This is a genomic window from Arthrobacter sp. BK1 (genome assembly GCF_056680055.1).
Genome location: NZ_CM155263.1, coordinates 3,699,595 through 3,757,265, shown reverse-complemented (window position 1 = coordinate 3,757,265; position 57,671 = coordinate 3,699,595). Strand labels below are relative to the sequence as shown.

Here is a 57,671-nt window from a genome sequence, read left to right as displayed (position 1 = left end):
CGCGATCTGGACGCAGCCGGCGTCCGGGCCGTGGCAGGCGCCGAAGACCTTCAACGGGCGCGGCAGGCCGTGGCAACAGTCGCCGTCGAACCGGAAATCATCGGATACATCGTGGATCTGGTCCGCGCCACCCGGCAGGCGCCGTCGTTCCAGCTGGGCGTCTCGCCCCGTGGCGCAACAGCCCTGCTGAACACCTCCAGGGCCTGGGCCTGGCTGTCCGGGCGGGGCTTCGTCACCCCGGACGACGTCAAAGCACTGGCCCTGCCGTGCCTGCGCCACCGTGTTGCCCTGCAGCCGGACGCCCAGATGGACGGTGTGCGGGTGGATGACGTCCTCGGCAGCATCCTGGCCTCTGTCCCCGTCCCCCGCTGACCCGCATCAGCAATGGCACTCTCCGGACGTTTCGTACTGCTCGCCCTGCTGGGGCTGGTGCCTGTCCTGCTTATGCCCGGCTGGGGATCGGTCATGTGCGTGCTCGTTGTCCTCGCCGCACTGCTGGGCCTGGATCTCGGCCTGGCAGCTTCTCCGCGATCCATCGAGGTCCGCCGTGCGGACCCGGGCAACGTGACGCTGCACGCCACAGCCGTTTCCGTCCTCACCGTGTTCAACAACGGCCCCCGCACGCTGCGGGCCACCGTCCGGGATGCCTGGCAACCCTCCGCCGGCGCCCAGGATCCGGTCCAGGAAATCCAGGTCCCCGGCCATGAGAGCCGCCGCCTGAGCGTCCGGCTCCGGCCCGTCCGCCGCGGTGACATGAAAGTCCCCCACGTTACGGTGCGCTCGCACGGTCCCCTGGGACTCGCAGCACGGCAAAGGACGGTTCCGTGCCCCGGCATCCTCAGGGTCCTGCCGCCCTTCCATTCACGCAGGCACCTGCCGTCCAAGCTCAGGAAGCTCCGCGAACTGGACGGCAAAGCCGCGGTGCAGATCCGTGGTGCAGGCACTGAATTCGACTCACTCCGGGACTATGTCCGGGGGGACGACGTCCGCTCAATCGACTGGCGGGCAACTGCCCGCCGCTCCGCCGTCGTCGTCCGCACGTGGCGGCCGGAACGTGACCGGCGGGTGGTGATCATGCTGGATACGTCCCGGACCTCGGCGGCGAGGATCGAGGACGAACCGCGGCTGGACACCGGAATGGAAGCGGCGCTGCTGCTGGCGGTGCTCGCCGAACGCGGCGGTGACAGGGTGGACTTCCTCGCTTTCGACCGCCGCCCCCGCGCCAGGGCTGGCTCGGCCACCTCCGGCAATCTGCTGGGGCAGCTGGTACAGGCGATGGCGCCGCTCGAAGCAGAGCTGATCGAACTTGACTGGTCCAGCATCCCCGGCCAGATCCGGGCGGTCTCCGCCCACCGGTCCCTGGTGGTCCTGCTGACTTCGCTGGATGGCGGAGCACCGGAGGAGGGGCTCATTCCTGTCGCTGCGCAGCTGGCACGGCAGCACGTCGTGGTGGTCGCCGCGGTCCGCGATCCCATGCTGGGGCAGATGCTTGCGGAACGCACGAACGCCACTGACGTCTTCCGGGCAGCCTCCGCCGAACGCGCACTCCTGGAACGGGCGGCCGTGGCCGCAGAACTGCGGCAGCACGGGGTGGAAGTGGTGGATGCCGAACCGCACCAACTGCCGCCGCAGCTTGCCGACATGTACATCCGGCTCAAGGCAGCCGGTAGATTATGAACCAACCGCAGCGCAGCCAGCGGTACCGTCCAGGAGGTCAACAATGAACGTTTCCATCTATAGACAGGCCCTGGGCAAGGACTTCCACCGGCTGCAGCCTGAGCTTCAGGAGTACTTTTCCCTGGTGCCCGGCTCCGGCATGTACGGTGTCGGGGAAGGCGTTTTCGACGTCGTGGGCTGCCGTCAGGCGTGGCTGCGGCCGTTGCTGAAGCTCACGTCCGGGGAGGAAGCCTTTTTCCCGGAGTACGGGGAGAACATCCCCTTCAGGATCGAAAACCATGCGCACCTGGACCCATTCGGACGGTCCAGCCTGACCGCCCGGCGGGAGATCCGCTTCCCCCGGCACCGCAGGATTTTCCAGGACACCACCAGCCTCACGGACACCGCTGACGGCCCGCGGCTGGTGGACTACCTGGGCAGGTTCCGGCGCATGGTGACAAACCTGAAAGTCAGCGTGACGGAGGAGGGCAGGCTGCGCGGAGTCTCGGACGATTCCAGGCTTTTCCTGGGCCCGCTGCGGATGCCGCTGCCCACGACGGTTGACGCCAAGGCCTACGCTGAACAGTGGTGGGACGCAGACGCCGGAGAGAACGGATCGCACCGGATCCAGGTCAAGGTCATCCAGCCGCAGATCGGCCAGGTGCTGGTCTACGCCGGCAGCTTCAACTACCGCCTGCGCCCTTACGTCGGTGGCAGTTCGGCTGCGGGCTTCCTCCCCCGTTACGCCCAGCCGGACCGGTGGGAAAACCGGGTGTAGCCCGGCTAGCCGTGGGCCTGCTGGTTCAGCCCGTCAGCGACTTGCGTGAGCCTGGCCAGTACCGCGTTGGCGGTGGACGGCCTGTGATGCGCAAGCCCGACGGACGGGGTAACGCGCACACTGCCCAGGGACGACGCCGGCAGGCCCAGCTGGCGCCACGGCCGCCACACGGCATCCACGGCCTGTGCCACCCTGGGCAGGGTGCCATTGCTGAGGTCCAGGGCGCCCGCCCAGAGCCGCTTACCCGCCTCAACCGCCGGGGCCACCTGCTCCCACTGCCGTGTTGTCAGGCCTTTCAGCGGAACGGCAACCCCGTCCGCGCCCGCGGCGATAATGCGTTCGATCGGCGCCTCGATTTCCGGAACCGAGATGACGATTTCGGCGGCACCGGCGGCGCGGAGGGCTTCGATCACCAGGCGCCAGGACTCCGTGACCTCCTGGCCACCCACAGCACGCAGGGTCCGGTAACCGCTGGACGTCGGGATGGTGCCGGCAAGCACGGAAGCGATATCCGGCTCGTCGAGCTGGACCACCAGCTGCGCGCCGGGGACCGCGCTTGAGACTTTGGACAGGTGGCTTTGAACACCGGCCGCCAGCGAGGCCGCAATGTCCCGCCGGGCTCCGTAGTCCAGCAGGGCACGTTCGCCGTTGTGCAGGTGCAGTCCCGCGGCGAGGCTGAGCGGACCCATCAGCTGGATCTTGATCTCGGCGGCGGAAGTGTCTTCTGCGCCTGCCACATCGGCCAGGACGTTGATGTCCGTTGAGAGCGCAGACGCGGCGCGGCGGAAGTCCTTGCCGGGACGGTCCACCAGGCGCCAGCCGTAGGGCTGGACATCAACGGCCAGCTCAACCAGGAGGGACGCCGTCCGGCCCAGCGCGTCCGAGCCGACACCGCGGTCCGGAAGCTCGGCCAGGAACGGCAGGTGCGGGGTGCCGAGCTCGCCGCGGATGATTCGGGCGGCTTCCACGGGGTCCTCGCCCGGCCAGGGGCCCAGCCCGGTGGCGGTTACTTCCACTCTGCGGCAGCCTGGTGGTCCTCGGCGATGGCCTCATGGTGGCGGATGACCTCGCCAATGATGAAATTAAGGAACTTTTCCGCGAAGGCCGGATCAAGGTGTGCGTCCTCTGCGAGCCGGCGGAGCCGCGCGATCTGGGCGGTTTCCCGGCCGGGATCCCCGGCCGGGAGCCGGTGCGCAGCTTTGAGGAAACCGACTTTCTGGGTTGCCTTGAACCGTTCGGCCAGCAGGTACACGAGGGTTGCATCGATGTTGTCGATGCTGGAGCGGATGGACAGCAATTCCGCCATCACCGAATCGTTCACTTGGCCGGCCAGGGAACTCGCGGCGGGATCGAAAGCGTCGGTTTCGGGGACATCGTGGTTTTGCTGCGTCATGATCCAAGTCTATGGGCAGCTGGGTTGCGGAGCCTGCTCTGCGTCGCTGAGTGCACTGTGCAACGTCAAGCAGGCCCCGCTCAGGGGCCTACCCGGCCAGCAACGCCCGGTGCGCCTCCCGGCGCCGCGCCTGTTCGTCCGGATCGGGAACCGGAAGTGACGCGATCAGGCGTTTGGTGTACTCGTGCTGCGGCGCCCCCATGATCTGGCTGCCGATCCCCTGCTCCACGAGCTTGCCCTTGTACAGCACCCCGACCCACTGCGACAGGATGTCCACCACGGCGAGGTCGTGGCTGATGAACAGCGCCGCGAATCCGAACTCAGCCTGGATCTCCTTGAAAAGCTCCAGAACCTTGGCCTGCACCGAAACATCAAGTGCCGACGTCGGCTCATCCGCGATCAGGAGCCTCGGGTTCAGGATGAGTGCCCGTGCCAGGGAAGCCCGCTGGCGCTGGCCACCGGACAGCTCGTGCGGGTACCGGTCAGCGTACGACGCCGGCAGCTGGACTGATTCGAGCAGCTCACCGACGCGTTTGCGCGCCTGCGCCGGACTGGGGTTGGTGTGGATGATCATGGGCTCTGCCACGCAGTCGCCGATGGTCAGTTGCGGGTTGAAGGACGCGGCCGGATCCTGGAAGACAAAGCCGATGTCCTTCCGCAGCGGTTTGAACGTCCGCTCCTTCAGGTTAAGCATTTCGTAGCCCAGCACCTTCAGGCTGCCACCCGTTGTCCGGTTCAGGCCGGCGATGGCCCGGCCGATGGTGGTTTTTCCTGAGCCGGATTCACCCACCAGCCCGAAAACCTCACCCTCCGAGACCGTAAAGCTGACCCCGTCCACGGCTTTGAAGGCAGGGGTGCCCAGCCGGCCGGGATACTCAATGGTCAGGTTGGTTGCCTCCACCAGCACCGGCGAGCCCTGGTGGGCCCGTTCCAGCAACCCCTCCGAGGCAGAGTTCCTGCCCAGGTGGGGAACAGCGGCCAGCAGCTTCTTGGTGTAGTCCTGTTTGGGCTCGGCGAACAGCACCCGCGCAGGAGCCTCCTCCACGACGTCTCCCTGGTACATGACCACGACGCGGTCCGCGAGGTCCGCCACCACACCCATGTTGTGGGTGATCAGCACGATCGATGTGCCGTATTTGTCGCGGAGGTCCCTCAACAGGTCAAGGATCTCCGCCTGGACGGTGACATCCAGCGCAGTGGTGGGTTCGTCCGCCACAATCAGCCCCGGGTTCAGGGCCAGGGCGGCGGCAATCACCACACGCTGCTTCTGGCCGCCGGAGAACTGGTGCGGATAGTAATTGACCCTGTGCTCAGGATCCGGGATCCCGACTTTCCGCAGGGCCTCAATGGCACGGGCTTTGGCATCCTTGGCCGAGACGCGCCTTCCTCCGGAGCCGGTTGCGTGGGCACGGATTCCTTCGGCAATCTGCCAGCCTACGGTGAAGACGGGGTTCAGGGCCGTTGACGGTTCCTGGAACACCATGGCCACATCCCGGCCACGGATCTGCCTGAGCTTTGAGGCGCTGACGCTGATCACGTTGTTCCCGTTGATCAGGACGGCTCCCCCGCTGGTGGCGGTCTCCGGGAGCAAACCCAGGATGGTCTTGGCGGTCACCGTTTTGCCGGAACCGGATTCGCCGACGATTGCCAGGACTTCGCCGGAACGGACGTCAAGGCTGACATCCTTCACTGCATAGACGTCTCCGCCGTCCGTGGCGAACGTGACTTTAAGGTGGTTGATTTCCAGGACCGGCTGGCCCGCTGGCCTGGACTGGTCCGAAATGGTACCCGTGTTAATGGTCAAAATCCTCTCACATCCGCACTGATGGCTGCCTGGGCAGCGGCCGATGAATCAGGGCCGCCGGCGGCGCCCGCTGCCTTGCGCCCACGAAGGCGGGGGTCGTTCAGGTCATTGATGCTCTCGCCCACGAGGGTGAGGCCCACCACGGTCAGAACTATGGCCACACCGGGAAAGAGCCCGGTCCACCAGATTCCGGAGGTGGTATCCGCGAGCGCCTTGTTCAGGTCGTATCCCCACTCGGCTGCGGAACTTGGCTCAATGCCGAAGCCCAGGAAACCGAGGGCGGCCAACGTAAGGATGGCCTCGGAGGCGTTCAGGGTGAAGATCAATGGCAGTGTGCGGGTGGCGTTTCTGTAGATGTGGCGGCTCATGATGCGGATGTTTGAGGCGCCCACAACCTTGGCCGATTCGACGAAGGGTTCAGCTTTCAGCCTGACGGTCTCGGCACGGATGACCCGGAAATACTGGGGAATAAAGACCAAGGTGATGGCCGTGCCGGCGGCGAAGATACCGCCGATGAGGCTGGATTGCCCGCCGCTGATGACGATGGCCATCACGATGGCCACCAGCAGCGACGGGAAGGCGTAGACAGCATCGGCAATGACCACCAGGATCCGGTCCAGCCAGCCTCCGATGTAGCCGCTCACCAGCCCCAGGATCACGCCGATGACGATGGACATCAGCACAGCCACCACGATGACGAACAAGGCGGCCTGGGCTCCCCAGATGACGCGGGACAGGACGTCGTACCCGCCCACCGTGGTGCCAAGCAGGTGTTTGCCGCCGGGAGCCTCCTGGGTGGGGAAGTTGCCGTCGGCATCCGCGAGCTGGGAGAAACCGAAGGGGGCCAGCAAGGGGGCGAGGAGCGCTGTCAGGAGGAACAGGCCGGTGAGGACCAGGCCGGCCACCAGCATGCCGCGCTGCAGGCCCACGCTTTTGTTGAAGTGCGAGACCACCGGCAGTCGCCGGTAGAAGGGGGCCCGTGGGTTGGCCAGGGGTTCGTTTGCGGGAAGGACGCTCATGTCAGTACCTCACCCGGGGGTCGATCAGCGCGGCAACAATGTCCACGATGAAGTTGGTCACCGCGACGATGATGGCCAGCAGGACCACAATGCCCTGGACCGCTACGAAGTCGCGGGCGGTCAGGTAGTTGGCCAGCTGGAAGCCCAGGCCTTTCCATTCGAAGGTTTTTTCGGTGAGCACCGCGCCGCCGAGCATCACGGCGATCTGCAGGCCCATGACCGTGATGATGGGAATCAACGCCGGCTTGTAGGCGTGCTTGGTGACCAGGCGGAACTCGCTGACGCCGCGTGACCGGCCGGCCTCCACGTAGTCTTTGCCCAGTGTGCCGATCACGTTGGTGCGGACCAGCCGGAGGAAGATTCCGGCGGTGAGCAGACCAAGCGCGACGGCGGGAAGCACGGCATGCGCCGTCACATCGCCCAGTGCCGCCATGTTTCCGCTGCGCAGCGCATCCAGCCAGTAGATTCCGGTGGGGGCCTCGAGGGAGGTGAGTGCCAGTTCGGAGGACGTTTTGGCGCGTCCCGCGACAGGAAGCCAGCCGAGCCAGACGGAAAACGTCAGCTTCAGCAGCATGCCGGCGAAGAAGACGGGCGTTGCGTAGCAGAGAATCGCAAATACCCGCAGCACCGCGTCAGGTGCATGGTCGCGGCGCTGGGCTGCAACCATGCCAAGCGGGATACCCACGAGAAGGGCAAGGATCAGTGCGTTCACGGAGAGTTCGAGGGTGGCTGCACCGTACGTGGTCAGCATCTCCGAGACAGCGCGGTTGTCCGAGAGGGTCCTGCCGAAGTTGCCGGTGGCCAGCTGCCCCAGGTACTCGAAGTACTGCACCAGGATGGGGCGGTCATAACCGGCGTTATGGATCCGTTCCTGGAGCTGTTCCATGGGCAGCCTGCCACCCATGGCCGTGGTGATGGGATCGCCGGTGATCCGCATCAGGAAGAACACCATGGTGACGAGGATGAAGATGGTCGGGAAGATCAGCAGGAACCGGATCAGGATGTACTGTCCAAGCCCCCCGCCTGAAGATTTCTTGCTGGACGGAAGGATTCCGTCTGCGTCGCTGGGCGGCGCGTCAATCAATGTAGTCATTGGTACCTAAGTTTGTGGTGGCCGGAGCCAGCAGCTTCCCCCCGCGCTGGCCTGAGACCAGCAGCGAGGCGGGACGCCGGTAGACGCCCCGCCTCGCGGCCGTGATCAGAACCGGATGGGCCGGGGACCTACTTGGACATCACACCAAGACGGGTCTTGAAGGATGCATCCAGGGTCTTTTCGACTCCCTTGACGTCAGTGGCCGCAACCATGACCTGGGCTCCCTGAAGCAGCGGGATGGTGGAGAGATCCTTGGCAATTGCTTCCTGGGCCTCTCCGATGAGCTTGCTGCGCTCTGCCTTGTCCGTGGTCACCAGCTGCTTGTTGACGACTTCGGTGACTGCCGGGTTCTCGTAGTGGTTGCCCAGGAAGTTCCCCGGGATGAAGAACGGCGTCAGGTAGTTGTCGGCGTCGGAGTAGTCCGGGAACCACCCGAGCTGGTAAACGGGGTACGCGTCCGCGCGCCGTTCCTTGGTGTAGGTGGTCCATTCAGTGGACTTGAGGTCCACGGTGAACAGGCCCGACTTTTCGAGCTGCTGCTTCACCAGCGCGTATTCGTCTGCTGCGGAGGTGCCGTACCGGTCGGTGTACTGCAGCTTGAGATCCACGGTGGAGGTGACGCCTGCATCCGCGAGCACCTTCTTTGCCTTGTCCAGGCTGGGCTTGCCGCTGCCGTCACCATAGAGGCTCTTCAAAGGCTCGGAGGCCCCTTCGAAGCCTTGCGGGACGTAGGAGTACACGGGGGTATAGGTGTTCTTGAAGACCTGGGATGCGATGACGTCCCGGTCCACCAGGTGGGCAACGGCCTGGCGCACTGCCAGGGCCTTCGCGGGATCAGCCTCGGGGGTCTTGGCACCAAAGGGCATGGTGTCGAAATTGAAGACCATGTAGCGGAGTTCCCCACCCGGGCCCTTGTGGACCTTGACCTTGGAGTCCTTCTCGAGGTCGGCTACGTCGGTGGCAGTCAAAATGCGGCCGGCAACGTCGATGTTGCCCTGCTGTACGTCCAGCTTGAGGTTGTTCGGGTCGGCGTAGTGCTTCAGGTTGGCACCGTCGTTGGATGCTGCCCCCAGCAGGCCCTTGTAGTCAGCGTTCGGTTTGAAGCTGACAAGTTCGTTCTTTTTGTAGCTCTCAATAACATACTGGCCAGCGAACGGCTTGCCCGCGATGATGGCGTCGTCGTCCATGATCTTGTCGGCCGGGAACACCTGCTCGTCCACGATGGGACCGGGGTTCGAGGCGAGGACGCCCGGGAACACCTGGTCGTTGGCGGCTTTGAGGGTGAAGACCACGGTGGTGGGGTCCTTGGCCTCCACCGTGCTCATGTTGGACAGCAAGGAAGCGGGGCCGTTGGGATCGTTGATCGCCGCCACACGCTTGAACGAGAAAACGACGTCCGAGGAGTCCAGGGCGTTGCCGTTGGCGAACTTCAAACCTGACTTCAACTTCACCGTGTATTCGGTGGGGCTGGTGAACGATGCGGATTCTGCGATGTCCGGGCTGGCCTCTGCGGTGCCGGGCTTGTAATTCATGAGGAACGGGTAGATCTGGTTCATCACCATGAAAGACCCGCCGTCATAGGAACCAGCGGGATCGAGCGTGACCACTTTGTCAGTCGTTCCAAAGGTGATGGTGCCGCCACCGGCACTCTCGGTGGAAGTGCCGCCGCCACCGCCGGATGGGCCCGTGCAGGCTGTCAGTGCGAAGGCGGATACGCCTGCGAGCGCGATTGCGCTCCGCAAGGCTTTGGTGCTCTTGGTCATCTGTGAACTTTCTGTTCGATGAGTACGCGCTCGCCGCCCGCTGATGGGGTGTATTCGCTTGAGCGGGCAACGCGCTGTCCTGATGCCTAGATTCAACCAGACAGCAGGCTCGCCAAAGAGCTATTTAGTGAGTTGAGACACAAAATTTACCAGAATGGGGTTGTGCCCGTCCGAGAGTTCGGCGCGCTGCAGCGACCGCGCGGCGTCGATGGTGGCCTGGCCAAGCACTCGGCTTCCCTGGTAGAGGACAATGGTCTGGCCTGGGGCAACACCGCGGAGCGGGTCGGTCAGGGTCACCAGCAGCTGTTCCGAATCAGCGCCGGCCACCATGCGGGCCGTTGCCGGCACGGGATCGCCATGGGCCCGGACCTGGGCGTAGCAGTCAAACTCAGCCCCCGTGGCGATCTCAGCTATGGGCAAACCGGCCCATGAGACCTTGATGCCGCGGATCTCGTCAATGGCAAGCAGGGACTGGGGGCCCACCACCACTTTGTTTTCCTTCGGCCGGATCTCCAGGACGAAGCGGGGCTTGCCGTCTGCCGCGGGGGTACCCAGCTTCAGGCCGCGGCGCTGGCCCACCGTGAAGGCGTTGGCCCCGGGGTGCTCCCCCACTTTGGCCCCTGTTTCATCCACGATGTCGCCGGTGGTCATGTCGATCTTTTCGGCCAGCCAGCCGGCGGTGTCGCCGTCGGGGATGAAGCAGATGTCGTGGCTGTCCGGCTTGTTCGCTACCGAAAGCCCGCGGCGCTCGGCCTCGGCCCGCACCTCGGCCTTGGAAGGCGTATCAGCCAGCGGGAACATGGAATGCTTGAGCTGCTCATGCGTGAGCACACCGAGGACGTAGCTCTGGTCCTTGGCCCAGTCAGCGGCGCGGTGCAGCTCGGGGTTTCCCTCGGCGTCAGTGATGACCTTGGCGTAGTGGCCTGTGCAGACGGCGTCGAAGCCCAGGGCAATTGCCTTCTCCAGCAGCGCTGCGAACTTGATCCGCTCATTGCAGCGCATGCAGGGGTTGGGGGTGCGCCCGGCCGCATATTCGTCTATGAAGTCCTGGACGACGTCTTCCTTGAAGCGCTCGGAGAAATCCCAGACGTAATAAGGAATGCCAAGGACGTCGCAGGCACGCCACGCGTCGCGCGAGTCTTCGATGGTGCAGCAGCCACGGCTGCCCGTCCGCAGTGTCCCCGGCATCCGGGACAGCGCAAGGTGGACGCCGACGACGTCGTGCCCGGCTTCAACGGCACGTGCTGCGGCAACGGCGGAGTCAACTCCACCACTCATGGCTGCTAGAACTCGCATGCTGGCTTTCTTTAGGGTTCGGGGGTTGCTGGCAGTAGGCGGCAATGGCCGTTCGACCGGCAGCCGCAGAAATAACACAATGCCTGCCGATCCAGTCTATCGGCACGCCGATTACTACCCAAAAGACCTTGACTGCACCCACCCCTGACTTCTAAAGTCAAGATTAACGATTTTAGATATTGCGCCACCAGAGACGGGAGCCGAAGGTCATGGCTGTTGAGGACATCGTGATTGTTGGCGGCGGGCTGGCCGGCGCCACCGCTGCGAAGACCCTTCGGGCCGAAGGCTTCGCGGGCCTGGTCACCATAGTCGCCGCCGAAGCCCATGCCCCCTATTTGCGGCCTCCGCTGTCGAAGGAGTATCTGCTGGGCAGAGTTGGGGAGGATGCCGTCCCGGTGGTGCCCGAAGGCTGGTACGCAGAGAACGACGTCGGCCTCCGCCGCGGCGTGAGCGTCACCCGCATCCGGCCCGGCTCCCGGACAGTGCAATTGGGCGACGGAACGTCGCTGGACTACGGGTCCCTTCTCCTCGCCACAGGGGCGATGCCCAGGACTCTGCGCCTGCCGGGCAGCGACCTGGCCGGGGTCACAACGTTCCGCACCCTGGATGACAGCCGACGGCTGCGCAGCGCCCTGGCGCCGGGCGGGAAGAACGTGGTCATGATCGGTTCGGGCTGGATCGGCATGGAACTCGCAGCGGCCGCGGCCACGTATGGCAACAACGTCACGCTCCTGGGCCTGGAGGACATCCCTTTGGCCGGCGCAATCGGCCCCGATCTCGGACAGTTCTTCCGGGGCCTTCACGAACGCAACGGTGTGGGCTTCCGGCTTCCCGCCTCGGCGCGGGAGCTGACCGGGGCGGACGGGGCGGTCACCGGGGTGATCACCGATTCCGGAGAGGTCCTGCCGGCGGACATAGTGGTCATCGCCGTCGGAGTGGTTCCCGGGACAGGGTTGGCCCAGGCGGCCGGGCTGGCCCTGGAGAACGGGATCCTCACGGACGCCTCCCTCCGGACCAGTGTGCCAGGCATTTTTGCGGCCGGCGACGTGGCCAACGCCCTGCATCCGTTCACCGGCCGGCACTACCGCAGCGAGCATTGGTCCAATGCGCTCAATGGCGGCAAGGTGGCGGCGAAGGCAATGCTCGGTTTGGAAGCCACCCACAGCGCCATCCCCTACTTCTATACCGACCAGTTCGACGTCAGCATGGAGTACTCAGGTTTTCCGGCCTTGGCTGCGGGCGCCGAACCAGTGATCAGGGGATCGCTGGAGGCCAAGGAGTTTATTGCCTTCTGGCAGCAGGACTCGCGGGTGGTCGCCGGCATGAGCGTCAACTGGCCGCGGACGCCCCAGCCAGGGGCACAGAAGGTTATCAAAGCCCTCATTTCGGCGGGAGTTCCTGTTCCGGCGGGGCGGCTCGCCGATGCGTCCGCCGGCCTGGATCAGCTCCTGCCCGAAGCGGCCTGACGCGCCACCGTTCCAGCCGTCTGGATAGACGATTCGTGTCCGGCCATCCCCGCCTGCCGCGCCCTGGCATAGGCACCGGGCAGGGCCACAAGCAGGGCATCGACGTCCGCCTCGGTGGAGGCGTGGCCGAGCGTGAAGCGCTGTGCGCCGCGGGCCGTTTCCTCGTCCAGTCCCATGGCCAGCAGGACATGGGATGGGCGGGGGACCCCTGCCGTGCAGGCTGATCCGGTGGAAGACTCAACCCCCGCAAGGTCAAGCAGGAAAAGCAGGGAATCGCCTTCACAGCCAGGGAAGGTGAAGTGGGCGCTTCCGGGCAGTCGCCCTTCCCCCGGCGCCCCGCGCAGCACCGCCTCGGGCACGCGCTCAAGGACGCCGTCGATCAGCTTGTCCCGCAGTGCCGCAATCCGGCCCGACTCTTCGGTCAGCCGTTCCGTCGCGGATTCGGCGGCCGCGGCGAAGGCGGCGATGGACGCCGTGTCCAGGGTCCCGGAGCGTACGTCCCGCTCCTGGCCGCCGCCGTGCTGGACGGGGGTCAGCTTGACGGCCCTGCCCAGCAGCAAGGCACCCACGCCCACGGGGCCGCCAATCTTGTGCGCGGACACCGACATCGCATCAAGCCCTGAGGCCTTGAAATCGACCGGCAACGAGCCGAGCGCCTGCACAGCGTCGGAGTGGACCGGAACCCCCGCCGCGTGCGCCAGCTCGACGATCCGCCGGATGGGTTGGACGGTGCCCACTTCGTTGTTGGCCCACATGACTGTTACCAGCGCAATGGACTCCGGATCACGGGAAAGTTCGGCGGCAAGGACCTCGAGGTCCACCACCCCCATGCCGTCCACGGGAAGCCAGGTGACAGCCGCACCTTCGTGCCGCTCCAGCCATTCCACAGTGTCCAGCACCGCATGGTGCTCGACGGCGGAGCAGAGGATGCGACGCCGGGCCGGGTCCTCGGACACCCGTGACCAGTACAGGCCTTTCACAGCCAGGTTGTCGGACTCAGTGCCGCCGGAAGTAAAGATGACCTCGGAGGGATGGGCTCCTGCCGCCGTCGCTATGGTTTCCCTGGCGTCCTCCACGGAACGCCTGGCCCGGCGGCCTGATCCGTGCAGGGACGACGGATTGCCGGTGCGCGCGAGTTCGCGGGTCAGGGCCGCCAGCGCCTCGGAAGAAATGGGCGTGGTGGCTGCATGGTCGAGGTAAACGGGCACGCATCAATTCTAGCCGCGTTGATGGTCAGGGATTCAGGGGCGGCGTGATCCTGGCGCAGCACTGGCCCGGCACGTTGTTGGGCGCCACCCGGTCCTCCGGCTCTCCGCACGCCGCGGCCGCACCCTGCAAAAACGAACCGTTCATGGCGCAGACCACCCCGGGATGCCCGCCTGCGAGACGGTGGAACGGACAGTTCCGCAGGACGAACCCTCCCGAGCCATCGGGCTCGGGTTGGTAGCCCTCCCCTGCAATGAATTCCGCCAGACTGGTGGAATCTGCGGCCAACTGCAGGCCACTTTGCCGTGAGATGTCGCGCAAAGAATCACCCACAGGGAGGCCGGTGTCCGTGGAGTGTTCAATGGCCGCCGCCAGCAGTTCACCGGCGAGATCGTAGTTCCGGTCCGGTACCGAGGCCCCGACCTCGCCCGTGGCAGGCCGGTACATCTTGGCCGGGCGTCCGGAACCAGGGCCGGTCTTTCCTGAGGCCTTCTGGAATTCCACGGCCAGCAGACCGTCGTCCACAAGCCTGTCAAGATGGAATGAAGCCGTACTTCTGGGTACCCCCAGTGCCAGGGCGGCGGCGTCGCGCCCCATCGCCTGGTCAGAGGCTGCAATCAGCTCAAAAAGCTGCCTGCGCTTGCCGTCCCCCAGCGAGGCGACGGCAGCCATGCGGCGGACCCAGGGAAGCCTGCGCACCAACCCCTCCTTCTAAAAACAAAAAGTATTGCTTAAACCCGCCGAACTTTCTAAAATGACTATACCTACTTTTAGAAGGAGTACGCCATGGAAACCACGGGAACAACCACGTCACGCGGCCGGCCGGTGACCATCGGCCCGGACCGGCAGGCGTTCCTCCTGCTTCGCACAGTGTTCACCGTGACTTCGGGCTGATGATCGCCGCTCTTGCGCTGAACCGGCTCTCCCCCGGGTCCGTCCGCCAGCACCGCTAGTTTGCCGGCGGAACAAGCACCAGGTGTGCAGCGACGTCGGCCTGGGCCGCCCCCAAAGTTCCGGCATCGGGGCAGGCAACAGAGATATACACAGAGGACGCGGCTGTGCCGAATACGCGGGCAAGAACAGCCGTGGCGGCGCCAGGCAGCGCCGGCCTTTCCAGCAGCAGCACCTCGGCCGTTGGACCCGGCTTGTCGCGCTCACCGCCCCACCGCAGCGTCGACGTCGTCAAATAGCCGGGAAGGATGCTCGGGTCCAGGTAGGCGAAGAGTCCCACGGTGGACTCCTTGTCATCAGATAATGCCAGCGGCGACTGTTTTGTGCGGACCTTGGCTGCCACCAGGCAGCCATCGGCCTTCAGGTACTGGCTTTCGCCGGCAACATTCTGCTTAACCGGTTTCCAGCCGGGAGCGTCCTTGAGTCCGTCCGAGATTCCCACCGGGACGCCCGCTGCCAACGTACCGCCGGCAGCGAAAGGCATGTCCTGGGCAGCCACGGCATCGGCGTCATGGCCCGGCGTGATGGTCGGAGTGGCCAGTGCCGTAACGGTCTGCTCAACCTTTGGCGCCGCCGGGTCCGGCACGCCAACGCTGCAGCCCGTCAACGCTGCCGCAGCAAGCAGCGAGCCCGCCCGCAATCCCGCCAAAGCGTGTGCTTTCACGTATTAACCCCAATGCAATAGCCCCGGACGGTCATACCCAGCCGTCATCCTTCAAGAGTTTATGCCAGCCGGGGAACCACCTCATCCTGCACAAACGTTATCTGGAGAGGCGGCTAAACTGGGCCGACCGGACTGCCTGCCGTGGACTGGCCAGACCAAAAGAAGGATGAGTGCTTGACCGAGAGCAGCAGCTCCTACTACGAGGTGCTCCGCGTCGCCGTGACAGCCTCCGAGAAGGAAATCAAGGTGGCTTACCGTCGGGCCGCGCGCAAGGCCCACCCGGATCATGGCGGGGATGCCGCAGCCTTCCGGCGGGTGACTGCTGCCTACGAAACGCTGATAGATCCCCAACGCAGGAAGGCCTACGACCGCTCCTACGCCGCGGGCAAGGGCGGAAACGGTTCAGGGGATTCTGCCGCGGGGCCGCACTTTGATGCGCCGGCCGCAGGGAGCCACGCGTCGGCTTCGGTTCACAGGCCAAGCACGCCGCGCAATACTGCCGGCGACGAGCCTTTCTATGTTCCGCCCTATGACGCAGCAGCGTTCGAGGCCACGGGTACGGTCCCCCTCATCCCGCTGACCCAGGCCAGCCAGCAGGTCCACGGCATTCCACGGAAGCGGGGCATTTTTGGCGCCGAAGCCCGGATCCAGCGTGAGATGCGGACCGTGCAACTCATCGCCCGGCAGGTACTGCCCGCCATTCCGGCTGCCCGGCTGGTCAATGGCCTGCAATCCCCTGCCGACAACAACCACATCGACCACGCGCTGCTGTCCGGCTACCGGCTGGCCCTGGTCAATTCGATGCTCCTGCCCAAGGGCGCCTATGCGTGGGACGGGCAAACACTTAACCACGGCGGCCGCTCCATCGCACCGCCGCAGCTCGCCCACATTGTGCGGGCAATGCAGGACATCTTTCCCGAACTGAACGTCACCGGCTGGACAGTCATCCACAGTCCCGACGGCAATCTTCACGAACCCGTCATCGACCGCCACCGGCGCGCCGCAGGGTCAAGCGAGACCATTCAGGTGGTCAATGCGGCCGGGCTGGTCCGCGGCCTCAAACACTTCCTCTCGTCCGGGCCCACCCCGAATGCGGTCAACGTCTCTGTACTGGCAAGGCTGCTGCGCGGCATGCACTGAACCGTTGACTAGGATTGGACGGTGTTCCGTATCCTCTTCCACGCCCCCGAAATCCCCGGCAACACCGGCAACGCCATCAGGCTGGCCGCCATTACCGGCGCCGAGCTTCACCTGGTGGAACCCCTCGGCTTCGACTTCTCTGATGCCAAGCTCCGGCGGGCCGGCCTCGATTACCATGACCTCGCCGTCGTCACCGTCCACAAAAACATCGATGATGCCTGGCGCGAACTACAGCCGGAGCGGGTCTACGCCTTCACCTCCGACGGCACCACAAGCTACGCGGACATCGCCTACCGGCCCGGCGACGTCCTGCTGTTCGGCCAGGAATCGGTCGGCCTGCCCGAGGAACTCAAGACCGATCCGCATGTCACTGCGACCGTCCGCCTTCCGATGCTTCCGTCCCTGCGTTCGCTGAACCTTGCCAACGCGGCGTCCATTGCCGTCTACGAGGCATGGCGGCAACAGGGGTTCGCCGGCGCCCGCCTCTGAGTTTCCCACTCCCGTACGCCCGGCCGCCCATCCGGAGCGCCACCTGCACCGAATCACTCCTGACAGCAAAATGAGGGCAAGGGAGGGAGCGTCGGGTGACACTGTTGCATGCAGGCCGTGCCGCTGATCAGCCGGGGCTGCGGGCCGCCGTCGGCGCTCATGGCCGCGATGCCCCGGATTGGCCGCCGGGCGACCTATGCTTGGTAGTGATGGAAACTCCCAACGCGCCGAACTCCGAGGCTCCGCCTACGGTCACCGACTCACCGGCAGAACTCAGCCAGCGTCTGTCAGGACTGCTCGCCCGGATCGCCGGCGGTGACCAGGCCGCGTTTGCCCAGTTCTACCAGCTGACCTCCCGCAGGGTCTTCGGAATGGCACGCCGTGTCCTCATCGATCCCGAGCTCAGCGAAGACACCACACAGGAAGTCTTCCTCCAGGTCTGGCAGAACGCCGGCAAGTTCAACCCTGAAATGGGCAGCCCGTTGTCGTGGCTGATGACGATCTCGCACCGGCGGGCAGTGGACAAAGTCCGTTCCTCGCAATCGGCTACAGACCGCGAAGCCCGGTACGGAGCCAGCAGCCAGGACGTCGACCACGACTCCGTATCCGATGAAGTGGACACCAGGCTCGAAGCCGAGGCCGTGGTCCGGTGCCTGGACACACTGACCGATACACAGCAGGAATCCGTGCGGCTGGCCTACTACGGGGGCCTGACGTACCGCGAGGTTGCCGAGAAGCTCAACGCCGCAGTTCCTACCATCAAGTCCCGCATCCGCGACGGACTGATCCGCTTGAAGACATGTCTGGGGGTGAGTTGAGATGACAGAAATGAATAGTCCCGGAGGCCGCCGTCCCGGTTCGTTTGGCGATTCGATCGCTGCGGACCTGGATTCAGGCCGCGCCGTCGACCTCGCGGAGCTCTACGCCCTGGACGCTGTCACCGACGCTGAGCGCGCCACCATTGACCAGTACATCTCTTCCGCGTCCGACGTCGAGCGCCACGCGTTCCTTGAACGGGTCCGCCAGGCCAGGGAGACACTGGCCACTTCGTTCACGGCAGAGGCCGAACCACCGGCGGATCTTTTCGCCCGCATTGTTTCGCAGCTGCCCTCCCTTGCACAGCTGCCGGTTGAGGGCGCGCAGGCCCCGTCCGTTACCCAGGCTCCCCCAGCGGGACCTTCGGCCGGGGGCATCGACGAACTCGCCGAGCTGCGGCAGCGCAGGGAAGAACGACGCCGGCCTGGAGGCGCACGCCGTTGGCTCGTCGGGGTTGCGGCCGCCGCCGTGATCGCCCTGGGCGGAGTGGGCGTGGGGGCTTACGTCGCGGATCAAAACGATCCGCTGAACCAGGTTATCCGTGCTGCGGATGCCTTTGAAGCGTCCGTGCCGGTCGCCGCCGGCGGAACAGCCACAGTCCTCGTGTCGCCATCCAAGGATTCACTCGTGGTCAAAATGAACGGTGTGCCGGCCCCACCGGCGGGCAAGGTCTACCAGATGTGGCTGATCCCGAAGGACGGCTCTGCCCCGGTGTCCCAGGGCCTGATGGACGAGGAAGCGCTGTCCAGGCCTGCCCTCGTGAAGGGGATAGCCTCAGCATCGGCCTTGGGAATCACCGTTGAACCGACGGGCGGTTCAGCCACTCCGACCACCCCTGTGGTGGCCGCAGCAACTCTGGGAGCCTGACGCGTCAGACGCCTGGCTCCCAGGCGTCTGACGTCCTGCGGCCCGCCTAGAAGCCGGCGATGGTCGCCGGGCCGTTGACTGCCACAACGTGGAACGCCTCGGCGCTGCGGCCCTCAGCCATTCCCGCACGGCGTGCATTTACGCTCATCCCGTTCCGGACTGCGGCTTCCATAGCTTTGACGTCAGGGTGCTGGCTCACGTGCACGTGGATGGCGTCGAGCTTGGCGGGCACGTGGTCCGTGACGTCGACAAAGTGGTTCTCCCGCTCCTCCGGCCCGGCGTAAAGCCACAGCCAGGGAAGTTTGTATGCAGCGAGGCCGGCCTCGGCCAGCTCCGGGTACGCGAACGGGTTCTCCACTGCCGGGTAGACGGCGCGGGTCACGGCCTCCCCCACGGCCAGGTGGTCGGGATGGCTCTTCTGCAGCCGGTTCCAGTTCCGCTCCGGGTGCATGGCAAGCACGACGTCGGGACGGAGTTCCCTGATCAGCTTGACCACCCCTTTCATCACCTCGTGGGTCGGTTCGAGGTAACCGTCCCGCTCGTGCAGGTAATGGATGTCGGTGACGCCCACCATTTCGGCGGCCCGGCGCTGCTCGGCGGCCCTGAGCGTGATGATCTCCGCCCGGTGGGCCGGGTCGAAGCCCCCGGCGTCGCCGTCGGTCATGATGCAGTAGCTGACCTGGACGCCGGCCGCCGTCCAGGCAGCGATGGTGCCGGCCGCGCCGAAGTCGATGTCGTCAGGGTGGGCCGCGAAACAGAGCACCCGCCCAACCCGGGCCGTGGCCGGGTTGAACGGGCTCTGTGCTGCAACAGCAGGAGTGGTCAAAGGATCAGCCTTTTCGCTTCTTGATTTCTTCCGTGGCCTGGGGCAGGACGTCGAAGAGGTCGCCGATGATGCCGAAATCGGCAATTTCGAAGACCGGGGACTCGGCGTCCTTGTTGATGGCCACAATGACCTTGGCCGTCTGCATGCCGGCCTTCTGCTGGATGGCGCCGGAAATTCCCGCTGAGATGTACAGCTGGGGTGAGACCGTTTTACCGGTCTGCCCCACCTGGGCGTCGTGGCTGATCCAGCCGGCATCAGTGGCTGCCCTGGAGGCACCGACAGCCGCACCGAGAGCGTCCGCAAGCTGTTCAACGGGGCCGAAGTCGCCGTCGACTCCGCGGCCGCCGGCCACGACGATCCGCGCGTCGGTCAGGTCAGGGCGGCCGCTGGCCACCTTCTGCTCGCGGGCTGTGATGCGTGCTGCCGTGGTCGTGGCATCCGCGGGTACCTCCACATTGGTGGTCGCCGGGCTGCTCGGCGCGGCGGCCGGTTCCGGGTTGACATTGTTGGCTTTGACGCTCAGCACTGTGACCGGTGTGTTGGTCTTCGCGGCGGTGGTGTACGAGCCGGCCAGGACCGACTTGTGTGCTGTCCCGTCGGCGTCGACTGCCACGACGTCGGTGATGACGCCGGCGCTCAGGCGGATGCCCAGGCGACCTGCGATCTCCTTGCCCTCAGGCGAGTTGTCCAGGATGACGGTAGAGGCGCCCGACGATGCTGCGGCGGCGGCGAGGTAGGCGGCCTTGGGTGCCACGAGGTAGTCGTCCAGGTCCGCGGCCGAGGGCCGGAAGACCGTGCTGACGCCATACTCGGCGAAGGCCGCCGAGACGCCATCGCTGAGGTCCCCGTTCAGTGCAACGGCGGTTTCACCCAGGGACCGGCCCAGGGTCAGCAGTTCGAGGCTGCTCTTCTTCAGGGCCTGGCCCGGGTTATCAATGAATACGAGTACGTTTGCCATGTCTGTGATCCCTCTTAGAGCAGCTTCTGGGCGGCCAGGAAGTCCACCAGTTTGATGCCGGCGTCGCCTTCGTCGGTAATGATGGTGCCGGCGGTGCGGGGCGGGCGTTCTTCGGCTGAGGTTACGGTGGTCCACGAACCCGCGTGGCCTACCTGCGAGGGATCCACGCCGATATCCGCCAGCGAGAGGGTGGTGATGCTCTTGCGCTTGGCGGCGATGATGCCCTTGAAATTGGGGTAACGGGGCTCGTTGATCTGGTCCGTGACAGACACGACGGCCGGAAGCGCGGCTTCCACGGTCTCCGAGTAGGTGTCAGCGTCGCGGCGGGCGGTGAGCCGGCCGCCGTCGACCGTCAGCGAAGACGCGAAGGTGACCTGGGGCAGGCCGAGGCGTTCGGCGAGCTGCGCGGGAACCAGGGAGGTTTCGCCGTCGGTGGACGCCATGCCGGTGAGGACGAGGTCCACTGCACCGAGGTGGCGGACCGCGGCTGCGAGCGCCAGCGACGTGGCGGCGGCGTCTGAGCCCGCCAACGCGCTGTCCGTCAGGTGTACGCCTTCGGTGGCGCCCATCTGGAGCGACTTCTTAACGGCATTCACGGCACCGGAGGGGCCCATGCTCAGGGCAATGACCTGGTTGCCCGCTTTGGCACCGCCACGGGCCTCAGCCAGCTGCAACGCCGCCTCCAAAGCATATTCATCCAGTTCCGACAGGATGCTCTCCTCCCGATCGGTGGTGTAGCCCTCTCCGTTGAGGTGACGGTCGAACTGCGCATCCGGCACGTGCTTGACCAGGACGATGATCTTCAATGTCTCTTCCACTGTATTTACAGCAGCCTTCCATGCTTGTGGATAGCCAGCCGGGTGAGGTCATGGCCGCGGAACGCCCGGGGTACGGGTAGATCCTAGCTAACCATATAGCCGCGCCCCGTTGCCGTCCCGTTAACGCCTGTGTCACCCCGGCTTGACCCCTCGGTTCAGCCGTTAACGGCCGACGGCGGCAGGCACCCTGTGTGGTGGCCGCCGCCGTCGTCGGTGGGTCCGGTGCTTTACTGGTCCGGTGCCGTGCCGAGCGTGACGTCGAACGTCTGCTCCTGGCCGTTCCGCAGGACGGTGAGCTTGACGGTGGAGCCCCCGGCCTGCTCGCGAACGGCTGCCGTCAGCTGCTTGGACTCGCCGATGGAGAGGTCGTTGAACTTGGTGATGACGTCGCCAACCTTGATGCCGGCCTTGGCAGCTGCTGAGTTGGCCTCGACGGTTGCGACGTCCGCACCAACGGAGAAGCTGGAGGACGCCGTCCCGGAGGACTTATCTTTCACGCTGACGCCCAGCTGGCCATGGGAGACCTTGCCGGTGTCGATGAGCTCCTGTGCCACGCGCTTGGCGTGGTTGATGGGGATGCTGAAGCCTACGCCGATGTTGCCGCTGGAGGACGATGAATCCGAACCGGCAGAGGCGATGGCCACATTGACGCCAATGATTTCGCCGTCGGTGTTGACGAGCGCACCGCCGGAGTTTCCGGGGTTGATCGCCGCATCTGTCTGGATCACATTGATGGAGATCGAACCCTGGCTGGCGGTGTTCTGGCTCTCGCCACCGCCCGGAGGTGCGAACTGGAACCCGTCGTCGTCCTCAGAGCTGTCGCCTTCGTCCGGCGCCGCTGCCGAGGCGACGCTGATGGTCCGGTTCAGGGTGGAGACGATGCCGTCGGTGACAGTACCCGTCAGGCCAAGCGGTGAGCCGATGGCAATGGCGGTGTCCCCCACGTTGAGCTTGCCGGAGTCCCCGAGGGTGGCTGCAGTGAGCCCGGACGCGTTGTCCACCTTTATCACTGCAAGGTCGGAGAGGGGGTCAGTGCCCACCAGGGTGGCCTTGAGTACCTGGCCTGTGCTGGTTCGCACCTCCAAGGCTGCGGAGGCGGTCTGGCCATCCAATGTGACGACGTGGGTGTTGGTGAGGATATGGCCCTCCCCGTCGAGGACGATTCCGGATCCTGTGCCGCCTGAACCGCCGCTGGTGGCGCTGATGGTCACCACGGAAGGTGATGCCTTCAACGCGGCCGCGGTGATGGCGTTGACGTCGTCCTGGTTATTGACGATGACGGTGCCCGGCTGGCTGTTACTGCTTGATGCTGCGGGCGAGCCCGTATCGAAGAGGTTTGCCGAGCCGACTGTCGCCACCCCGCCACCCACCAGGCCGGCGGCAAGGATGCTGGCCACGAGGGTTCCTACGCCGAAAGAAGCCTTCCTGCGCGGTGCATCCGCCGGATTGGGGGCGGAGTTGAACTGACCCGCATATCCGGCCGGCGCGGTCGAGTGCGCTCCATGCTGCGCGTACTGCTGCTCCGGTGCCCGGTAAGCCGCGCCGTATGGCGAAGCGGAGTTCTGGCCGGAAGTGGGCTGCGCGTACTGGCCCTGGCCGGTAGCCTGCTGGCCCTGGGTGTGCTGGCTCTGTGCCGGCTGGCCATGCTGGCCGTAAAAAGGTTCGCGGGGAGGATAAACCGGCCGGGGCGCGCCGGGAAGTTGCTGTGTGGGGTTTTCAGACTCCTCCGGGCGGTCCAGCCGTTCGGTCGGATTGCCGTGACCGGCAGCGTCGCTGCGGTCCTCCGCAGCGTTCTGTGCGGCGCCCGGGTTCTCATCCGGATGCCGGTTCTCAGGCGCTGCACCCGGGGTTGGGTTCTCAGTCATTGGACTTCCTTTCATCCTCGTCTGCATTAACTATGGACTGTCTGGCTGGAACTGGGGCGAACGTTGGCTGGGAGGTTGCTGAGAGCCTCCCCGCCACCTTTTGCCCAGGCCCGGAGGGGTTTCGCTGGTGGCATATTCGGCCGTGTGGACGCGCTACTTGGGGCACCATAGAATCAAATTGAATTGCCACAGCGACCTGCGGCTTTACATCACGCGTGGGGGCGCTGCTGCATTCTGAGACGACTGATTCGTCCCGAATCAGTGTCAAGCGTGCTGAAGGGTTGCACATGCGGTCAAAGTTCAAGCGTCTTCTCGCCGTGATCGGCCTGACCGGGCTTCTGGCGGCACCTGCTGCTGCGGCCTGGGCCGAGGATCCGGTGACCATTCCGTCCGGCACGAACATCGTGGATAACGCAAACGTCCTCGGCAGCCGTAAGGGTGAGGTCCAGGAAGCCATCCAGACACTCCTCAAGGACCACAAGTACAACCTTTACGTTGTCACCGTGGACTCGTTTGAGAACCCCGCCAAGCCCGAAGACTGGGGCAAGGCCGTTGCGACTCAAAAATCCATGGGTAAAGCCGATGTCCTCCTGGCCATCTCGACAGCGGGCCAGTTCTACTTTGCGACCGACGCCTCGAGCGCCATCCGGTCCAAGCAGTCCAACATCAGCCAGAATGCCGTCACGGCGAATCTTGCCGGCGGCAAGAAGGACTACGCCCAGGCGGCCATTGACACCGCCGCAGCCATCGGTGATGCCGCAGGCGGCGGCAGCGGCAACGTCCCTTCGGGCGACGGCGCGGGGGCGGCTGTCCTCGTCGGAACGGGCGTTGTTGCGGCCGGTGGCGCCGGAGCGTACCTGTACTTCCGCAACAAGCGGAAGAAAGCGGCGCTGGCATCCAGCGCCAGCTACGGCCCGCAGGGCGCCGAGCTGGACCCGCTGGCTTCGCTCAGCATTGAGGAGCTCCGGCGCAAGAGCGGTTCCCTGATCATTGAAGCCGATGACGCCATCAAGTCCAGCGAGCAGGAACTCGGTTTCGCAGAGGCGCAGTACGGCGACGCCGCGGTGGGCAACTTTACCAAGGCGCTTGCCGAGGCCAAGGCCCATATGTCCGAATCCTTCAAGCTCCAGCAACAGCTTGACGACCACATTCCGGACACCGAGGAACAGCAGCGCAGTTGGTACGGCGAGATCATCCGCCGGTCCGAGGCAGCGCTGGGTTCGCTTCAGGAGCAGAAGGCCGATTTCGACTCACTCCGCGAGCTTGAGAAGAACGCCCCCCAGGCCCTGGCCGCTGTCAGTGCCGGCGCGCAGGAGGCCGAAGCCAAGATCGCCAGCGCTGAACAGTCACTGACAACCTTGCGCTCCAAGTACGCGGACAGCGCGCTGGTACAGGTCGCGGACAACATCACCCAGGCCAAGGAACGCCTTGCCTTTGTGCAGAACGCCACCGCCACGGCCCAGGAAAAGCTGGCGGCAGGCGAGGGCAGCCTCGCTGCTGTGGCCGTGCGCGCCTCCGAAGAGAGCCTGCACCAGACCAACGTCCTGCTCGACGCCATCGCCAAGGTATCCACCAACCTGGACGAGGCCCGCGGAGGGCTGGAAGCGGCAGTCGTCGACACCTCCCAGGACCTGGCCCAGGCGCGGGCCATGATCCAGTCCGGGGAACACCCCGAACTGGCGGGCCCGGTCGCCGGCGTCGAACAGGCCCTGGCGCAGGTCAAGGCTGAAATCCAGGGCGGCAAGATCGATCCCATTGCCACCCTCCAGCGTGTTGAGAATGCGCATCAGGCCCTGGACCAGTCCCTCACCGGCATCCGGGACAAGCAGGAGCAGGCCCGCCGTGCGGAGGCTTCACTGCAGCAGACCATCATGTCCGCCCAGGCCCAGATCAGCGCAACGTCGGACTACATCACCGCCCGCCGCGGCGGAGTGGGCACCGAAGCGCGTACCCGGCTGGCGGAATCCCAGCGCAACCTCGACTACGCACTTTCGATCTCACGGAACGATCCCGTCACAGCCCTTACCTACGCCCAGCAGGCCCACGCCCTGGCGGCGCAGGCAGCACAGTTGGCCCAGGCCGATGTCGACAACTTCGGTGGCTACGCCAACCAGGGCTTCGGCGGCGGCGGCATGTTCGGCGGCCGCGGCGGGGGCGGCGGCGGCCTCGGCGGCGCCATTCTCGGCGGTATCCTCATCAATTCCATCCTCAACGGCGGCGGCGGCGCAGGCTGGGGCGGTGGCCACAGCGATGGCGGCGGTTGGGGCGGCGACGGCGGTGGCTTCGGTGGAGGCGATTTCGGCGGAGGAGACTTCGGCGGGGGCGACTCGGGAAGTTTCTGACCCTCACAGGCTAGGCGCCGGACCGGTACAACCCCTCCGGCGGATAGAAGCGGTACAACAACTGTTCACTGATTTCAGTGGCCACCACTGAGCAGGACGAAAGGTATACATCATGGTTAAGCAGTCCATTTTCGGCCGGATCGCACAGCTTGCAAAGGCAAACATCAACACCTTGCTGGACAACGCTGAGGATCCGCAGAAGATGCTGGACCAGATGGTCCGGGACTACACGAACAACATCGCGGAGGCTGAGTCCGCTGTTGCCCAGACCATCGGAAACCTCCGGATGCTCGAGGACGACTACAACGAGGACGTCAAGAACGCGCAGGACTGGGGCAACAAGGCCCTCGCAGCCTCGCGCAAGGCGGATGAATACCGGTCCAGCGGCGACAGCGTTGACGCCGAGAAGTTTGACAACCTCGCCAAGGTGGCCCTGCAGCGCCAGATGTCTGCGGAAAACGAGGCCAAGGGAGCAGAGCCCAGCATTACCTCGCAGCGCGAAGTGGTGGCCAAGCTCAAGACCGGCCTTGACCAGATGAAGGGCAAGCTCAACGAGCTCACCAGCAAGCGCAACGAACTGGTGGCCCGCTCCAAGACGGCCGCAGCACAGTCACAGGTGCACGATGCCATCAAGAGCATCGACTTCATGGATCCCACCAGCGAAGTGGGCCGCTTCGAAGAGAAGATCCGCCGCGAAGAGGCCAAGGTCCGCGGCCAGCAGGAGCTTGCCGCGTCCAGCCTGGATGCACAGTTCAACCAGCTCGAAGACCTCGGCGAGCAGGTTGAAATCGAGGCACGCCTCGCTGCCCTGAAGTCCGGTGGAGCCAAGCCGGCCATTGGTGCCTCCGGCAACTCCGCCCGCTCGGAATCCACTGTCGACGAAGCCGACTTCGACAAGCTGTAACAGGTTCCGGCCCGCTGTTGGGCTGCCCGCAAGGCCGGGGTTCTTCGACGAACCCCGGCCTTCGCCGTGTCCGGACCGGACCGGCACGGCACCACAAGGCACAGCAACGCACCGCAGGGTGGTGTCCGGCTCCTGGTCCAGGTGTGTAGCGTTGAACCATGGCTTCCTCCGAAACGTCAATCGTCTGGCTCCGTGATGATCTTCGGCTGGAGGACAATCCAGCCCTGTCCCGGGCTGCCGGGCTGGGCCTGCCCCTCACAGTGGTCTACATCCTTGATGAGGAATCGGAGGGGATCCGTCCCCTTGGAGGCGCAGCCCGCTGGTGGCTGCACCATTCCCTGGTGTCCTTGGCGGAGTCCCTGGCGGCAGAAGGTTCCACGCTCATCCTCCGGCGCGGTGCGGCGGAGCCGGTGATCCGTTCCCTCGCTGAGGAAACGGGCGCCCGGCACATACTCTGGAACCGCCGCTATGGCGGTCCTGAACGGGCCGTGGACGCCGGCATCAAGGCATGGGCTGCAGAAAACGGCATCGAGGCCGCCAGCTTCCAGGCCAACCTGCTCTTCGAACCGTGGACCATCACCACAGGCAGCGGTGGGCCCTATAAGGTCTTTACGCCCTATTGGCGCGCCTGCACCTCATCCGGCGAACCCCGGCAACCCCTTGAGCGGCCGTACAGCCTGCCATCCCCTGCCGGCGCCGGCAGAAAAAAGCATGCAGCCAGCGACGACCTGTCTGACTGGGCCTTGCTTCCGGTCTCCCCCGACTGGAGCGGCGGCCTGGCGGAAACCTGGGAACCCGGAGAGACTGGGGCGCACCGCCGGCTGGAAGACTTCCTGGACGGGCCAGTGCAGGAATACGGAACAGGGCGCGACGTCCCGGGCGTTGAGGGGACCAGCCGGCTTTCTCCCCATCTCCGGTTCGGTGAAATCAGTCCGTTTACCGTGTGGCACGAGCTCCGGCACCGCTTCCCACGCCAGGAGGGCGCCGACGTCGGGATCTTCCGCTCGGAACTGGGCTGGCGGGAGTTCTGCTGGCAGCTGCTCTATGTCAACCCCCAGCTGGCAACCCGCAACTACCGCCCGGAATTCGACCGCTTCGAATGGCAGCAACCCACCGAGGCAGAGCTGGCTGCATGGCAGCAGGGCCGGACCGGGTATCCGCTGGTTGACGCGGGGATGCGGCAGCTCTGGAACACCGGCTGGATGCATAACCGGGTCCGGATGGCCGCCGCCTCCTTCCTGGTCAAGAACCTGCTGGCCGACTGGCGGCTGGGTGAGGCCTGGTTCTGGGACACCCTGGTGGATGCCGATGCGGCCAGCAACCCGGCCAACTGGCAGTGGGTGGCCGGGTCGGGCGCCGATGCGTCACCCTACTTCCGGATCTTCAACCCGGTAACCCAAAGCAAAAAGTTCGACGCCGAGGGCCGTTACCTTCGCGAGTTCATTCCCGAGCTCCAGCACCTGGACCGCAAGGGCATCCATGAGCCGTGGAAGCTCCCCGACACCCATGGCTACCCCGAACCGGTGGTGGGACTTCCGGAGTCCCGCGAACGTGCCCTTACCACCTACCAGAAGCTGAAGGACGGCCAGGGCGGCACCGCTCCGGGCTGAAGCAGGCTGAGGGTCAGCGGCTGACTTTGCCCATCAGGGAGGCAATCGGACGGAGGAAGATGGGCCGTGCCAGGAACCAGGCCGCCACCATGACCACCACCGATGCGAGGAAAACCCAGAAGCCGAGCCAGCCGTCGCCGTCGTTGACGCCGTACATGTGGTTGAGGTTCCGCAGGGCACCCGTGGCAAGCACCAGGAACACGTGCACCACAATAAACGCGACGAAGTAGACCATCACCGGGAAGTGGATGGCCCTCGCCAGTTCCATCGGGTACGCCTTGTTCAGGGCAGCTGCCTTTTTGGGCCAGGCAGGTGATGTCCGGATCCCGGAGATAAAGGCCAGCGGGGCGGCAATGAAGACCGTTGCGAAGTAGGTCAGCAACTGCAGCGCGTTGTAGTTAACCCAGCCGTTGTCTGTGGGCCAGTTCAGCGAGGCGTACTGGAGAGCTGCGGAAAGCGCATTGGGGATGGCGTCCCAGCTGGTTGGTACGATCCGCATCCACTGACCGGTCGCAAACAGCAGGACGGCGAACACCAGTCCGTTGAGGATCCAGAGGACGTCCAGCGTCAGGTGGAACCAAAGTTCCATGGTGATTTTGGTGGGCGGGTTCTTGGTCTTGATCAGCCCTTTGTTGTTACGCGTCCAGTGCCCGCTGGGGCGTGTGGTGGTCCGCACCTGCCAGCCGGTCCTGATGATGAGCAGCAGGAAGAACGCATTGAGGAAGTGCTGCCAGGCCAGCCAGGCCGGAAATCCGACGGGCGCACCCTCGGGAAGTTCAGAGTGGCCGGGGTACTCAGCGAGGAAGGACTGCACTGACGGAAGGCCCGTCATCCACTTGGCGAGCAGGACCACCAGCACCAATGCCACGAGAACTGCGGGAACACCCCAGTAGATTCGGGACCGCTTGCCCGTCGCTGAGCCGGGCTTCTTCGTGGGTGTGGACATCGAACAACATTCCTCTCGAGAATGACTGACCAGTGCTCAAATGTGAGGCTCTGCGAACGAGAATACTAGGAACCGGTAGTCATCGGGCAAAAAGAAGACCCCGGCCGGCATAACTGCCGGTCGGGGTCTTTGCACATGGTTGCGGGGACAGGATTTGAACCTGTGACCTCTGGGTTATGAGCCCAGCGAGCTACCGAACTGCTCCACCCCGCGTCGCTTGATCAACACTACCCTACTTTCACGGGCGCAAAAACCGGAGCTGATCGGCACAGGCCAACGGCCTCCCCGGCTGCAGCTTTTAAGCAAAAAAGTCCGGATCCTGTTTCCAGGATCCGGACTTTTCACCAGTTGCGGGGACAGGATTTGAACCTGTGACCTCTGGGTTATGAGCCCAGCGAGCTACCGAACTGCTCCACCCCGCGTCGCAAGATCAACTCTACCGTCCGGTGAACGGGAGGCCAAATCCTGGTGGCGTGATGTGGGTCTCGCTGGGTCAGGCCATCAGTTGCTGGCCGCCGGCGAGGGCGTCCCCGACGGTGTGGCTTCGGGCGACGGCGTGGCCTCCGCTGACGGTGTGGCTCCCGGCGAGGGCGTGGCTTCAGGTGCCGGCGCCGGGATCTTGCCCTCGGCCTCTGTGGCCTTCTGGAGGGCTGCAGAGAGTTTCTTCTGCTCTTCCCCATACGCCGCAAAGTCGCCGGCAGCCAACGCAGCCTGGCCCGCCCGGATCGCGGCATTTGCCTCGTTCAGCGCGGCCTTCAGGTCAGCCTGTGCCCCCGCACTGACCGCTGGCGGCGCTCCCGGAGCTGCAGGTGTCTGACCCGTGTTGTCGGAGTCGCCGGCCTGCGCGCCGGAGTCACCCCCGAACAGCTGCTTCAGGGCTCCATCCAGGGTCGGCGCGAAGCCCACCTTGTCACCAAAGGCCACCAGGACACGCTGCAGCGTTGGATATGAAGTCTCACCTGTGGATTTCAGGTAAACCGGCTGGACATACAGGATGCCGCCGCCCACCGGAAGTGTCAGCAGGTTACCGTTGAGCACCTCTGAGGCGCCCTGCCGGAGCAGGTTCAGCGCCTGGGAGACTGTGGGATCGGAGTTGAACTTGTTCTGGGCCTGGCCCGGCCCGGGAACCTGGATCTCCGGTGGAATCTGGAGGAGCCTCAACTGGCCGTAGCTTTCAGCTTTCACGCCCTTCTCCTTCCCCGCGTCAGAGTCAGCCGCGAGGAAACCGTAGAGGACGTTCCGGGCGGTGCCGTTGACAATCTGTGGAATGAAGGAGGACGTGAGCTGGAACGCGGGCTGTTCCTGGTCAGGCATCTGCAGCGACATGTAGAACGGCGGCTGCTTCACTTCGGTGTCCACTGTGGGATCGTTCGGCACGCTCCAGACATCCTTGGCCTGGTAAAAACTCCCGGGTTCGGTCACGTGGTAACGGCCCAGGAGCTCGCGCTGGACCTTGAAAAGATCCTCCGGGTAACGGACGTGGCTCATGACATCGCCGGACATCTCCGAGTAAGGCTTCAGGGACGTCGGAAAGACCTTCTGCCAGGCCTTCAGCACGGGATCCTGATCGTCCCACGCATACAGGGTCACTGAGCCGTCATACGCGTCAACGGTGGCCTTCACGGAGTTCCTGATGTAGTTCACCGAGCTGTTGGGCAAGGCAACCGTCCGGCCCGAGGTGGTCTGTGAATCCGTGGTGGCGGCCGAGAGCTGCTCCTGCTGCGAGTACGGGTAGTACTGGCTGGTGGTGTAGCCGTCCACAATCCACTTGACGCGGCCGTCGACCACCGCCGGATAGGCGTTGCCGTCCACAGTCAGGTAGGGGGCGACCTTCTCCACGCGGTCGCGCGGATTCCGGTCATAAAGGATCTGGGACTCTTCGTTCACACCATCGGAGAGCAGCAGGTCCGAGGACTGGAATTTGATGGAGTAGAGGACTTTGTTGAAGAAGCTCCCCACGTTGGGTCCGCCGTTGCCATCGAACGTGTACTGGGTCTCTCCCTCGCCGGAGGGACGGTCCTGCTCACGCGGGGCGGCCCCGTCGGGAGCGCCCACAATCGAGTACTCAGGGGAGTTTTCGCCGAAGTAGATCCGCGGCTGGTACGTGGAATCATCACCGAGGACACCGGTGGAGGGGATCCCCGACTGGAGGAATTCGGGCTTCCCGTCAACCGTGAACTTGTTTCCCTTGGCCGCCACTACGCCGTAGCCGTGGGTGTAGACAACGTGCTGGTTGAGCCAGCCCTGCTGGTTGCTGGCGACGTTGACCGGATTCAGCTCGCGGACGGCGATGACAGTGTCCTGGATCTTGCCGTCCACCTCGTACCGGTCGACGTTCAGCGCTTCCGGGAACTGGTAGTACGGGCGGTACTGCTCCAACTGGGAAAACGCATCGGAGATCAGGTTGGGGTCAAGCAGCCTGATGTTGGCCGTCGTCTGGGCGTCCGGGGCGAGCGCGCCAGTGGTGGCGGTGTTGGTGGCGTCGTAGCGGTCCACCTGGATCTTGTCCAGGCCGTAAGCGGCCCTGGTGTTGTTGATGTTTCGCTCGATGTAATCCTTCTCCAGCGTCTGCTCGGATGGGCGGACCTGGAACTGCTGAATGACCCACGGGTACACTCCGCCGGCAAGGATGGAGGTGATGACCAGCATCGCCGTGCCGATGACCGGCAGGCGCCAGCGGCCAATGATGGCGGCCACGATGAAGAGGATGGCTACCAGGCCGGCAGCCACCGCGAGGATCGATTTGGTGGGGATGACGGCATTGATGTCCGTATACAGCGCGCCCGCCCAGCGCCCGCCGTTGTTCTGCAGGGCCGCGTAACGGTCAAGCCAGAAATTGATGCCAAGCAGGATCAGGAATGCCGCGCCGGTCACAGCGAGGTGGATCTGCGCCGCCCGGCTGGTGAAGACACCGCGTTCCATCAGCCTGATGCTGCCATAGAGGTAGTGCGTAAGGATTCCGGCGATGCCTGCAATGACCACCACGCTGATGAGGAAACCTGTCACGAAGCCGAAGAACGGCAGGCTCATCAGGTAGAAGCTGATGTCCAGATCGAATTCCGGGTCTTTCTGTCCGAACGGCTCCTGGTTGAAGAACAGCAGCACCTTCTGCCACTGGCTGGCCGCCGCGCTTCCGGCAAAAAGGCCGAACAGGATCGGCAGGCCCACCATCACGACGCGGCGGACCGGCTCCAGCTGGGCCTGGTAACGGTTGAGGTTGTCGCGGATCTCAGAGTCCGGCGCGTAGACAGGCCGTGCGTGATATGCGACCCGGATAGCAAAAAAGACCGCAAGGAACATCACCGCGAATCCGGCCAGGAAGATCCCGATCCGGGCGAGGTTCTCGGTCACAAACACCTCGAAGTAGCCGAGCTGCCGGTACCAGAGGACGTCTGTCCAGACATTTGCAAAGAAGATGAAGCCCACCACTACGAGGGCAACGACAACCAGCGTCGGCGTCAGCGCGCCGCGTCTTGAGGGGGGTCTTCCGGGCGGGATGGGGCTGGTAGGACGGGACAAACTCGGTACCTCATAGCTGGTCGACAGATTTACATGTGAGAGCGTGCGTGCGGTCGACGTCCGGCACCGGTCAAGCGTGTGGCATCGTCCGTCATATTTGCCACGAGTGGCGGTAAAGCTTAGTTCCTGCGCTCAGTCTAGTTGCTGGTACACACGGGCAAAGCGGACGTGTCCTGCCCTGAACCGGAGAGTTCGACGGCGCGGCGCGCCTCCGCGAGATTCTCCACCTTCACCACCTGCAGGCCGTCCGGAACATGACCCACGACGTCGTCACAGTTGGCAGCCGGCGCCAGGAACAAAGTGGCTCCCCCGGCACGCGCTCCCTGCATCTTCTGCTGGATCCCGCCAATGGGCCCGACGGCACCGTCAGGGGTGATGGTGCCGGTCCCGGCCACATGCTTGCCACCGGTGAGGTCGCCTGGCGTCACAGTGTCAATGATGCCCAACGAAAACATCAGCCCCGCGCTGGGTCCACCCACCTTGTCCAGCGAAATCTTCACGTCAAAGGGGAAGGTGAACAGGTACTTCAGCATGACGCCCAGGATGTAGCGGCCCGCTCCGTTGTCCTTGGGGCTGATGGTCTGTGTGACAGGCTCCCCCGCCCGCCGCACCACTACCGTGGCAGGAGCCCCGTTGCCTGCCGCCAGCTCCTCCTGGATGACCGCGAGGGACGTCACCGGCTTGCCGTTGATTGATTCGAAAACGTCACCTTCCTCGATCTTCCCCTCCGACGGCGACCCGTCGGAAAGCCCTGCAGACTGGAGCTGCTGGCCGAAAGGGATGTCCAGCTCGTTGAGTGCCGATGCGACCGCGTTCTCCTGCGACGTGGTCATGGCCACGGAGCTTTGCTCTTCGGCCTGCTCCTTTGTGGTCCCGGTGGGGTAGATCAGTTCCTCCGGATATACGGACTTGGTCCCGTCAAGCCAGCCGGTGAAGGCGCCGAGGATACTGACCGGGCCGTTAGGGCCGCCGTCGACGTAGACCGTCGTCAGATCCAGGTTTCCGTTGGCGGGGTAGGTTTCGCGGCCGGTGACGCTGATAACCGGGCTGCCCTGGGACTGGCCCAGCGTGTTGAAGGTAGGCCCGGGCGACTCAATCACATACGGCACGGGAACGGTCCCGACGGCGATTCCCAGCCCCAGTGCCAGCACTCCGGAGAGCATCATCACTGACACCCGTTTGTCCTCCGGCCGGTAGCGGCGGGAGGCGGCCTGACCGGCACCGGCCGGATCGCTTGGGGGGGCTGCGGCACTCACTGTTGCGCCGGCGTCGAGCTCGGGAGCGTGGTCCTCGCTGGGATGTCCGCCACGGGTTGTAATCACCGGACCAACACTACGCGGTGCGGCCCGGGCAGCTCTTTGCCTACAGCGAACGTAACGCCTGTGCGGCAGACAGCCGCCCCGGCCCGGGGTACCGTGAAACGTGAACAGTCACACCGACGATCGGCGGGATCATGACCTCCAACCCACTCAATCCGTCCAACGGCGACGAAACGCCGAAGGATCCGTTGGCAGAAATGCTGCAGAACCTGATGGGCGGCAAGGGCATGGAAAACTTCGACCCCGCCGAACTGGCGAAAGCGGCCGGCCTGCCGGATGACCCCAATCTCCTGGCGCAGATGTTCTCCCAGGTCCAGGCCATGATGAGCGCCCCTTCGGAGGGGCCTGTCAATTGGCAGCTCGCCCATGAGAACGCACGCAGGGTCGCCGCCAGCAGCGCGGACCCCTCCGTCACGTCACTGCAGAGCCGGGAAGTGGACGAAGCCCTGCGGCTCGCCGAGTTGTGGCTGGATCCGGTGACCGATCTCCCGGCGACCGGCCTGATTGGCCGCGCCTGGTCGCGCGCAGAGTGGGTGGAGGCCACCCTCGGAACGTGGAAGCGGCTCACCGAACCGGTGGCCAACAGCATCGCCAATGCGCTCTCCAGCGCCATGACCGAGCAGATGCCCGAAGAGATGAAGTCCATGATGGGCGGGGCGTCCTCCATGCTGCAGAACATGGGCGGCGCGATCTTCGGCATGCAGCTGGGGCAGGCCATCGGCGCCCTCTCCGGCGAGGTGGTCAGCTCCACGGACATAGGCGTGCCGCTCGCCGACCTCGAAATGGCCCTGCTGCCGGCCAATGTCGCATCCTTCGGTGCGGGCCTGAGCCTGCCGGAAAATGACATCCGCTTGTTCCTTGCTGTCCGCGAGGCGGCCCATGCGCGGCTCTTTGTCCAGGTTCCCTGGCTGCGGGGACACCTGCTGGGAGCCATCGAGGCCTATGCCCGGGGCATCCACATAGACACTTCCCGTATTGAGGAACTGGCCAGGGATCTGGACCCCAGCAATCCCGAAGGCATCCAGGAGGCGCTGTCGCAAGGGGTGTTCATGCCCCAGCGGACTCCGGCACAGGAACAGGCGCTGGAAAAGCTGGAGACTGCCCTGGCACTCGTTGAGGGCTGGGTGGATGAGCTCAGTGCCGCCGCCACCGAGAAGCTGCTGCCGTCGGCCGCTGCCCTCCGCGAAACCGTCCGGCGCCGCCGCGCCACCGGCGGACCCGCAGAGCACGCCTTTTCCTCGCTCGTGGGGCTCGAACTGCGTCCCCGGCGCCTGCGGGAGGCGGCCACCTTGTGGGCCACCCTGAAGGACGAACGGGGCATTGCCGGACGCGACGCCATCTGGCAGCACCCTGACCTTCTGCCCACCGCAGAGGATCTGGATGACCCCCAGGGCTTCAGCGGACGCCGCCAGCTGTCCGAGGCCAGCGACAGCGAAGTCGATGATGCACTGCAGAAGCTGCTCAGCGGAGGATTCGACAAAGCGCCGGAGAACGGTACGGACGCCACCGACAATTCAGACGGCAGTGCGGACGCCGCCGACGGCGAACAGCCCGGCGCCGGTGATGGGAAGACTCAGGGGCAGAACCCGGACGACGAAAAGGCGTAGCGGCCCGCCGGCCGCCGCGCCGCTAGTCAGCGTCGGTGCGGCCGGGGTCCCCGCTGTCGCTGTCCGGCCCCAGGCCACGTCCGGTGGCAAATGACACGCCCTCCAGGAATGCCTTGGCCCGCATCGTATCGGGGTAGGCCTCCAGCAGTTTCCAGAACGCCGCGTTGTGCCCGGCCACCAGAAGGTGGGCAAGTTCATGCAGCAATACGTAGTCGATGACCCATTGCGGCATGGGGCGGAGCTTGTCGGAGAGCCGGATGGTCCCTTCCGACGGCGTCGCCGAGCCCCAGCGTGAGTTCTGGTTGCTGACCCAACGGACCGACGTCGGGACTGCCCTGCCACCAAAATACTTGGCGGATAAATCGGCAGCGTGGGCTGCCAGGGCGGCGTCCGTCGCTGGCTGCTTCTTCCCCTGCCTGGAACGCTTCGCCCCCTGGCGGTGCAGCTTGTCCAGCATGCGGTGGACCCATTCCCGCTCCTGCGCCACGGTGAAACGGGCGGGGATGGCCACCACCGCCGTCCCGTTCTCCCAGAACGCGGCGACGGTCCTGGTCCGGCGCGCGGACCGCCGAACCTCAACCGGCATTCCGTCAGGAGTGGTGAGCGGGGCCTGGCCCGGCCCGCCCTGCGGCTGCCTCATAGGGTGGTGCTTTCAACCAGCACGCGAAGGACGTCCTCACCGTAGCGTTCCAGCTTGGATGGGCCCACGCCGGCGAGAGCGGCCAGTTCCTCCAAAGTGGACGGTTTGGCCTCTGCGATGGCCGTCAGCGTGGCGTCCGTGAACACCACGAACGCCGGCACCTCGGCTGACAACGCAATCTCCTTGCGCCACTGCCGGAGCGCCTCGAAGGTCTGCTCCTCGTAACTGGGCGGGCAGTCGTTACACCGCCCCACTTTGCGTTCCGCGCCGCTGGCCAGCATGCTCCCGCAGACCCGGCAGGTGGCGGGGGCAGCGGCTTTCCGCCGCGGCGCAGGGCCCTTTCCGCGGGCGCTGGAACTGGCCACCGAGTTGGGACGGAGCCCGTCCAGGAAACGCGAGGGCTTGCGGTTGGCCCGTCCGCCGGGTGTGCGGGCGGTGGACCAGGACAGGGCCAGGTGCTCGCGCGCGCGGGTGATTCCCACGTAGAGCAGCCGGCGTTCCTCGTCAACGGCTTCGGGAGTGTCTGCGAAGGAGATAGGCATCAGGCCTTCGCTGAGGCCCACCAGGAAGACCGCGTCCCATTCGAGGCCCTTGGCTGCGTGCAGGGATGCCAAGGTCACCCCTTGCACGGTGGGCGCATGCTGCGCCAGGGACCGTTCCTGCAGTTCATTGACGAAATCCGCGAGGCTGAACTGCCCGCCCCGGACCTGTACCAGTTCGTCCGCGAGCGCCACCAGCGCTGCCAGTGACTCCCAGCGTTCACGCAATGCACCGCCGTTGTGGGGTGCAGTCTCCGTATATCCAAGGGATGCAACGATGTCCCGGACCAGCTGGCCCAGCGGCTCCGGCGACGAGGTCTCGGCCACTGCACGGGTGGCTGCCCGCAGCTGAAGAATGGCGTCGCGGACTTCCTTGCGGGCGAAGAACCGCTCACCGCCACGAAGCTGGTACCCGATCCCGGCCGCAGCCAGCGCCTGCTCATAGGCTTCGGACTGCCCGTTGGTGCGGAACAGGACGGCGACCTGGCTGGCGGGAGTGCCGGCGTCGAGCAGTTCCCGGACCTTGAGGGCCACGGTGGCAGCTTCAGCTTCGTCGTCGGTGCATTCGGTGAACTGCGGTACCGGCCCTGCCGGCCGCTGCGCCACGAGCTGCAGCGGTGTGGCCCAGGCAGCATCGGCAACCGGTCCGCCGCTGCGCCGCGCCGCCAGGAGATCGTTGGCCAGCTTCACCACCTGTGGCGTGGAACGGTAATCGCGGATCAGCTTCACCACGTTGGCTTCCGGATACAGCGCTTTGAAACCCAGCAGGTGCTTGGGCGACGCGCCGGTGAAGGAGTAAATCGTCTGGCTGGCGTCGCCGACAACGCACAGCTCGTCACGGCCGCCAAGCCACAGTTCCAGGAGACGCTGCTGCAGCGGGGAAACGTCCTGGTACTCATCCACCACAAAGTGCCGGTACTGTTCGCGGACTGTGGCGGCGACCTTCTGGTCCTCCTGCAGGATGCCAACGGTGATCAGGAGCACGTCTTCAAAGTCGATGACGTTGCGGTCGGTCTTGACGTCCTCGTAGGACTGGAAAACCCGGGCGACGGCGGTGAGGTCGAACCCGCCGGGGGTTCCCCTCCCCTGTGCATTCTCAAGGTAGTTCGCGGGGGTCAGCATAGAAACCTTGGCCCACTCGATCTCCGAGGCGAGGTCCCGGATGGACGCGCGGTCGGTACTGAGCCTGAGCCGGCGGGACGCCTCCGCGATCATCTGGGCTTTGTGGTCCAGCAGATTCGGCAAGGTGCCACCCACGGCCTGCGGCCAGAAGAACTGCAATTGCCTCAAGGCGGCGGCGTGGAACGTCCGGGCCTGCACATTGCCCACACCCAGGTCCCGGAGCCTGCTGCGCATCTCCGCCGCTGCCCTTGCCGTAAACGTCACAGCCAGGAGCCGCTGTGGGCTGTACACACCCGAGTGCACGCCATAGGCGATCCGGTGCGTGATGGCCCGGGTCTTTCCGGTGCCGGCGCCGGCCAGGACGCACAAGGGCCCGTTGAGCGTGCTGGCGACCTCGCGCTGTTCGGTATCAAGTCCCCCCAGGATGCGTTCCTCGAGGGACTCTGCGCTGTCAAAATTCTCTGTGGTCACTTCTGCTGCTTTGTTGTCGCGACGGCCACGTGCTGGCGTCTGGCCAATGGGTGTTGCGTATCAGGCGTCGGCCCGGTCCATGATCCGGCCGCCGTACCAGTGCTCGATCAGGGAGCGGGCAATCGAAAGCCTGCTGGAGATGGTGATCTCCCCCGCCAGTACCGCTTCCTGGAGTTCCTCCCGGCTGAACCAACGTGCCCGGGTCACTTCCACGCCGTCGGGCTTCGCCTCGTGGTCTGCGGTGACAGCGGTGAAACCAAGCATAAGGGAGGCAGGGAACGGCCACGACTGCGATCCGAGGTACTGGCATCCGGTCACCCTGACCCCCACTTCCTCGTGGATTTCCCTGACCACAGCCTGTTCCAGGGACTCACCGGGCTCAACAAAACCCGCGAGCGTGGAATAGTTCCTGGCATCGACCGGTCCTCCGCCACCCAGCAGGAGCCTCCCGTCCGGACCAACGACCGTAACGATGATGGCGGGATCAGTCCTCGGATAGTGCTCCGAGCCGTCCTGGGGGCAGCGCCGGACCCAGCCGCCGGCCTCAACAGTGGTGGGGACTCCGCACCGGGGACAGTGGGTATGGCCTGCGTGCCAGTTGGCGATGGCACTTGCTTCAACAAACAGGGCAGTATCCGTCGGGGCAAGGACTGACGCCACGTCCCGGAAACCGGCCCAGGAAGCGTCGGAGGGGATCCCTGCCGTGCCCGGATCCAACGGCGCAGCCAGGACAAAAAGGACAACCCCGGTGCCTGCGGGGAGGTCTGAGCCGGCCAATGCAGCGCCGAGGTAGATGACCAGGTCCGGGGCCGATCCCACGTCCCTCAATGCGGCGAGCAGACGTGGGGCAGATGAAAGCCACAGCGTGTTGCCCTGCACCACGGCCTGCCGGCCGGAGAGGACTACGGCCAGGGTGCCTTCCTGTTCGAGGAGTCGGTCCACCATGCCTGGCCGGACCCGCTCTGCCGATCCGCGGTCAACCAGGGCCGGCCGCACCGGAAGCACGGTATCGAAAAGGTGGTTGGCCGGCAGATCGACTGCCTGCGCCGGGTAGGCCGGTGTTGCGGACTCGGCATGACTCATGTGTCCACCGTACTGACTCGAACCGACAATTTACATTCAGCGGTCTCCTTCCGGGGGCAGGGCCCGCTCCGGAGCGGAGTTTTGGAGCATATCTTCGGACTCGCCGCCCGCGCATCATCGTCTTGGACGCCAGTCAATCTACCGTGGAACGGTGAGAAGAAAACCGATCGAACTGGCAGCCGTTGCAACCGCGGCAGTCCCCGGGCTAACGCCAACAGCTGTCAGCTCCGCTGCGGACGATCCCGCGGATTTCGACTCCGCACTGCTCCTTGACTCGGAAGGCAAGCGGTGGAGGGTCAGGTCGCCGAGGCACGCTGAAGCCAGCGCCCGGCTGGAAACGGAATTCCTGGTGCTCCGCGCTTTCGCACCGGCCATCCGGGCTGAGTTGCCGTTCCTCATGCCCACTGTGGCCGGCAGCGTACGTCTGGGCAGCCTCAGCACCTTTGTGTACTCCCACCTGGCCGGCAGTACCCGCAGCGTGGAGGAACTCACCGCCGGGCCGGACGTGCTTGCCCGGGAGATCGGGGCCACTCTCGCGGCAATCCATGATCTGCCGCAGTCCCTGGTCAGCAACGCCGACCTGCCCAGTTACACCCCGAACGAATTCCGGCAGCGCCGGCTGAACGAACTCGACCAGGCAGCGACCACCGGGAAGATTCCGGCGTTGCTGCTGCTCCGCTGGGAACACGCCCTGGAGGACGTCTCGTTGTGGCGGTTCAACCCGTGTGTGGTCCACGGCGACCTCCATGAGGACAACCTGCTCGTGGAAGGCAGCCGCGTCACGGCGGTAACAGGCTGGACGGACCTGCGGATCGGCGATCCCGCCGACGACTTCGCGTGGCTTGTTGCCTCCAACGAACAGGACTTCGTGGATGCCGTCCTCAGCAGCTATACCCGGGCCCGCCGGGACGCTCCCGATCAGCACCTGCTCCGGAGGGCTGCACTGTCCGCCGAATTCGCCTTGGCGCAGTACCTGGTGAAGGGAATCGCAGCCGGGGACCCCGCCATGGTCGCCGAGGCTGAAGGGATGCTTGAGACCCTCGCATCCGACATCGCAGAGCACGGCGGCCAGGCAATCAGCGTCGAACCGCTGCCCGGCCAGGAAGCACCGGCCGTCACGGTTGTCCCAACCCCTGCAGTAAGTGCCGTTCCGTCTCCGGCGGTCACAGTGGTCCCGGTACCCGGGTTGCCGGAACAGCCGGCCTCGGCCCTGCCTGCCGTAGAAGTGGGGCCCATCCCCGCGGACCCTGAGCCTGCCGGCGGCAAAGCGGAGGAGCCATCCCCCGGGGCGCAAGCATCCCCGGCGGGGAACGAACCTGCAAAGGACAAACCGGCTCTCGGGTCTGCCGACGACACGTCCACGGCGGCCATCAGCATCATCGACGTCACGAGGCGCTGACGCCCAGCGCCGTGCCAACAATCTTTTCGAGCTCGTCGGCTGAACCCAGATCGTGCGGCCTCACCACCTGGTTGTCCGCCACATAGAAGAAGGCAGCCCTGACGTCGTCAAGTGGCACACCCTTCAGCCTGGCCCAAGCGAGCCGGTAGACGGCCAGCTGGACCGACTTCGCCCTGAGCTGCGCCGCTGAAGGCCGGCGCCCGGTTTTCCAGTCCACGAGGTCCCATCTGCCATCGGCATCGCGGAAGACGGCGTCAATGCGCCCGCGGACCACAACCTCGCCGACCCGGGTTTCCACGGGCACTTCGACAAACGCAGGCGATCGGTCCGCCCACTCGGATGCTTTGAAGGTCGCCACCATGGCATCCAGATCGTAGGCTGCATCAATATGCTCATCAGAACCCGGCGCCTCGCCGAGGTCCAGCATTCCCGCAGTACCGAAGTATTCCTCCACCCAGGAGTGGAACGCTGTTCCCTTCCGGGCGGACATGCCAGGCTCACGCGGTACGGGCCTTCGCAGGCGGCCCACCACGCTTTGGGGATCCTCGCCGAGATCCACCAGGGTGGACGCAGAAATATGCCCGGGCAGGTGCACATCCTGGCCGCCCGCGCGCCGGGACCGTCGCTCCAGGAGCAGGTCAGCTTCTTTTGTCCAACCGGCGGCAGCGCCCCGGAGCCCCCGCTCAGCCACCCGGTCCGGCGGGAACGATTTCGGGGAGTCCGCCGCCTCGGGCTCAGCGTCCGGCGTCCAGCCCGCAATGCCGGCCATTACACGTGCGGCAGCTGCCTCCATCGCCAGCCGTCTTCCAGGGACCAGCCGCAGGCGTTGGCCGGTCCGCGGATCCACCGGGCCTTCCAACGGATCATAGGGCCACCCGGCCAGCTCGGTCTCGGTGGTCAAAGGGCTTTTCTCCGGCAACGACGCTTCGTTAACCGACGCGGGGTGAACGACGGCGGAACCCGTTTCCCCGCCGTCCGCTGAGACAAGCTTTTCCAGCTCAGCGAGGAAAGGTGACATGTCTGCCCGCCCTGCCCGCGATCCCACCCAAGCTGCACTGGAAACCCACAGGACGTGCTTTGCCCGGGTGTAGGCGACATATGCCAGCCGTCGTTCCTCTCCCTCACCGTGGGCCTGGACTGCGGCTTTGAAGTCCTTTTCAGCATCCAGCCAGCCTTTCTGGTCCGGCTGGTCGGTATCCCATTGGGGCAAATCAGCCCGGTCCCCGCGAAGGGGCCAGGGCAGGGCTGCCGCTCCGCTGCTCCAACGGGAGTCCTTGCTGCTGGGAAAGGCACCGGCGTTAAGGCCAGGCACAAAGACGACATCCCATTCCAGGCCTTTGGAGGCGTGGACTGTGAGTAACTGCACGGCCTCGCGGTTGACGTCGGTTGCCGGCGCTTCGAGGCCGTTTTCCTCGGCAGCCGCCGCCTCCAGCCAGGCCAGGAACGCCAGGATGTCCACCCGGTGCGAGGTCCTCAGGAAGCCGGCGGCTGCGTCCTGGAAAGCGTCAAGGTTGCGGCGTGCCTGGTGGATGCTCGTCCCGGGGCGGGCCGCAACTTCGATATCAAGCAGCATGGCGCGTTCCACCTCGCCAAGGAGCGTGGTCAGATCGTCACCCAGGTAGCTCCGCAGTTGCCGAAGCTCCGCTGAGAGGCTGGCGAGGCGCCCCCGTGCTTCGCCGCTCAGGGTCCTGCCATGGGAGGACGTCCAGCCTTCACGCGGTAGCCAGTCCAGTGCCTCGACCAGACTCGCTCCGTCAGTGAGGTCGCTCTCGATCACAGGCTCGCCGGACCCGTCCGAAGGTTCGTCCTCCGACGGCCCGGCTGCGGAAAGGTGCCCGCGCCTGCGGGCCAGTTGGCTGGACCAGTCACGGAAAGCCATCAGGTCGGCCGGCCCGATGCGCCACCGGGCACCGGCCAGCAGGCGCATCAGGGAATCGGAGCGCCCGGGGTCGGCAAGAACCCGCAGGGTGGCTACAAGGTCGACGATTTCGGGCGTGTCAAGCAGTCCGCCCAGTCCCACGATCTCGTACGGGATCCCCCTCGCTTCAAACTCCCGCCGGATGGTCTCCATCTGCGCCCGGCGCCGGCACAAAACAGCCAGGGCGGGCGGCACAGGGGTGGCGTCGGACGCGCGCTCATAATCGGTGATCCGGTATCTCAGGACGTCCTCAGCGATGGCAGACGCCTCATCAACGTCGGTGCCGAACCGGCCCAGCACCACCTGACCTGCCACGGCGAAAGGACTGGGCTGCAACGGCGGCACGTTGGCTGCCGCAGGCGTCCCGCCAGTACCGGCGGGCGCTTGTTGCTGCCCGGCCCGGCCCAAGGCATGGGACATGATGTTGGCGGCCGACAGGATGGCGCGCCCGTTGCGCCACGCCGTCGTGAGATACGACGTCGGGGCGGGGGCATACCGTAACTGACCGTCACCGCCCTCCAACCGGACGGGAAATTCCCGGACGAAGTGAAACAACTGGCCGGCAGACGCTCCGCGGAAGCCGTAGATCGACTGGTTGGGATCGCCCACGGCGGTGACAGCATGGCCTTCACCAAAGAGCCGGGAGAACAGAACCAGTTGCGCGTAGGAGGTGTCCTGGAACTCGTCCAGGAGGACCACTTTGTACCGCTGCCGTTCCATGTCCGCGGCCAGCGGAATCTCCCGTGCCACACGCGCCGCCAGGGCCACCAGATCGCCGAAGTCCAGTGCACCGCGTGATCTTTTGGCAGCCGAATAACGGCCCACCATGTCGGCGACGCTTGCCCTGGTGCGCAGCATTGCCGCCAGTTCGGCGACGCCCTGCGGGGCGTTCTTCGCAGCGCCGGCAACATAGGGCCGCTCCTCGAACTCCGCGAGGCGCGCCATCAGCCACGCTTCGACGTCGGCCGGTTCCTGCAGGTGCTCGGCGCATTCGCCCGCGAGCTGGATGACGGCCTTGACCAGCGTGGACTTCGCGGCCCTGAAGTGGCGGTAGTCGCCGTCGAAGGCTTCCACCACTTCGCTGGCCAGCTGCCAGGTCAGCGCTCCGCCCAGCAGGACCACGTCCCGTTCCACACCCAGCCGCAGCCCGTAGTCCGACACGATGCCGCTGGCAAACGAGTGGTACGTGGACACTTTGGGTTCGAGAGCGTCTGTGCTGAGGAGCCCCTCGGGGAAGACGGCATGCCGGGTGTCCTGGGCGGCAATTCGCTGCAGTGAGGCCAGTTTGGCCCGTATGCGTGTGGCCAGCTCACCGGCTGCCTTCCTGGTGAAGGTGACACCCAGGACTTCCTCAGGCCGCACCCAGCCGTTGGCGACGAGCCACACGACGCGGTCGGCCATGGTGGCGGTTTTGCCGGATCCGGCTCCCGCGATAACCAGCCGCGGGGCCAGCGGCGAGGAGATGATGGCGGACTGTTCGGGAGTGGGCGTGTTCTTTTCCCCGAGCAACCTGGAAAGCTCCTCGGGGCTGAACAGGGGCTCGGGGGTTTGGCGCCCCGGCGTGGTAATTCCGGGTTCCGGGGCACCGACAGCCCGGGCGCCAGCTGCCGGCACCCCGGTGGCGGGGGCCTCGGCAAGGTGGGAGTGCGGCCTCATTCCGTGACCTGCTTTCCGCGGACGCACAGGGGACAAACCTCCGGCAGCCTGCAGCCGTGGCCGCCGTGACCGCTCTTGGTTGGATCGTGGCGTGCCTCGAAACTGTTGCCAGCCATCACCGCGGCTGCCCCGGTAACCATGTCCAATGCCCAGTTCTCCTGCGGATCGAGGGGTTGCTGCTGTTGGATTCCGGGAGTCTTGGTGGCGGTCCCCAGCTGTGCCAGCACCGCCCCGCCCGGCACGGCACCTCCCAGTGCGGCCCCGGCCGAGGAGCCCCCGGAGGGCAGCCCGTCCGTGAAACCGCCGGCAAGAACTGCAGCCTGATAAGCCCCAAGCTGCGGATGTTTGGCCAACTCCGTTTTCCCTGGCTGGCGCTTGCCTGTCTTGAGGTCCACAATGACCAGCCTTCCCTCCGCATCGATCTCAAGCCGGTCAACCTGGCCTCGGAGGACGGCGGCGCGTGGAACGGCTGCGGCGCCCTCACTGCCAGGTTCCTGGCCGCCGTCGGCAGTGTTCAGCGCATCAGTCCCGGCGCCCTGTCCGCCCACGGGCAGGGCCACAGCTACGTCGGGGAGCCGGACCTCAAAATCCTGTTCCACCCCCAACAGGCTTCGGCCTTCGCTGCGCATGACCAGGACGTACTTGGCGAGCTTGCGCACCATGGTTTCGGCGCGCTGGAAGTCCAGTTTGCCTTCCCAGTTGTCCTTCATGCCCAACGTGGGCCACCGGCGCACAAGTTCTGCCACGTACTCGCCTCCGGAGGCATCCGGCATATCCTGCGCGATGGCGTGGACAAGCGTGCCCAGGCTGCGGGCAAAATCGGTGGCGGCCTCTCCCCCGGCGGCTTGGACGAACCAGTCAAGCGGGGATTTCTGGACTGATTCCACCTTCGAGGGTGAAACGTAGACGGTCCCTCCGGGGGGAACAACCGGCTCTGACGATGACAGCGGGGACAGGCCCCACCAGCTGCCCGGGTGCGCGCCGGGGGCGGGAGGTTCAGCGCAGGCGAGGCGCGCGAGGATCCTGGCTGCCTCGGCGGCTTCGGGCTCGTATTTTCCGTCCAGTTGGGCGTACTGGCGCAGTTCTGCCACCAGCGCACGGAGGGTCATGGGCCGTTCCACGGCCGTGAAACCCCTGCCCTCGACTCCAGGTTCAAGTGGCGCGACGTAGTCCAGGAATGATGACGGCTGGTCATCCTCTGACGAAACGGCCGTGCAAATCAGGATCTCGCAGGCCCTGGAGACCGCCGTGGAAAAGCTCCGGAGTTCGTCGTAGCGGATTTCGCGCAACCGGCTCAGGGGGTCGAGCTGCAGAGCGTAGCTGACGCCATGCTCAACTGCGTCGGCGTACAGGCTGCTGCCCAGAAGCTCACCGCGGAGCCGTGTGTTGGGCCAGACGCCTTCCTGCAGCCCGGCGACGATGACCACGGGCCACTGCCGCCCGGCAGCGCTGGCAGGCGTCATCAGCTCAACCGCGTCATCCACCTGGGCCCGTGCAGCCAGTGTGTCCATGGGCAGCTCCTGGTTCAGGAGGTATTCGAGGAACTGCTCAGGGCCCGCACCGGGCATCTGGTCCACATACCGCTCGGCGGTGTGGAAGAGCGCCATCATGGCATCGAGGTCCCGGTCCGCCCGCGCGCCGTGGGATCCCCCGGACAATGCAGATTCCGTCCACGCCTTGGCCAGTCCGGTGGAGTGCCAGAGCGCCCAGAGCACCGACTCGGCATTAGCGCCTGGCTCGGCCACCGCTGCCCGGCCGGCCTGGATCATGCGGGCGGTACGACGGGCGGCGCGACCCTCCATGCCCAGCGTCCCCAATGCCCCCGGCTCCAATAGAGCCTCCACCAGCAATGCATCGCTGGTGCGCCCTCCGCCGCCCAGCAGCTCTTCCTGCCGGAGGGACTGCCGGAGCCTGCGAAGTTCAATGGACGTGGCTCCACCGATCCGGGACGTGAGGAGCGCGACGGCGCTCTCGGGCGTCAGCTGCGCCGGGTCCAGCGCAATGGCATAGGCATCCAGCAGCGGGCGGACGGCCACTTCGTCGCGGACAGCGGACTCAGCCACCGGGACCCGCACCGGAATTCCCTGGCCTGTAAGGTAACGCTGCAACTCACTGAGCTGCCCGCCGTTGCGCACGATCACGGCGATCTCCCCGAGATCGCGGCCGTGGTTAACGTGCTGGTCCAGGATGCGCTGGGCAACATAGCGCAGTTCGTGGACCGGCGAAGGTACCAGGTGGGCTTCCACAGTCCCCGCAGCCCCAGTGCGGGGTTCGACGGCGGCGGCGGACCCATGCGGTGCAGGGGCCTGATGTTGCGGCTGCTCGAGCCGCCGGGCCAGCCGGCCTCCGGCGCGCTGTGAGATCCGTCCTGCGACGCCGAGCCATGCCTCGGCGATGGCGGGTGCGTGCCGGTGGGTGTGCCAAAGCGGCCGTTCGAGGACGCTGCTATCAGCGGAAAGGAGCTGCGGCAGGTCCGCGACGAGATCCGGCCTGGCCCCGCGAAAGCCCTGCACCACGGTGTCCGGAGAGAAGGCCACGTAGCAGTCCTTGCCCGCGGCTATGTCAGCAAGGAGCTCAAAAACGGCCGGGTTGGCTTCCTGGATGTCGTCCACGAGTACCAGCTGGAGGCGATCGCGCTCGGCCGCCAGGAATTCAGGGGCATCCTGGAAGATCTGCCGTGCTGTGGTGATGATCCCGGCGGGGTCGAAAGCCTCAGGCATCCGTAGGTCCAGCACGTCCCGGTACTCGGCGTAGAGTGCCGCAGCAGCAAGCCAGTCCGGCCGTCCGCATGCACGGCCCAGCTCCGCCAGATCCTCTGCGGTCCGGCCGGATTCGATGATGCGGTCGAACAGTTGCCGCACCTCGTGGCGGAAGCCGCGGGTTTCCAGTGCCGCTTCCAGATCGGCGGGCCAGGGAAGTTCCAGGCCCGGCATGCGGTGGCCGTCCAGCAGTTCCCTGATGATGAGGTCCTGCTCCGGGCCGGAAAGGAGACGCGGCTGACGCGGAAGCGGAAGGATCCCTTCTGACTTGGCCCGGCGGATCAGGTCAAATGCGTACGAGGCCCATGTCCGGGCAGGTGTGGTGCTCAGGCTTCTGTCCAGTCGGGCAGTGAACCGGTCCCGCAGCGAGTCGGCGGCGAGGCGTCCCGGAGCCAGGATCAGGATGCGTTCCGGATCCACTCCGTCCTTCAGGGCGCGGCGGACTGCAGCTTCGATCAGCACCGTGGATTTGCCGGTTCCCGGCGCGCCGGGAATCAGCACCGGTCCCGAACCGTGCGGAACCTCGACAGCGGCCGCCTGGTCCGCCGACAACACCGGAACGGCGGCGTGGACCTGCCGGGGCGGAAGCAGGCGCAGACCTGTCCCACCGGGGTGGCCTGCGCCTAAGTTCGGCTCAGAGTCGCCGTGGGAGCTGTCAAGGGGTTCGACATCGGGGATAGTTGCGGTCACACAGACATTCCATCATCGGCCACTGACAATCTGTGGAGCCGCCGCTCCAGTTGTTCCGCAATGGCATCAATCCGGTCAAAATCGTCCTCGCCCGGTGCCCAGCGGGCTGCCGTCAGGTCCACCCGCCACCGGCCCTCCCCGGTATTGAGGTAGCCCACGTGATCACCCAGGAGAGGCGTCCCCTCCGCCAGATAGTGCCGGAGAGCCCTGGCCTCGTGACCCTCGGGGGCTTGGCCATTGGATTTGAGGATCCGCCACCAGGGAACGTCGCTGCCGTAGTGACTCATCGCACGCCCAATCTGCCGCGGGCCGCCGGACCCCAGGAGCTCGGCCACGTCCCCGTAGGCCACTGCGGTTCCTGAGGGAACCAGCTCCACCACCGCCAGCACCGCCTCGACGTACTCAATCCGCATGGATTCAGATTAGCCGCAGTGGCGTTCCCCGATCCTGTCGGTGCCCGCCGGTAGCGTGGAAGTATGACCACCTGGAACACCCTCCCCCGTGCAGCGTTCGACCTCGAAACCACCGGCCGGAATTCGCGTGCTGCGCGGATTGTCACGGCGTCGGTGACGGTGGTGGACCATAAGGGCGAGGTCATCAAGGAACACGAGTGGCTCGCTGACCCGGGTGTCGAAATCCCGGCCGAAGCCAGCGACGTCCACGGAGTCACCACCGAGCAGGCCCGGCGTGAGGGCCGGCCTGCCGGCGAGGTCACGGGCGAGCTCGCCACTGTCCTGCAGGAACTGTTCGACGCCGGTATTCCGGTTATTGCCTTCAATGCCAGCTACGACTTCACGGTCCTGGCCGCGGAGTCCGCCCGCCACGGTGTCCGGCAGCTGACCCGGTTCCCGGTTCTGGATCCTTACATCATGAACAAGCAGGTGGACAGATACCGTAAGGGCAAGCGCACCCTGACGGCGCTGTGCGAGGAATACGGCATCTCCCTGGACAACGCCCACACGTCTGCGGCGGATGCCCTGGCCACGCTCCGGATGCTTGATGCCATGGCCATCAAATTCCCCAAACTCAAGATGCCTGCCAGCCAGCTTCACGAACTGCAGAAGGACTGGGCCGTCAGCCAGGCCGCAGACTTCCAGAATTACCTCCGAAAGACCAAGCCTGCAGCCGTGATCGAGGGCGAATGGCCGGTCCTGCCGCCGGAAGACGGCGGGCGCGGGGACTTCTAGCTGAGAGCTAACTCACCTTTAGGCCACAAAGTGAGAGCGGCACGACTAACTCCTTCAGATTCGGCTCCCTGTTAAATGTCGATTCATTTGGTCTTCAGTATCTGTTCAATAATGCTCAGTATTCGGAATTCGTTCGTCACAGCGACCATTACTTCGTGTGAAATGACAAAAACCGGAAAATGAGATGATTAAGTTCAGCGGTAATCCCGCCCGGCCGGCCTGCATTGTGGGAGCAAGGCTCCCTACGCCACACGCGAAGCCTTTTCGGCCCGGTTGAACTTAAGACTTAGATGAAAGTGACTTTCACATGAAGACTAAAGCCATGAAGTGGCTGGCCAGCGTGCCCGTCGCGGTTGCCCTGGCGCTCTCACTGGCCGCCTGCGGCTCAGGGACTGCACAGCCCACCGGCACACCCACCGACGCCCTCGCAGGCAGCGACCAGCAGACGCTGGATAAGTACACCACCGCCGACGTCACCCCGCTCGACCAGATCGACAAGACCAAGCTTGGCCTGAACACGGACGGCAAGCTCGAGGTGGGCACGCTCTCAGACGCACCGCCGAACATCTTCATTGACCCGTCGGGCAAGTTCACCGGCTACGACAACGAACTGCTGCGCGCCATCGCCGGCAAGCTTGGCCTTGAGGTCGAGTTCGTTGCCACGGATTTCTCCGCCCTGCTGTCCCAGGTACAGACCAAGCAGTTCGACGTCGGATCCTCCTCGATCTCCACCACTGATGCCCGCCGTGCCAACGTGGGCTTCACCAACGGCTATGACTTCGGCTTTATGGCCGTTGTTGCCAAGACGGACAGCGACGTCAAGGGCTTCGCCGACCTCGACGCCAACGTCCGCATCGGTGTGGTTCAGGGCACCGTCCAGGACGACTACGTGACCAACACGCTGAAGCTTGAGCCGGTCCGCTTCCCGGACTACGCCACCGTTTACGCGAACGTCCGCAACGGCCAGATCGATGCCTGGGTAGCGCCCTCGCAGCAGGCCAGCGGCCAGGTCAAGGACGGCGACGGCACTGTCATCGCCGAATCCGTGGTGAACACCCAGAACTTCACGGCCTACGCAGTGAACAAAGACAACAAGGCCCTTATCGACGCCCTGAACTCCGGGCTGGATGCCGTGATTGCCGATGGCACCTGGTCCAAGCTGACCAAGGAATGGTACCCGGAGCGCGAGACCCCCGCCGACTGGAAGCCGGGCAGCAAGGCTGCCACGGTTCCCCAGAGCTGACCCGGGCCTCACCGCGTATGGATCTCCTGGAGCAGCTAGGTGATACGTTCCTCAACTGGGAGGAAATGGCGAAAGTCATTCCCTCCCTCCTTATGGTGGGCCTGCCCAACACCCTGATCCTGGCCGTAGCATCGGGCATCCTCGGTTCCCTCCTGGGGCTGGCACTGGCGCTGATGGGTATATCCCGGAATCCGGCGGCGCGCTGGGCCGCGAGGATCTACACCGACCTGTTCCGGGGCCTTCCGGCCATTCTGGTGATCCTGGTGATCGGCATCGGGCTGAGCCCCATCGCCAGGGAACTCACCGGCAGCCGCAACCCCTATCCGCTGGGCATCCTGGCGCTGACCCTGATTGCCGGTGCCTACATCGGTGAGATCTTCCGCTCCGGTATCCAGAGCGTGGAGAAGGGCCAGCTGGAGGCCTCTCGGGCCTTGGGCTTCAGCTATGGCAACTCCATGCGCCTGGTGGTGGTGCCGCAGGGCATCCGCCGGGTTCTCCCCGCCCTGGTGAACCAGTTCATCTCGCTGCTGAAGGATTCCTCGCTCGTCTTTATGCTGGGACTGGCTTCTTCGGACCGGGAGATCTTCCGGATCGGAAACGATGCCATGGCCAACACAGGGAATCTTTCGCCCCTGGTTGCCGCAGGCCTGTTGTATTTGATCCTGACCGTTCCGCTGACCCACTTCGTGAACTTCATCGACAACCGGCTGCGGACTGGCCGGCCGGAGAAGAAGGAACCGGACGAGTTGGCTGCACCTATCGGCAAGGGGGCTCAGGCATGACGGAATTCACCTCCGGTACCCTGACCGGCAAGAACCTGCACCTTTCGTTCGGCCACAACCACGTACTGCGTGGCATCGACCTCCACGTTGAGAAGGGCACCACGGCTTCGGTCATCGGCCCTTCCGGCTCCGGTAAGTCAACGTTGCTGAGGGTGATGAACCGGCTGATCGAACCGGACCAGGGCGATATCCTGCTTGATGGCCGGTCCGTCCTGAAGGACAACCCGGACGAACTGCGCCAGCGGATCGGCATGGTGTTCCAGCAGTTCAACCTGTTCCCGCACAAGACCGTGTTGGATAACGTCTCGCTGGCCCTGCGCAAGCTCCGGAAACTGCCCACTGAACAGGCCCGCGCCGAAGCTCTTGAGCAGCTGGACCTGGTGGGTTTGAAGCACAAGGCTGACGCGCGTCCTGCCAACCTCTCGGGCGGCCAGCAGCAGCGCGTCGCTATTGCCCGCGCCTTGGCCATGAAGCCCGAGGTGATGTTCTTCGACGAAGCCACTTCGGCGCTGGACCCCGAGCTGGTCAAGGGCGTCCTGGCACTGATGGCTGACCTGGCCAAGGGCGGTATGACCATGGTGGTGGTGACCCACGAGATGGGCTTCTCCCGCAACGTCTCTGACACCGTGACGTTCATGGATGCCGGCGTCGTGGTGGAATCGGGTCCGCCGGAAAAGATCTTCAGCGCCCCTGAAACGGACCGGCTGAAGGGCTTCCTCTCCGACGTCCTCTAGCACCAACAGAAAATCCCTGCTTCCCGGACTGCTCCCCCTCGCAAGAGGCAGGGGAATTGTCCGGGCGGCGGGGATTTCCGGTTTAAGCGTCCGACGGCGGCGCTAGCCCTGCGCGGCTGCTGCAGCTTTCGCGGCGGCCGGCAAGGCGTCGAAGATCCGGTTCATGGCCGCGTCGTCATGGGCAGCGGAGAGGAACCACGCTTCGAAGACGGACGGCGGCAGATAAACGCCGGAGTCCAGCATCGAGTGGAAAAACGGCGCATACCGGAAGGTCTCCTGGGCCTGGGCGTCAGCATAGTTGTGGACACCGTTGGCTGACGTTCCGAAGGCCACCGAGAACAGGTTCCCGGCGAACTGGATGGAGTGGTCCACGCCGGCCTCGTCCAAAGCGGCGGACACTGCCGAGGAGAGCTCCAGCGAGCGGACGTCCACAAACGAGTAGACATCGCGCGTGGCGTGGGTCAGGGTGGCGACGCCGGCGGCCATGGCCACGGGGTTACCGGACAGTGTCCCGGCCTGGTAGACGGGGCCGAGGGGCGCCAGGTAGTCCATGACGTCGGAGCGCCCGGCGAGGGCCGCCGTCGGCATTCCGCCTCCGATGACCTTGCCGAAGGTGAGCAGGTCCGGCGTCCATGGCTCGGCCGCGTCCGGCGCGCCGCCGGTCAGGCCCCAGTATCCGGAGTAGCCGGTGCGGAATCCGGTCAGGACTTCATCCAGGATCAGCAGGGCGCCGTGCTCACGGGTGATGCGGGACAGCCCCAGGTTGAAGCCCTCCCCGGGCGTCACCACGCCCATGTTGGCGGGGGCGGCTTCGGTGATGACGGCCGCGATGTTGGGTCCATGAGCAGCAAATGCAGCCTCGACGGCGGCGAGGTCGTTGTAGGGCAGCACCAGTGTTTCGGCAGCTGTGGCTTCGGTGACGCCGGCCGAGCCGGGCAGTGCCAGGGTGGCGACACCGGATCCGGCGGCGGCAAGCAGCCCGTCCAGGTGGCCGTGATAGCAGCCTGCAAACTTGATGATGAGGTTGCGGCCGGTGAAACCACGTGCCAGCCGGACAGCCGTCATGGTGGCCTCTGTGCCGGTGGACACCATCCGCACGCGCTCGGCGGCCGGCACGCGCTCCTGCACGATGGCGGCCAGGTTGGCCTCGTCCGGGGTGGATGCACCGAACGACAGGCCCCGGTCAACGGCGGCGTGGACGGCTTCCAGGACTGCCGGGTGGGCGTGGCCCAGGAGTGCCGGGCCCCACGAGCAGACCAGGTCCACGTACTCGTTCCCGTCGGCGTCCGTCAGGTACGGTCCTTTGGCCGACACCATAAAGCGCGGCGTGCCGCCCACAGAGCCGAAAGCCCGGACGGGCGAGTTGACGCCACCGGGCATCAGGGTTTGGGCACGGGCGAAAAGGGCATCGGAACGAGTCATACCCCTATTCTCCCATCCCCCAAGGTGCCGCCGAAGCCCACGCCACGCGGGCTACGGCGGCCACCCTGACCGATAGCGTCAGCGGTCCGCGAGCTTGTCTGCGACGAGAGGCGCAACCTTGGAACCGAACAGTTCGATGGAGCGCATCATCCGGGCGTGGGGCAGGGTGCCGCTGCTGTACTTCATCTCGAAGCGGTCCGCGCCAAGGGTGCCCTTCAGCCTGACCACCTTCGCGGCCACTGTTTCGGGGGAACCGATGAACAGTGCGCCGTCGTCGTCGGCCGCGGCCTCGAACTCGCCCCGCCCGGCCGGACCCCAGCCGCGCTCCGCCCCGATTTTGTTCCTCGTGGCCAGCCAATGCGGGTAGTACTCCTCAAGGGCCTGTTCGTCAGTCTCGGCCACATAGCCCGGTGAGTGGACGGACAGTGCCTGCGGTTCCTTGCCGGCCTCGGCGAGGGTGCGCCGGTACAGGTCGGCATAGGGACGGAACCTTTCCGGCTCGCCGCCGATGATCGCCAGGACCATCGGGTAACCGTAGGAGGCGGTCCGGACCACGGACTGGGGTGAGCCGCCCACGCCGATCCAGGTGGGAAGCAGGCGCCCTTCAACGTGCGGGTAGACCATCTGTCCGCGGAGGCTGGCCCGGGTCCGGCCATCCCAGTTCACCGGGTTCTGGGTCCGCACGCGGTCATAGATGTCCAGCTTCTCCTCGAACAGGACGTCGTAGTCGCCAAGGTCATAGCCGAACAGGGGGAAGGATTCCGTGAAGGAGCCCCTGCCCAGGATCACTTCGGCGCGGCCGTTGGAGAGGGCGTCCAGGGTGGCGAACCGCTGGAAAACGCGGACGGGATCGTCCGAACTCAGGACGGTCACCGCGCTGCCCAGCCGGATGTTTTCCGTGGCCGTGGCGATGGCCGCCAGCACCACCTCCGGCGCGCTGACGGCGAAATCCTTGCGGTGGTGCTCCCCCACGCCGAAGGAATGAAGCCCGACGGCGTCAGCCACCTTGGCCTGCTCCACCACCTGGCGGAGTACCTGGGCGTGGTGCTTGGGTGCACCTTCTGCATCGAGGTCGACGTCACCGAACGTACTGACGCCCAGAAGGATGGTGTCCGCCGGGACGGGGGCGGTGGGGTTGGCTTTGATAGGAGGGCTGGTCACGGGAAGGTCGCTGTTTTCATGCATACGCATACAAACCATCTGTTGTCCGGAAACATTCCCACCCTGTCAGGAATGGGGTCAGGATTCCTTGAGCCAGCCTGCAAGCTCGGAGGCCCAGTACGTCAGCACGGTATCGGCACCTGCCCGCTTGATGCCGAGGACGGACTCCATAATGGCACCGCGCCGGTCGATCCAGCCGTTGGCGGCTGCGGCCTCGATCATCGCGTATTCCCCGGAAATCTGATAGGCCGAGACGGGCACGGGGCTCATCGCGGCGACGTCCGCCAGGATGTCGAGGTAGCTCATGGCCGGCTTCACCATGACCATGTCGGCGCCTTCTTCAAGGTCCAGTTCCACCTCGAGGATGGCTTCGCGGCGGTTGGCGGCGTCCATCTGGTACGTGCGGCGGTCGCCCTTGAGCTGGGAGTCCACGGCTTCACGGAAGGGGCCGTAGAAGGCGGAAGCGTACTTCGCCGCGTAGGCGAGGATGACGGTGTTCTTGTGGCCGGATTCCTCCAGGGCCTGGCGGATGACGGCGACCTGGCCGTCCATCATGCCGGACGGGCCCAGGACGTGGGCGCCGGCGTCGGCCTGGGCGACGGCCATCTGGCCGTAGATTTCCAGGGTGGCGTCGTTGTCCACGTAGCCGTCGGCGTCAAGGACGCCGCAGTGGCCGTGGTCGGTGAATTCGTCGAGGCAGATGTCGCCCATGATGACCAGGTCATCGCCCACTTCGGCACGGACGTCGCGGATGGCTTTGTTGAGCACGCCGTCCGGGTCCAGTGACGCGGTGCCGCGGGCATCGCGCACGGCCGGAACACCGAAGAGCATGATGCCGCCGACTCCCAGCTGCACGGCTTCGGCCGCGGCGCGCTTGAGGGACTCGGTGGTGTGCTGCACCACGCCCGGCATGGAGGTGATGGGGACGGGCTCGCTGATGCCTTCGCGGATGAAAGCCGGAAGGATGAGGTCTGCCGGGGCCAGGCGGTACTCGGCGGTGAGCCGGCGCATGGCCGGGGTGGTGCGAAGACGGCGCGGGCGGTGGTTCGGAAAGCTCATCGGGTGGTCCCTTCGTTGGCGAATACGGAGCCCAGGGCGGCCACAATGCCGTCCGGGGTGGGTACTTTGGCGGTGGCGGCCACCGGGATGCCCAGCGCGGCAGCCTCAGCCGCCGTCGGACGCCCAATGGCGATGAAACGGCAACTTCCCAGCGGGAGCAAGGTCGCCGCGATGCGGCGGGCCGCACTGGGTGATGCGGCCACGACGGCGTCTATCGCCCCGCCGTCGAGCTCGCGCCTGGCCTGGGACGGACTGAGCTCCCGTGGAGCCTCATGAAGGGGACCGTCGACGGCGGGCGGCAGCTCCGCCGCGAGGCGGAGTTCGGGCCGGGCCGGGAAATCCACGGTGTGGTACGCGACGACGGCCGTGACGGCGGCGCCTTTGGCGGCCAGGCCGTCACGCAGTGTCGTCGCTGCGATGTCTGCCTGTGGCAGGAGCACGCTCTCGGGAGCGGCGGTCCAGACATCCACCAGGCCCTCGGCGGACGGGATGTCCACCGGGGCCAGCGCCACCGGGATACCCACGGCTTCCAGTGTTTGCCGGGAGGAAAGCCCGATCGTGGCCACGCGGGTTCCGGCCGGCACCAGGGCCGCCGGTGTGGTTCCGCGCTCGGCGGCCTTTTCCACCAGCATGAGCACCGTGGTGATGCTGCTGACCACCAGCCAGTCGAAGGCCCCGGCCACCAGGGCATCCAGGGCGTCGTCCAATCCCGGCTGGTCCGCGGCCCGCTCGAAGTCGATGAGCGGCAGGACCAGCGGTTCGGCCCCCAGGCTGCCGAGCAGCGAGGCGAGTGGCCGGGCGCGGTCGGCACTCCGGGTGATCAGGACGCGCCGGCCGTTCAGCACCCCCGCGGGGGCGTCAGGAAGCTGCAAGGTCCGCGATCTCCGCGGCGCCGGCAGCGAGCAGGAGCTCGGCGACCTCGATTCCAAGCAGCGTCGCACCGATCTCGGTAAGACCGTCGGACGCCTTCTTCTCGCGCACTGTTTTGGTTCCGTCCACGGCGCACACCACTGCTTCGAGGTACAGCATGCTGCCCTTGCGGTAGGCGAAGGCGCCTACAGGTGCTGCGCACCCTGCCTCGAGGCGCGCCAGTACGGCGCGTTCGGCGGTGACGGCCAGCCGGGTGTCGTCGTCGTTGAGTGCTGCAAGTGCCTGGGCAAGGACGCCCTCGGAGCCTGTGGAATTGGCCCCGCCGGGAGCATCGGCCGTGCGGCACTCAATCGCCAACGACCCCTGGCCGGGGGCTGGCAGCATGACATCGGTCTCAAGGAACTCGCTTACCGTGTCCAGCCGGCCGATCCGTTCCAGTCCTGCTGCCGCGAGCACCACGGCGTCCAGGTCGCCGGGTGCGTCCGGCGCGTTGCCGGGCAGTCCGGGCACCCGGCCAAGGCGGGTATCCACATTTCCGCGGATGTCCAGGACGTTCAGGTCCGGACGGGTGGCACGCAGCTGGGCGGCGCGGCGCGGCGAGCCGGTGCCCACGGTTGCGCCGTGCGGCAGGTCGGCCAGCTTGAGGCCGTCGCGGGCGCAGAGGACGTCACGGACATCCACCCGTTTGGGGGTGGCAGCGATGCTGAGGCCCAATGCCGCCCCCGTGGGGAGATCCTTGAGCGAGTGCACGGCAACATCGCAGGTTTCCTGCAGGAGCGCATCGCGCAGGGCTGCCACGAAAACTCCTGTGCCGCCCATTTGCGAGAGTGAACCGGTCTTGACGTCACCTTCGGTGGTGATACGGACCAGTTCAACGGGGAAGCCCCCGACGGCGGAGAGCTGGTCCGCGGTCTGCTGCGTCTGGGTCAGGGCAAGCTTGCTGGCCCTGGTTCCGATCCGTACCGTCACAGGGCGCCGCTTTCCGGCGCCGTGGCTACCGCCGGGTACGCGTCATGTCCGGTGCCAACGGTGGTGTCAGCCCCTGCGATGGTGGGCTTCCCGCCGCGGAAGTTCGCGCAGCAGCCCGGCCGGCAGACGTCGTACCACGGGCCGAGTTTGGTCAGGGCGGGCCGGTCGCTGATGTTGTTGGCGAGGGTCCGTTCCGAGATGAGGTCCACCAGACCGTTTACGAACTTGCGGTGCGTGCCCGGCGTGGGAACGCGGCTGGCGGCCAGGCCCAGGTTGCGGCAGGTCTCCAGCGCTTCGGTGTCCAGGTCCCAGACAACTTCCATGTGGTCGCTGACAAAACCCAGCGGCACGATGACAATGCCCTTAACGCCCTGGCCGGCAAGCTCTTCAATGGCGTCGTTGATGTCCGGTTCGAGCCACGGCACGTGCGGGGCGCCGGAGCGGGACTGGTAGACCAGTGACCAGGGTGCTGTCAGGCCGGATTCAGCCTGGACCCTTTCAATGACCTTGGCACCAGTGGCCAGGTGCTGGGCAACGTACGCGGACCCTTCCTCGAATTCGCGCGGCTCGGCCTCGGACCGGCCTGCTGCTTCGGCGTCCCGGGTGGGGATGGAGTGCGTGGCAAAAAGGATGTGCACCGGGGCGTCCGGGGTGCCGGCAGCGGCGAGTTGCTTCTGCACATCCGCCAGGCCCGCGGCCGTACCTTCGATAAACGGCTCCACGAAGCCCGGGTGGTCGAAGTACTGGCGGACCTTGTCCACCTCGAGCCGGCCGTCCAGGCCGCTCTCGGTGAGCGCAACGCCGATGTCCTCGCGGTACTGGCGGCAGCTGGAGTAACAGGAGTAGGCACTG

General features: G+C 65.6%; 46 protein-coding genes and 2 tRNA genes (2 of these 48 only partly in view). 17 read left to right on the top strand and 31 right to left on the bottom strand.

Features of this window, described 5'->3' with window-relative positions; translation table 11 throughout:
• The 3 genes in view from AC1MCA_RS17205 to AC1MCA_RS17195 are tightly spaced (at most 43 nt apart) and all read left to right on the top strand, a layout consistent with a single transcriptional unit that may run on beyond the window.
• Window positions 1-372, top strand: partial view of an AAA family ATPase gene (locus AC1MCA_RS17205; protein WP_479799511.1) — the end only. It extends 696 nt beyond the left edge of the window; 372 of the gene's 1,068 nt are visible here — the last part of the coding sequence; the start codon falls outside the window, past its left edge; its stop codon occupies window positions 370-372.
• Window positions 373-384: 12 nt separating this feature from the next.
• Window positions 385-1,677: a DUF58 domain-containing protein gene (locus AC1MCA_RS17200; protein WP_479799509.1), complete on the top strand. Its 1,293-nt coding sequence runs from the start codon at window positions 385-387 to the stop codon at window positions 1,675-1,677.
• Between the two features lie 43 nt (window positions 1,678-1,720).
• Entirely contained in the window at window positions 1,721-2,434 is a 714-nt protein-coding gene (locus AC1MCA_RS17195; RefSeq protein ID WP_479799508.1) for a DUF4166 domain-containing protein, read from the top strand.
• 5 nt (window positions 2,435-2,439) lie between these two features.
• Here AC1MCA_RS17195 and AC1MCA_RS17190 read toward each other — a convergent pair whose 3' ends face one another.
• From AC1MCA_RS17190 to mnmA, 7 genes are all read right to left on the bottom strand, one after another.
• A complete protein-coding gene (locus tag AC1MCA_RS17190) occupies window positions 2,440-3,450 on the bottom strand; it encodes a uroporphyrinogen decarboxylase/cobalamine-independent methonine synthase family protein (RefSeq protein WP_479799507.1) in 1,011 nt (336 codons plus the stop codon).
• Window positions 3,441-3,827: a chorismate mutase gene (locus AC1MCA_RS17185; RefSeq protein WP_479799505.1), complete on the bottom strand. Its 387-nt coding sequence runs from the start codon at window positions 3,825-3,827 to the stop codon at window positions 3,441-3,443. The genes AC1MCA_RS17190 and AC1MCA_RS17185 overlap by 10 nt, the downstream gene beginning before the upstream one ends.
• Window positions 3,828-3,915: 88 nt before the next feature.
• On the bottom strand, window positions 3,916-5,631 hold the full coding sequence (locus AC1MCA_RS17180; RefSeq protein ID WP_479799504.1) for an ABC transporter ATP-binding protein: 1,716 nt from the start codon (window positions 5,629-5,631) through the stop codon (window positions 3,916-3,918).
• Window positions 5,628-6,650 carry an ABC transporter permease gene (locus AC1MCA_RS17175; RefSeq protein ID WP_479799503.1) on the bottom strand — a complete coding sequence of 341 codons (1,023 nt, stop codon included), beginning with the start codon at window positions 6,648-6,650 and terminating at the stop codon, window positions 5,628-5,630. The genes AC1MCA_RS17180 and AC1MCA_RS17175 overlap by 4 nt, the downstream gene beginning before the upstream one ends.
• 1 nt (window position 6,651) lies before the next feature.
• Window positions 6,652-7,743 carry an ABC transporter permease gene (locus AC1MCA_RS17170; RefSeq protein ID WP_479799502.1) on the bottom strand — a complete coding sequence of 364 codons (1,092 nt, stop codon included), beginning with the start codon at window positions 7,741-7,743 and terminating at the stop codon, window positions 6,652-6,654.
• Between the two features lie 128 nt (window positions 7,744-7,871).
• Window positions 7,872-9,506: an ABC transporter substrate-binding protein gene (locus tag AC1MCA_RS17165; RefSeq protein ID WP_479799501.1), complete on the bottom strand. Its 1,635-nt coding sequence runs from the start codon at window positions 9,504-9,506 to the stop codon at window positions 7,872-7,874.
• Window positions 9,507-9,626: 120 nt separating this feature from the next.
• Window positions 9,627-10,802, bottom strand: a complete 1,176-nt coding sequence (mnmA, locus tag AC1MCA_RS17160) for a tRNA 2-thiouridine(34) synthase MnmA (RefSeq protein ID WP_479799500.1) — start codon at window positions 10,800-10,802, stop codon at window positions 9,627-9,629.
• Between the two features lie 209 nt (window positions 10,803-11,011).
• Here mnmA and AC1MCA_RS17155 point away from each other — a divergent pair, with 209 nt between their 5' ends.
• On the top strand, window positions 11,012-12,268 hold the full coding sequence (locus AC1MCA_RS17155; RefSeq protein ID WP_479799499.1) for an NAD(P)/FAD-dependent oxidoreductase: 1,257 nt from the start codon (window positions 11,012-11,014) through the stop codon (window positions 12,266-12,268).
• On the opposite strand, the gene AC1MCA_RS17150 is transcribed toward AC1MCA_RS17155, so the two are convergent.
• The 3 genes from AC1MCA_RS17150 to AC1MCA_RS17140 form a co-directional block, all read right to left on the bottom strand.
• Window positions 12,244-13,476, bottom strand: a complete 1,233-nt coding sequence (locus tag AC1MCA_RS17150) for a cysteine desulfurase family protein (RefSeq protein WP_479799498.1) — start codon at window positions 13,474-13,476, stop codon at window positions 12,244-12,246. The genes AC1MCA_RS17155 and AC1MCA_RS17150 overlap by 25 nt on opposite strands.
• A gap of 25 nt (window positions 13,477-13,501) precedes the next feature.
• Window positions 13,502-14,173 carry a helix-turn-helix transcriptional regulator gene (locus tag AC1MCA_RS17145; protein WP_479799497.1) on the bottom strand — a complete coding sequence of 224 codons (672 nt, stop codon included), beginning with the start codon at window positions 14,171-14,173 and terminating at the stop codon, window positions 13,502-13,504.
• A 250-nt stretch (window positions 14,174-14,423) separates the two neighbouring features.
• Complete coding sequence (locus AC1MCA_RS17140) at window positions 14,424-15,089, bottom strand: hypothetical protein (protein WP_479799496.1); 666 nt, start codon at window positions 15,087-15,089, stop codon at window positions 14,424-14,426.
• Window positions 15,090-15,263: 174 nt separating this feature from the next.
• Between AC1MCA_RS17140 and AC1MCA_RS17135 the strand changes: the two genes are divergently transcribed.
• From AC1MCA_RS17135 to AC1MCA_RS17120, 4 genes are all read left to right on the top strand, one after another.
• On the top strand, window positions 15,264-16,229 hold the full coding sequence (locus AC1MCA_RS17135; RefSeq protein ID WP_479799495.1) for a DnaJ domain-containing protein: 966 nt from the start codon (window positions 15,264-15,266) through the stop codon (window positions 16,227-16,229).
• A gap of 21 nt (window positions 16,230-16,250) precedes the next feature.
• Window positions 16,251-16,718, top strand: a complete 468-nt coding sequence (locus AC1MCA_RS17130) for a tRNA (cytidine(34)-2'-O)-methyltransferase (RefSeq protein WP_479799494.1) — start codon at window positions 16,251-16,253, stop codon at window positions 16,716-16,718.
• Window positions 16,719-16,927: 209 nt separating this feature from the next.
• Complete coding sequence (locus tag AC1MCA_RS17125; protein ID WP_479799493.1) at window positions 16,928-17,536, top strand: sigma-70 family RNA polymerase sigma factor; 609 nt, start codon at window positions 16,928-16,930, stop codon at window positions 17,534-17,536.
• A 1-nt stretch (window position 17,537) separates the two neighbouring features.
• Window positions 17,538-18,401 (top strand): anti-sigma factor, encoded by an 864-nt coding sequence (locus AC1MCA_RS17120; RefSeq protein WP_479799492.1) that lies wholly within the window; start codon window positions 17,538-17,540, stop codon window positions 18,399-18,401.
• A 46-nt stretch (window positions 18,402-18,447) separates the two neighbouring features.
• Here the strand turns inward: AC1MCA_RS17120 and AC1MCA_RS17115 are convergent, their stop codons facing one another.
• The 4 genes from AC1MCA_RS17115 to AC1MCA_RS17100 form a co-directional block, all read right to left on the bottom strand.
• Window positions 18,448-19,227, bottom strand: a complete 780-nt coding sequence (locus tag AC1MCA_RS17115; RefSeq protein WP_479799491.1) for a PIG-L deacetylase family protein — start codon at window positions 19,225-19,227, stop codon at window positions 18,448-18,450.
• 4 nt (window positions 19,228-19,231) lie between these two features.
• The gene (locus AC1MCA_RS17110) at window positions 19,232-20,185 is read right to left on the bottom strand and encodes an electron transfer flavoprotein subunit alpha/FixB family protein (protein ID WP_479799490.1); all 954 of its coding nucleotides are present in this window, start codon (window positions 20,183-20,185) and stop codon (window positions 19,232-19,234) included.
• Window positions 20,186-20,199: 14 nt separating this feature from the next.
• Window positions 20,200-20,991 carry an electron transfer flavoprotein subunit beta/FixA family protein gene (locus AC1MCA_RS17105; protein WP_479803443.1) on the bottom strand — a complete coding sequence of 264 codons (792 nt, stop codon included), beginning with the start codon at window positions 20,989-20,991 and terminating at the stop codon, window positions 20,200-20,202.
• A gap of 239 nt (window positions 20,992-21,230) precedes the next feature.
• The gene (locus AC1MCA_RS17100) at window positions 21,231-22,868 is read right to left on the bottom strand and encodes a S1C family serine protease (protein ID WP_479799489.1); all 1,638 of its coding nucleotides are present in this window, start codon (window positions 22,866-22,868) and stop codon (window positions 21,231-21,233) included.
• A gap of 287 nt (window positions 22,869-23,155) precedes the next feature.
• On the opposite strand from AC1MCA_RS17100, the gene AC1MCA_RS17095 reads away from it, so the two are divergent.
• From AC1MCA_RS17095 to AC1MCA_RS17085, 3 genes are all read left to right on the top strand, one after another.
• Window positions 23,156-25,210 carry a TPM domain-containing protein gene (locus AC1MCA_RS17095; RefSeq protein WP_479799487.1) on the top strand — a complete coding sequence of 685 codons (2,055 nt, stop codon included), beginning with the start codon at window positions 23,156-23,158 and terminating at the stop codon, window positions 25,208-25,210.
• 112 nt (window positions 25,211-25,322) lie between these two features.
• Window positions 25,323-26,114 (top strand): PspA/IM30 family protein, encoded by a 792-nt coding sequence (locus AC1MCA_RS17090; protein WP_108600272.1) that lies wholly within the window; start codon window positions 25,323-25,325, stop codon window positions 26,112-26,114.
• A gap of 158 nt (window positions 26,115-26,272) precedes the next feature.
• On the top strand, window positions 26,273-27,724 hold the full coding sequence (locus tag AC1MCA_RS17085) for a cryptochrome/photolyase family protein (protein ID WP_479799482.1): 1,452 nt from the start codon (window positions 26,273-26,275) through the stop codon (window positions 27,722-27,724).
• 13 nt (window positions 27,725-27,737) lie between these two features.
• Here AC1MCA_RS17085 and AC1MCA_RS17080 read toward each other — a convergent pair whose 3' ends face one another.
• The 5 genes from AC1MCA_RS17080 to AC1MCA_RS17060 form a co-directional block, all read right to left on the bottom strand.
• Window positions 27,738-28,670, bottom strand: a complete 933-nt coding sequence (locus AC1MCA_RS17080) for a cytochrome b/b6 domain-containing protein (protein WP_479799480.1) — start codon at window positions 28,668-28,670, stop codon at window positions 27,738-27,740.
• A gap of 136 nt (window positions 28,671-28,806) precedes the next feature.
• Window positions 28,807-28,883, bottom strand: a tRNA-Met gene (locus tag AC1MCA_RS17075).
• Between the two features lie 135 nt (window positions 28,884-29,018).
• A tRNA-Met gene (locus tag AC1MCA_RS17070) sits at window positions 29,019-29,092 on the bottom strand.
• A 79-nt stretch (window positions 29,093-29,171) separates the two neighbouring features.
• A complete protein-coding gene (locus AC1MCA_RS17065) occupies window positions 29,172-32,189 on the bottom strand; it encodes a UPF0182 family membrane protein (RefSeq protein WP_479799476.1) in 3,018 nt (1,005 codons plus the stop codon).
• A 137-nt stretch (window positions 32,190-32,326) separates the two neighbouring features.
• Complete coding sequence (locus AC1MCA_RS17060) at window positions 32,327-33,511, bottom strand: YlbL family protein (protein WP_479799471.1); 1,185 nt, start codon at window positions 33,509-33,511, stop codon at window positions 32,327-32,329.
• 131 nt (window positions 33,512-33,642) lie between these two features.
• Between AC1MCA_RS17060 and AC1MCA_RS17055 the strand changes: the two genes are divergently transcribed.
• Window positions 33,643-35,115, top strand: coding sequence for a zinc-dependent metalloprotease (locus AC1MCA_RS17055; protein ID WP_479799468.1), 1,473 nt, complete (start codon window positions 33,643-33,645; stop codon window positions 35,113-35,115).
• 22 nt (window positions 35,116-35,137) lie between these two features.
• Here the strand turns inward: AC1MCA_RS17055 and AC1MCA_RS17050 are convergent, their stop codons facing one another.
• Genes AC1MCA_RS17050 through nudC form a run of 3 tightly spaced genes read right to left on the bottom strand, consistent with a single transcriptional unit; the run spans window position 35,138 to window position 38,970 of the window.
• Window positions 35,138-35,755, bottom strand: a complete 618-nt coding sequence (locus tag AC1MCA_RS17050) for a M48 metallopeptidase family protein (protein ID WP_479799465.1) — start codon at window positions 35,753-35,755, stop codon at window positions 35,138-35,140.
• The gene (locus tag AC1MCA_RS17045) at window positions 35,752-37,887 is read right to left on the bottom strand and encodes an ATP-dependent DNA helicase UvrD2 (protein WP_479799461.1); all 2,136 of its coding nucleotides are present in this window, start codon (window positions 37,885-37,887) and stop codon (window positions 35,752-35,754) included. The genes AC1MCA_RS17050 and AC1MCA_RS17045 overlap by 4 nt, the downstream gene beginning before the upstream one ends.
• A gap of 60 nt (window positions 37,888-37,947) precedes the next feature.
• On the bottom strand, window positions 37,948-38,970 hold the full coding sequence (gene nudC / locus AC1MCA_RS17040) for an NAD(+) diphosphatase (protein WP_479799460.1): 1,023 nt from the start codon (window positions 38,968-38,970) through the stop codon (window positions 37,948-37,950).
• A gap of 151 nt (window positions 38,971-39,121) precedes the next feature.
• On the opposite strand from nudC, the gene AC1MCA_RS17035 reads away from it, so the two are divergent.
• Window positions 39,122-40,369 carry a macrolide 2'-phosphotransferase gene (locus tag AC1MCA_RS17035; protein ID WP_479799458.1) on the top strand — a complete coding sequence of 416 codons (1,248 nt, stop codon included), beginning with the start codon at window positions 39,122-39,124 and terminating at the stop codon, window positions 40,367-40,369.
• Here the strand turns inward: AC1MCA_RS17035 and AC1MCA_RS17030 are convergent.
• The 3 genes from AC1MCA_RS17030 to AC1MCA_RS17020 all read right to left on the bottom strand — a co-directional run bounded on the left by AC1MCA_RS17030 (window position 40,356) and on the right by AC1MCA_RS17020 (window position 47,805).
• Window positions 40,356-43,943, bottom strand: a complete 3,588-nt coding sequence (locus AC1MCA_RS17030; RefSeq protein ID WP_479799453.1) for an ATP-dependent helicase — start codon at window positions 43,941-43,943, stop codon at window positions 40,356-40,358. The two genes, AC1MCA_RS17035 and AC1MCA_RS17030, sit on opposite strands and share 14 nt — an antisense overlap.
• The gene (locus AC1MCA_RS17025) at window positions 43,940-47,299 is read right to left on the bottom strand and encodes an ATP-dependent helicase (RefSeq protein ID WP_479803442.1); all 3,360 of its coding nucleotides are present in this window, start codon (window positions 47,297-47,299) and stop codon (window positions 43,940-43,942) included. Before AC1MCA_RS17025 ends, AC1MCA_RS17030 begins: the two co-directional genes overlap by 4 nt.
• Before the next feature lie 89 nt (window positions 47,300-47,388).
• The gene (locus AC1MCA_RS17020; protein WP_479799451.1) at window positions 47,389-47,805 is read right to left on the bottom strand and encodes an MGMT family protein; all 417 of its coding nucleotides are present in this window, start codon (window positions 47,803-47,805) and stop codon (window positions 47,389-47,391) included.
• A 63-nt stretch (window positions 47,806-47,868) separates the two neighbouring features.
• Between AC1MCA_RS17020 and AC1MCA_RS17015 the strand changes: the two genes are divergently transcribed.
• From AC1MCA_RS17015 to AC1MCA_RS17000, 4 genes are all read left to right on the top strand, one after another.
• Entirely contained in the window at window positions 47,869-48,579 is a 711-nt protein-coding gene (locus AC1MCA_RS17015) for a 3'-5' exonuclease (protein ID WP_108600420.1), read from the top strand.
• 307 nt (window positions 48,580-48,886) lie between these two features.
• The gene (locus tag AC1MCA_RS17010) at window positions 48,887-49,822 is read left to right on the top strand and encodes an ABC transporter substrate-binding protein (RefSeq protein ID WP_479799447.1); all 936 of its coding nucleotides are present in this window, start codon (window positions 48,887-48,889) and stop codon (window positions 49,820-49,822) included.
• Window positions 49,823-49,839: 17 nt separating this feature from the next.
• Window positions 49,840-50,604, top strand: a complete 765-nt coding sequence (locus AC1MCA_RS17005; protein ID WP_108600422.1) for an amino acid ABC transporter permease — start codon at window positions 49,840-49,842, stop codon at window positions 50,602-50,604.
• The gene (locus AC1MCA_RS17000; protein ID WP_479799445.1) at window positions 50,601-51,338 is read left to right on the top strand and encodes an amino acid ABC transporter ATP-binding protein; all 738 of its coding nucleotides are present in this window, start codon (window positions 50,601-50,603) and stop codon (window positions 51,336-51,338) included. The genes AC1MCA_RS17005 and AC1MCA_RS17000 overlap by 4 nt, the downstream gene beginning before the upstream one ends.
• Before the next feature lie 102 nt (window positions 51,339-51,440).
• Here AC1MCA_RS17000 and hemL read toward each other — a convergent pair whose 3' ends face one another.
• From hemL to AC1MCA_RS16970, 6 genes are all read right to left on the bottom strand, one after another.
• The gene (gene hemL / locus AC1MCA_RS16995; RefSeq protein ID WP_479799443.1) at window positions 51,441-52,760 is read right to left on the bottom strand and encodes a glutamate-1-semialdehyde 2,1-aminomutase; all 1,320 of its coding nucleotides are present in this window, start codon (window positions 52,758-52,760) and stop codon (window positions 51,441-51,443) included.
• Window positions 52,761-52,838: 78 nt separating this feature from the next.
• Window positions 52,839-53,921 (bottom strand): LLM class flavin-dependent oxidoreductase, encoded by a 1,083-nt coding sequence (locus AC1MCA_RS16990; RefSeq protein ID WP_479799440.1) that lies wholly within the window; start codon window positions 53,919-53,921, stop codon window positions 52,839-52,841.
• A 78-nt stretch (window positions 53,922-53,999) separates the two neighbouring features.
• On the bottom strand, window positions 54,000-54,980 hold the full coding sequence (gene hemB, locus AC1MCA_RS16985) for a porphobilinogen synthase (RefSeq protein ID WP_479799438.1): 981 nt from the start codon (window positions 54,978-54,980) through the stop codon (window positions 54,000-54,002).
• Window positions 54,977-55,852, bottom strand: a complete 876-nt coding sequence (locus AC1MCA_RS16980; protein ID WP_479799437.1) for a uroporphyrinogen-III synthase — start codon at window positions 55,850-55,852, stop codon at window positions 54,977-54,979. The genes hemB and AC1MCA_RS16980 overlap by 4 nt, the downstream gene beginning before the upstream one ends.
• On the bottom strand, window positions 55,839-56,819 hold the full coding sequence (hemC, locus tag AC1MCA_RS16975) for a hydroxymethylbilane synthase (protein ID WP_479799435.1): 981 nt from the start codon (window positions 56,817-56,819) through the stop codon (window positions 55,839-55,841). Before hemC ends, AC1MCA_RS16980 begins: the two co-directional genes overlap by 14 nt.
• Window positions 56,816-57,671, bottom strand: the 3' portion of a protein-coding gene (locus tag AC1MCA_RS16970; RefSeq protein WP_479799433.1) for a ferrochelatase. 404 nt of this gene lie beyond the right edge of the window; the window shows 856 of its 1,260 coding nt (coding positions 405-1,260); its start codon lies off the right edge, out of view; the stop codon is at window positions 56,816-56,818. Before AC1MCA_RS16970 ends, hemC begins: the two co-directional genes overlap by 4 nt.

What these genes read in the sequence shown, in the direction of transcription:
- AC1MCA_RS17200 (WP_479799509.1), top strand. Translation starts at nt 385, where the DNA reads ATGGCACTCTCCGGACGTTTCGTACTGCTCGCCCTGCTGGGGCTGGTG.
- AC1MCA_RS17195 (WP_479799508.1), top strand. Translation starts at nt 1,721, where the DNA reads ATGAACGTTTCCATCTATAGACAGGCCCTGGGCAAGGACTTCCACCGG.
- AC1MCA_RS17185 (WP_479799505.1), bottom strand. Translation starts at nt 3,827, where the DNA reads ATGACGCAGCAAAACCACGATGTCCCCGAAACCGACGCTTTCGATCCC.
- AC1MCA_RS17175 (WP_479799503.1), bottom strand. Translation starts at nt 6,650, where the DNA reads ATGAGCGTCCTTCCCGCAAACGAACCCCTGGCCAACCCACGGGCCCCC.
- AC1MCA_RS17170 (WP_479799502.1), bottom strand. Translation starts at nt 7,743, where the DNA reads ATGACTACATTGATTGACGCGCCGCCCAGCGACGCAGACGGAATCCTT.
- AC1MCA_RS17165 (WP_479799501.1), bottom strand. Translation starts at nt 9,506, where the DNA reads ATGACCAAGAGCACCAAAGCCTTGCGGAGCGCAATCGCGCTCGCAGGC.
- mnmA (WP_479799500.1), bottom strand. Translation starts at nt 10,802, where the DNA reads ATGCGAGTTCTAGCAGCCATGAGTGGTGGAGTTGACTCCGCCGTTGCC.
- AC1MCA_RS17155 (WP_479799499.1), top strand. Translation starts at nt 11,012, where the DNA reads ATGGCTGTTGAGGACATCGTGATTGTTGGCGGCGGGCTGGCCGGCGCC.
- AC1MCA_RS17125 (WP_479799493.1), top strand. Translation starts at nt 16,928, where the DNA reads ATGGAAACTCCCAACGCGCCGAACTCCGAGGCTCCGCCTACGGTCACC.
- AC1MCA_RS17120 (WP_479799492.1), top strand. Translation starts at nt 17,538, where the DNA reads ATGACAGAAATGAATAGTCCCGGAGGCCGCCGTCCCGGTTCGTTTGGC.
- AC1MCA_RS17110 (WP_479799490.1), bottom strand. Translation starts at nt 20,185, where the DNA reads ATGGCAAACGTACTCGTATTCATTGATAACCCGGGCCAGGCCCTGAAG.
- AC1MCA_RS17100 (WP_479799489.1), bottom strand. Translation starts at nt 22,868, where the DNA reads ATGACTGAGAACCCAACCCCGGGTGCAGCGCCTGAGAACCGGCATCCG.
- AC1MCA_RS17095 (WP_479799487.1), top strand. Translation starts at nt 23,156, where the DNA reads ATGCGGTCAAAGTTCAAGCGTCTTCTCGCCGTGATCGGCCTGACCGGG.
- AC1MCA_RS17090 (WP_108600272.1), top strand. Translation starts at nt 25,323, where the DNA reads ATGGTTAAGCAGTCCATTTTCGGCCGGATCGCACAGCTTGCAAAGGCA.
- AC1MCA_RS17085 (WP_479799482.1), top strand. Translation starts at nt 26,273, where the DNA reads ATGGCTTCCTCCGAAACGTCAATCGTCTGGCTCCGTGATGATCTTCGG.
- AC1MCA_RS17080 (WP_479799480.1), bottom strand. Translation starts at nt 28,670, where the DNA reads ATGTCCACACCCACGAAGAAGCCCGGCTCAGCGACGGGCAAGCGGTCC.
- AC1MCA_RS17055 (WP_479799468.1), top strand. Translation starts at nt 33,643, where the DNA reads ATGACCTCCAACCCACTCAATCCGTCCAACGGCGACGAAACGCCGAAG.
- AC1MCA_RS17050 (WP_479799465.1), bottom strand. Translation starts at nt 35,755, where the DNA reads ATGAGGCAGCCGCAGGGCGGGCCGGGCCAGGCCCCGCTCACCACTCCT.
- nudC (WP_479799460.1), bottom strand. Translation starts at nt 38,970, where the DNA reads ATGAGTCATGCCGAGTCCGCAACACCGGCCTACCCGGCGCAGGCAGTC.
- AC1MCA_RS17030 (WP_479799453.1), bottom strand. Translation starts at nt 43,943, where the DNA reads ATGAGGCCGCACTCCCACCTTGCCGAGGCCCCCGCCACCGGGGTGCCG.
- AC1MCA_RS17020 (WP_479799451.1), bottom strand. Translation starts at nt 47,805, where the DNA reads ATGCGGATTGAGTACGTCGAGGCGGTGCTGGCGGTGGTGGAGCTGGTT.
- AC1MCA_RS17015 (WP_108600420.1), top strand. Translation starts at nt 47,869, where the DNA reads ATGACCACCTGGAACACCCTCCCCCGTGCAGCGTTCGACCTCGAAACC.
- AC1MCA_RS17010 (WP_479799447.1), top strand. Translation starts at nt 48,887, where the DNA reads ATGAAGACTAAAGCCATGAAGTGGCTGGCCAGCGTGCCCGTCGCGGTT.
- AC1MCA_RS17005 (WP_108600422.1), top strand. Translation starts at nt 49,840, where the DNA reads ATGGATCTCCTGGAGCAGCTAGGTGATACGTTCCTCAACTGGGAGGAA.
- AC1MCA_RS17000 (WP_479799445.1), top strand. Translation starts at nt 50,601, where the DNA reads ATGACGGAATTCACCTCCGGTACCCTGACCGGCAAGAACCTGCACCTT.
- hemL (WP_479799443.1), bottom strand. Translation starts at nt 52,760, where the DNA reads ATGACTCGTTCCGATGCCCTTTTCGCCCGTGCCCAAACCCTGATGCCC.
- hemB (WP_479799438.1), bottom strand. Translation starts at nt 54,980, where the DNA reads ATGAGCTTTCCGAACCACCGCCCGCGCCGTCTTCGCACCACCCCGGCC.